We start from the raw sequence: 44,513 nt of genomic DNA, 5'->3' as shown, positions 1-44,513 counted from the left end.
GTCGCCTGTCGCGCGCCGATGCGGCGGTTCTTGCCGATTATGGCGAGCCGCTTGGATCGCCATCGCTGCGCACGCTGCTTGCGCGCCGTATGGCGGGCCATGGCATAGAGGCTTCTCCCGGTCAGGTGATGCTCACCGATTCCGGCACGCAGGCCATTGATCTTCTTTGCCGCTTCCTTCTGAAGCCGGGCGACACGGTGCTGGTGGACGATCCCTGCTATTTCAATTTCCATGCGCTGTTGCGCGCGCATCAGGTGAAGATCGTGGGCGTGCCCTACACACCGTCGGGGCCTGATGTCGCGCGGTTCGCCGAAGCGCTGGACCGGCATTCGCCGCGTCTCTACATAACCAATTCCGCGCTTCACAACCCGACCGGAGCGGTGCTTTCGCCGGCGGTTGCCCATCGGCTTTTGCTGCTTGCCGAAAAGGCCGACCTGACCATTGTCGAGGACGACATTTTCGCGGATTTCGAGGTCGAGCCAGCACCGCGCCTTGCCGCCTTCGACGGTTTTGCGCGCGTGGTCTATATTGGCAGTTTCTCCAAATCCCTTTCGGCATCCATGCGCTGCGGTTTCGTTGCGGCGCCGCGCGGCTGGATCGACGGGCTGACCGATTTGCGGATCGCCACATGTTTCGGCGGGCCGTCCATGGCGGCGGAGCTGGTGCTGGCGCTTCTGGGTGACGGCAGCTACCGCAGGCATATGGAGACTGTGCGCCAGCGGCTTTCCGCGTCGCGCGAGACGGTCGGCCAACGTTTGAAGAAGCTGGGCATAGAACCCTGGATCGAGCCCCGCGCGGGCATGTTCCTGTGGTGTCGTCTGCCCGATGGGCTGGATGCGTCGGCGATTGCCCGTCATGCGCTGGAACATGATGTGGTGCTTGCGCCGGGAAACGCGTTCAGCCTTTCCGGTTCGGCCCGTGGTTTCCTGCGCTTCAATGTCGCCCAATGCGATGATGAACGCATTTTTTCCTTGCTGGAAAAGGTCATGCGCGCGCTTTAGAGCTAAGGCCAAAGCGGCTTTGCGCATTGTGCAAAAGTTTGTTTCAGCTTTCCACTGAAACAAGATGTTGACTTCGTGGCCCCTATGGATGCCAACTGTAGGGGTCAAGGTTCTTTCGATTCTTGTTTGGATCGGGAGTGAAAAGGGAAGCCGGTGCGCCTTTTGGGCAAGTCCGGCGCTGCCCCCGCAACTGTAAGCAGCGAACCGCTTTCGTTTTGTGTCACTGGCGCCCAATGTGTGCTGGGAAGGCCGAACAGCGGTGACGACCTGCAAGCCAGGAGACCTGCCATGACGAGATAAACGTCCACGGGCGGGGTGTCCCGGTGGTGCGTGTGTCGCCATGGGAAACCCCGTCGCGCCGCATGTCTCCGCGCCCCTGTCCAACCGCCACGGGGGTCTAGATGCCGGCGACTGAAGTAAAGAACACCAATGGAACCGTCGCGGTTCCGCCATCCACCAGAAAGAGCGAAGCCGGTTCGTCCGAGCCGGGCTATCGTGTCATCCGCCGCAATGGCGGGGTGACGCCGTTCGATCCGGCCAAGATCACGATTGCGCTGACCAAGGCGTTTCTGGCGGTCGAAGGGTCCACCGCCGCCGGTTCGCGCCGTGTCCACGATATTGTCGAAGAGCTTGCCGAACAGGTTGTATCCGCGCTGACGCGCCGGGCCGATGCCGACCGCCTGTTCCACATCGAGGAAATTCAGGACCAGGTAGAACTCGCCCTTATGCGCGGCGAGCATCACCGTGTTGCCCGTGCCTATGTGCTCTACCGTGAGGAACGTGCCCGCGAACGGGCCACCGAAACCGTCGATGCCGAAGCACCGCAATCCACCCTGCAAATGACTCTGGACGATGGCACGCTGGTTGCGCTGGATGAGGCCCGTCTTGCGGAAATCGTTCATGAAGCCTGCGCCGGTCTCGAATCCGTTTCGGCCGAGCCGATCCTGAACGAGACGAAGCGCAATCTCTACGATGGCATCCGTCAGGACGAATTGTCTCTGGCTCCCATTCTTGCCTCCCGCACGCTGGTCGAGCAGGAGCCCGATTACGCGTTCGTTTCCGCGCGCCTACTGCTCGACAAACTGCGCCGCGAGGCTCTGACCTTCGTGTCCGAAAGGCCGGAGCAGGCCACGCAGGCCGAGATGTCGGAGCGCTATGCGCGTTACTTCCCCGACTTCGTGGCAAAGGGCATCGCCAACGACCTCATCGACCCGGAGCTTGCCCGCTTCGATCTGGAGCGCCTCGGCGCCGCGCTCAGACCCGAGCGCGACCTGAACTTCCAGTTTCTCGGTCTTCAGACCCTTTATGACCGTTACTTCCTGCATGCCAACGGCACCCGGTTCGAGCTGCCGCAGGCTTTCTTCATGCGCGTCGCCATGGGGCTTGCCGTGCGCGAGGTCGACCGCGAGGCGCGCGCCATCGAATTCTACGATCTCCTGTCGTCGTTCGATTTCATGGCCTCCACGCCCACCCTGTTCAATTCCGGCACGCTGCGCCCGCAGCTTTCTTCCTGCTTCCTCACCACGGTTGCCGACGATCTCGATGGCATCTTCAAGGCGGTGAAGGACAATGCGCTGCTTGCCAAATATTCCGGCGGGCTCGGCAATGACTGGACGCCGGTGCGCGGTCTCGGCGCGCATATCAAGGGCACCAATGGCGAGAGCCAGGGCGTCGTGCCGTTCCTCAAGGTCGCCAACGACACGGCCATCGCCGTCAATCAGGGCGGCAAGCGCAAGGGTGCGGTCTGCGCCTATCTGGAAAGCTGGCACATCGATATCGAGGAATTCCTCGACCTGCGCAAGAACACCGGCGACGACCGCCGCCGCACCCATGACATGAACACGGCCAACTGGGTGCCCGACCTGTTCATGGAGCGCGTCGCGGCAGACGGTCCGTGGACCCTGTTCTCACCCGACGAGACGCCCGATCTGCACGACCTTTATGGCAAGGCGTTCCGCAAGGCCTATGAAGCCTATGAGACAAAGGCGGAGGCCGGTGAACTGCGCGTCTTCAAAACCGTGCGCGCGGTCGATCTGTGGCGGCGCATGCTCACAATGCTCTTCGAGACCGGGCATCCCTGGGTCACGTTCAAGGATCCGTGCAACATCCGGTCGCCGCAGGGGCATGTGGGCGTCGTTCACTCATCAAACCTGTGTACGGAAATCACCCTCAACACGTCCAAGGACGAGGTGGCCGTCTGCAATCTGGGTTCCGTGAACCTCGTCAACCACATCGCCGATGGCGCACTCGATCTGGAGCGTCTGGCACGCACGGTCGGCACCGCCATGCGCATGCTCGACAATGTCATCGACATCAATTTCTACACCATTCCGGAGGCACGCCATTCCAATCTCAGGCATCGCCCGGTCGGCCTTGGTCTGATGGGCTTTCAGGACGCCTTGCAGAAGCTGCGTATACCCTATGCCAGCGAGGATGCGGTGGCGTTTGCCGATGCCAGCATGGAGGCGATCAGCTATTATGCAATTTCGGCTTCTGTAGAACTCGCCGACGAGCGCGGGCGCTATCCCACGTTCGAGAAGTCGCTGTGGTCGAAAGGCATCCTGCCGATCGATTCCATCCGGCTTCTGGAAGAGGCGCGGCCGGGTGTCGAGATGGATAACGCCGCAACGCTCGACTGGGAGAGCCTGCGCAAGCGGGTGAAGAAGGTCGGCATGCGCAATTCCAACTGCATGGCCATCGCGCCCACCGCCACCATCTCCAACATTTGCGGCGTTTCGCAGTCCATCGAACCCGCCTATCAGAACCTGTTCGTCAAATCGAACATGTCGGGCGATTTCACGGTGGTGAACGCGGCGCTCATCCACGACCTGAAGGACCGCGGCCTGTGGGATGAGGTCATGATGTCCGATCTCAAATATTTCGATGGGTCCATCGGCCAGATCGACCGGGTGCCCGACGATCTCAAGGCACTTTATGCGACCGCGTTCGAGATCGATTCCGCCTGGCTCATAGAGGCTGCCTCGCGCCGTCAGAAATGGATCGACCAGGCCCAGTCGCTCAACCTCTACATCGCCAATCCGAGTGGCAAGAAGCTGGACGAGCTTTACCGGCACGCATGGAAAAAAGGACTGAAAACCACCTATTACCTGCGTTCGCGTTCCGCCACCCATGTGGAGAAATCCACGCTCAAGGGAACCGACGGCAAGCTCAACGCCGTCTCCGCATCCAGCGTTTCGGCAGAACCCATCGCCATCGATCCGAATGCAGCCTGGACGAAGGCCTGCGCCATTGACGATCCCGAATGCGAGGCCTGCCAGTAGCCCGGCCTTTGGGCCCACCTTCATCCTGAACCCGTCGAAGGACGAAGGTGGGCGCGCGCCGAATGCAAACCCAATCGGAAGACAAGACAATGCTGAACTGGAACGAACAATCGCAGCCCGCCACCATTCCAAATCCCGCTTCCCCCGAGGCAGACGCCACGGGCCTTGGCGAGATCGAACGCGGGGCGGCCCGTGTATCGGTCGACGACAAGCGCATGATTAATGCACGCGCCGACGTCAACCAGCTCCTGCCGCTCAAATATCGCTGGGCGTGGGAGAAATATCTCGCCGGCTGCAACAATCACTGGATGCCCACCGAGGTCTCCATGCAGGCCGACATCGCGCTGTGGAAGTCGCGCGATGGCCTGACCGAAGACGAGCGACGCATGATTAAGCGCAATCTCGGCTTCTTCGCCGCGTCAGAGTCGCTTGTCGCCAACAACATCGTTCTGGCGATCTATCGGCACCTCACGAATCCCGAATGCCGGCAGTATCTCTTGCGTCAGGCCTTTGAAGAGGCGATCCACACGCACACTTTCCAGTACATCGTGGAGAGCCTTTCGCTGGACGAAGGCGAGCTCTTCAACATGTATCGTGAGGTGCCCTCCATCACCGACAAGGCGGCATGGGCGCTGGATTACACCAAGCATTTGGACGATCCGGAATTCAAGACCGGCACGCCGGAGGCCGATCAGGCGTTTCTGCGCGATCTGGTGGCCTTCTATGTCATCTTCGAGGGCATGTGGTTCTACACCGGTTTCGCGCAGATCCTGTCGCTCGGCCGCCGCAACAAGATGGTCGGCATCGCCGAACAGTATCAGTACATCCTGCGCGATGAATCCATCCATCTGAATTTCGGCATCGATGTCATCAACCAGATCAAGATCGAGAACCCGCATCTCTGGACGAAGGAATTCCAGGATGAGGTGCGCGGCATGATCGCGGACGCCGCCGAACTGGAAGCATCCTACGGGCGCGATACGATGCCGCGCGGCTTTCTGGGGCTCAACGCGGCGCTGTGCGAGCAGTACATGCACTTCATCGCCAACCGCCGCTGTGCCCAGCTCGGTCTCGCTCCGGTCTACGCTGAAACCGACAATCCATTCCCGTGGATGAGCGAGGCGATGGACCTGAAGAAGGAGAAGAATTTCTTCGAGACGCGCGTGATCGAGTATCAGAATGGCGGCGCGTTGAGCTGGGATTGATCCATGCCCTTTGACACCACATCGGCAAGACAGTTGCGCGCGGGTTCGATCCGCGCGCAACAGCGCGCTTTCATGGAATGGGTGGTCAGCCTGCCGCCCGATGCGGATATCGAATATGCCGCGCAGTGCCAGCTTGCGGAGATCGACCGGCGCCTTCCCGGTCATCCGCAGGTGCAGTATCTGCGCCTGCTTCTGACGGCCTTTGCCGGCTCCGAAACCACGCACTGAATTTTTCTGTTGACCTTCCATTGACTGGAAGGTTTAAAAGCCTAACCCTGAACATTAGTCATATCAGGGTGAAAGCGATGAATACCCTTGCTGCCGACACGTCTTCGGCCAATGTGAAACGTTTCCGCATCGAGGGGCTGACCTGCGCTTCCTGCGTGAAACGTGCTGAAAAGGCGATCGCCGCCGTCGATGGCGTTGAAAGCGCCTCGGTCAATCTGGCAACCGAAACCGCCGATGTCACGGTCCGGCCCGGTCTCGATTTCTCCAGCATTGTCAAGGCGGTGGAAGGGGCGGGCTATGGCGTGCCCGCCAGCCATCTCGACATCGGCATCGAGGGCATGACATGCGCCTCCTGCGTGCGGCGTGTGGAACAGGCCATTGCGGCTGTGCCCGGTGTTTCAAAAGTCGCGGTGAACCTTGCCACCGAAAGCGCTTCCGTCGATCTGTTGAGCGACGAGGCGCGCAACGGCGTGGAAGAGGCGATCCGCAAATCGGGCTATACGCCGGTTCGGCGCACCGACGGCGCTGCCGCGCGCGATGCGCATGAGGAGGCGAAAGCCGCCGAGTTTCGTTCGCTCAAGCGCGATTTCACGCTGGCCGCAATCTTCACGCTGCCGATCTTCATTCTCGAAATGGGCAGCCATTTCGTGCCGGGCATGCACGAATGGTTGATGGGCATTGCCGACCGCAGCACGCTCTACATGGTCTATTTCGTGCTGGCGACCATCGTTCAGTTCGGGCCGGGCCTGCGCTTTTACCGCAAGGGTTTTCCAGCACTGATGCGCTTCGCGCCGGACATGAACTCGCTCGTCATGCTCGGCTCCACGGCCGCCTGGGCCTATTCGGTCGTGGCCACCTTCGCGCCCGGCATTCTCCCCTCCGGCACGGTCAATGTCTATTTCGAGGCATCCGCCGTCATTGTCACGCTCATCCTGCTTGGGCGACTTCTGGAGGCGCGCGCCAAGGGCCGCACCGGCGAGGCCATCAAGCGGCTGATGGGCCTGCGCGCCAAGAGCGCCCGCGTTCTCAAGGACGACAGTTTTGTCGAAGTGCCGCTTGATGAGGTCGTCGTGGGCGACCGTCTTCAGGTGCGCCCCGGCGACAAGGTGCCGGTCGATGGCGTGGTCGAGAGCGGTTCCTCCTATGTGGATGAAGCGATGATCTCCGGCGAGCCGGTTCCGCTCTCCAAGGCCGAAGGCGACGAGGTGATCGGCGGCACGATCAACAAGACGGGCAGCTTCGTCTACCGCGCCACCAAGGTCGGCTCCGACACGGTGTTGGCGCAGATCATCCGCATGGTCGAAAACGCGCAAGGGGCCAAGCTGCCGATCCAGGCGGTCGTTGACCGGGTCACGGCGTGGTTCGTGCCGGCCGTCATGCTGGCGGCGGCCGCCACATTCGTCGTCTGGCTGGTGTTCGGTCCCGATCCCGCCTTCGCCTTTGCGCTGGTCAATGCTGTGGCGGTGCTCATCATCGCCTGCCCGTGCGCCATGGGGCTCGCCACACCAACCTCCATCATGGTCGGCACCGGCCGCGCCGCGCAGCTCGGTGTTCTCTTCCGCAATGGCGAGGCATTGCAGAGCCTGCGCAACACAAGCGTTGTCGCGTTCGACAAGACCGGAACGCTGACGCTCGGTCGCCCGGCACTCACCGATTTCGTGGTGCAGAACGGTTTCGAGCGCGCCGAAGTCCTTTCGCTCGTCGCCTCGGCGGAAGCCATGTCCGAACATCCGGTGGCCGAAGCCATCGTTCAGGGCGCGCGCGACGAGGGGCTCACCCTCAAGCCGGTCGATGCGTTCGATGCAGTTCCGGGTTTCGGCATTGCCGCAACCATTGGCGGTCGCAGTCTTCACATCGGCGCGGATCGTTACATGCGTCAGCAGAATGTCGAGATCGGCAAGGCTTCCTCCGATGCCGAAAAGCTCGCCGCCGATGCCAAGACACCGCTTTACGCGGCGGTCGATGGCAAGCTCGCGGCGGTGATCGCCGTTGCCGATCCGGTGAAGGAATCGACGCCCACCGCCATTGCAGCACTTCATGCGCTGGGGCTGGAAGTGGCGATGATAACCGGCGACAACCGCCACACGGCTGAAGCCATCGCCGCAAAACTCGGCATCGACCGGGTCGAGGCGGAAGTGCTGCCGGAGGGCAAGGTTGAGGCGCTCAAGCGCCTGCGCAAGCAGGCCGGCCCGGTGTCCTTCGTCGGTGACGGCATCAACGATGCCCCCGCTCTGGCGGAAGCTGATGTCGGCATCGCCATCGGCACCGGCACCGATGTCGCCATCGAGAGCGCCGACGTGGTTCTTATGGCTGGCGATGTCACCGGTGTTGCCAATGCCATCGGCCTTTCGCAGGCAACCATGAAGAACATCCGGCAGAACCTGTTTTGGGCCTTCGCTACAATGTGAGCCTGATCCCGGTTGCTGCCGGTGTGCTCTACCCGGCCACGGGCATGCTTCTGTCGCCCATGCTTGCCGCCGGCGCCATGGCGCTCTCCAGTGTCTTCGTGCTGGGCAATGCGCTGCGGCTCAAGCGTTTCAGGGCGCCTCTTCCTGTCCGGTCCGCCGGGCAGGAGGGGGCTCCGGCCAGCGAGGGCAGGGCGGTCACGGCTTCGGCCTGACCGTCAGGCCCTGCCCCCAATTCTGGGGATTTTCAAAAACCGATTCGACATGACGGTTCTTGCCGGGCATAATGCTTAAACGCTTAACCTTCATGTGAACCGGGCTTTGATGGCTTCTCGCGCCAATCTATCCGATATTGCCAAAGCTCTTGGCGTATCGGTTGCGACCGTTTCAAACGCGATGTCCGGAAAGGGCCGCGTGTCGAAGGAGCTCGGCCGGGCGATCCGCGAAAAGGCAAAAGAGCTGGGCTATGTGCCCAGCCTCGCAGGCCGGGCGCTCAGTACCGGGCGCAGCCATGTGCTTGGTCTCGTTCTGGCCGATATCGGCCATCCGCTCTTTCCGCAATTCGCGCAGGCCATCGAGCATGCGGCCTCCGAGGCAGGCTATGGCGTGCTCATAGGCGACAGTCGTGGCGATATCGAAGCCCAGTCCCGCGCCATCAACCGGCTGATCGAGCGTGGCGCGGATGGCATCGTCGTCGTGCCGCGCCACGGCACGCGTATTGGCGATATCGGCCGTCCCGTCGCGGTCATCGATTCCCCTTCCACGCCGGGCAATACCGTTGCCGCCGATCACCGCAGCGGCGGCCTTGAAATGGGGCGCCACCTGCTCGATCTCGGCCATCGTTCCGTGGCGATCATCGGCCTTCATTCCGATTCCAACGTTCAGAACGACCGCATTGCCGGCATTCGTGAAGCCTTTGCCGGCAAGGGCGAAACCCGCCTGATCTGGATCGGCGAGATGGAGCGCAGCCATGGTTCCGGCTGCCCGCTCGGTCTCGTGCGTCTGGTGGAGGAGGGCGTTACGGCCTTCGCCGCCGTGTCGGATCTCCATGCCCTGCGCGCCATCACCGAGCTGCAACAGGGCGGCATCTCCATTCCCGACGATGTCAGCGTCACCGGTTTTGACGATCTCATCTGGGCCGGCGTCATTGCGCCGAGCCTCACCACCATGCGCATGGACATGGAGCGCATTGCCGAGATCGCCATTGCCGACCTGATTTTCCAGATCGATCAAGACGGTGCGCGCGACGCGTCGTCCGATCTGCCGGCCCTTAAGGGCCAAAGCTGCATCCCGATGCAGCTCATCATACGCCAATCCAGTGGCCCGGTGTTGGGTCGTGCCGCTCTTGGCGAAAGGGCGCCGGTCCAAGCCTGGTCCGCGTCATCCACCACGGACCAAGTCTAGAAAAAGCACCACCAGAGAAGAAAGCGATCAGACATGTTCAAGAAACTCCTCGCCTCCGGCGTCGCACTGGCTGCACTCAGCGGCGCAGCCCAGGCTGCCGACAAAACCCTCGTCATCTCCGTCTATGCTTCGCCCAGGACGCTTTCAAAGAGATCGTCTATGATCCGTTCGAGGCCCAGTGCGGCTGCGAGCTGGTGGTCGAGACCGGCAACTCCGTGGAGCGCCTCGCAAAGCTGGAAGCACGCAAGGACGATCCGGAAATCGACATGGCTGTTATGTCCACCCATGATGCGCTTTCAGCTGCGCGCAAGGGCATCACCCAGTCCATCGATGTCAGCCGCCTTTCGAACTACGACAAGCTCTACGACATCGCCAAGGATCCGCTCGGCGACAATCTGGCCGTCGGCTACACCTTCTACGCCACCTCCATCGCCTACCGCGCCGACGAGGTGACGATTGAAAGCTGGGCCGACCTGTTTCAGGACAAGCTGAAGGGCCGCGTTGCATTCCCGAATGTCAGCACCAATCAGGGCCCGCCCGCGCTCTACATGGTCGGCAAGGCCATCGGCGACGATGCGGCAGACCTGAAAGCGGCAATCGGTGAAGTCGCCAAGAACAAGGACGACATCGTCACCTTCTACGAGCGTTCCTCGCAGGTCGCACAGCTCATGCAGCAGGAAGAAATCCTCGCCGCACCCATTGGCCGTTTCGCCTGGGGCGCATATTCCAAGATGGGCTTTGACATGGCCTGGGCCACCCTGAAGGAAGGCCAGACCGGCGGCATGAACGTCATGATCCTGACCAAGGGTGCGAAGAACGAAGATCTCGCCTATGAGTTCATGGATTTCTGGCTCTCCACCGAGATTCAGACCAAGCTTGCCGAGGCGCTGGTGGACAGCCCCGCCAATTCCGAGGTGAAGGTCTCCGACGAGATCGCCGAAAACCTCACCTATGGCGCCGAGACCGTTGAGAGCCTCCAGCTTCTCGACCCGGCCGTCATCCTCGACAACCGCGAGAGCTGGCTCTCGGAGTGGAATGCTCAGATCGGTCAGTAAGCCGTTAAGCTGATGCGATGGTCCGGGGGCGGGCAGTGGGTCTGCCCCCGAACCCAACACAAGGTTCCAACACATGTTTCAGAATCGGATGGAAGGACTGGCGCTGGCGTTGCCCGCGGCGGTCTTCGCGGCGATCGTTTTTCTCGTTCCCGTGGGCATCCTGCTTTCCGAGGCTTTCGCGCCGAGGGAAGCTGGACGCTGGCGTCCTATGCCGGCTTCTTTGAAAGCGAGCTCAACCGCACCGTCTTCTGGCGCACGCTGAAGCTCGGCGCGATCGTGACCGCCGTGTCGGCGGTCATCGGCTATGCCACGGCCTATTCCATCGTCACGCTGCCGCCCACCGCGCGCGGCCGCATGATCGGCCTCGTCGTCATGCCGCTGATGATTTCGCCCGTCGCCCGCACCTATGCCTGGATCGTCATTCTGGGCCGCACCGGCTTCGTCAACGAGACCATTGTCTGGCTCGGTCTTTCCGACACGCCCATCCGGTTCCTGTTCACCGAGACGGCCGTTTTCATCGGTCTTCTGCAGCTCTTCCTGCCGCTCATGATCCTGTCGCTGATCAGCGCGCTGGAAAACATGCCCAAGGATGCCGTGCCCGCCGCGCGCGTTCTGGGCGCCAACTGGCTGCAGGTTTTCGTCAAGGTCATTCTTCCGCTCACCAAGGAAGGGCTCGTCATCGGCGGCACGCTTGTTTTCACCGGCTCGCTCACGGCCTATATCACCCCCGCCATTCTCGGCGGCTCCAAGGTCTTGATGCTGGAAACGCTGCTCTATCAGCGCGTCACCGTTGCCAACGATTTCGCCTCTGCAAGCATCATCGCCATGATCCTCATGGTCATGAGCTTCTCCGCCAACCTGCTTCTGAAACGCCTGGCCACCGCGAGGAACAAGCGATGACCTCCCGCCTTCTGTCCTACGTCACGCTGACGCTCGTCCTCATCTTCCTGCTTGGGCCGTTCGTCATCATCGTCGCGGCGGCCCTTTCGGGTGGCGAAACGCTCGCCTTCCCGCCGCAGGGCCTGTCGCTCAAATGGGTGATGAAAGTGTTCGAGGTGGAGAGTTTCAGGGCAAGCTTTGCGCTTTCCATGTTCCTCGCCATTTTCGGCACGCTCGCTGCACTCGTGCTTGGCGTGCCGGTGGCCTATGCCGCCTCGCGCTATCGTCTGCCGTTTGGCGAGACCATCCGCACCATCGTCTCCGCGCCGATCATCGTGCCGGGCATCATCGTCGGTCTGGCGCTTCTGCGCTATCTGGTGATCCCGCTTGATGTCAGCGTCGGGGTGGCGCTGTTCATCGCCCACACGGCGCTGATCCTGCCCTATGCGGTGCGCGTGGTTTCGGCCTCGCTCGACAATCTGCGCAGCGACATCGAAGAGGCTGCGGTCATCCTCGGCTCTTCGCGGGTCGCCACCTTCTTCCGGATCGTGCTGCCCAACATTCAGAGCGGCATTCTGGCGGCCTTCATTCTGGGCTTCGTCACCAGCTTCAATCAGGTGCCGGTGTCGCTCTTCCTTTCGGGACCGGGCGTGCGCACGCTGCCCATCGACATGATCTGGTACATGGAAATCACCTATGATCCGTCGGTGGCCGCTCTCGCCGCGCTGCTCGCCTTCCTCTCCATTTCCATCGTTTTCCTCGCGGAACGTTTCCTGGGGTTCTCCCGCTATGTCTGATGAAACCTATCTCGATCTGAGCAATCTGACGCTCGCCTATGGCAAGACCGTCGCGGTCGAAAGCCTCAACCTGTCCATCCGCAAGGGCGAGCTGATTGCGCTGCTCGGCCCCTCCGGTTGCGGCAAGACCACCACCATGCGCGCCATCACCGGCCTTCTGCGTCCGGCGTCCGGCAAGATCACGCTGGATGGCGCGGACATCACCTATGTGCCGGCCAACAAGCGTCATGTCGGTCTGGTGTTCCAGTCCTACGCGCTGTTCCCGCACCTGACCGTGTTCGAGAACGTCGCCTTCGGCCTTCGCCTGAAAAAGCTCCCCACGATGGAGATCAACCAGCGGGTCGAGGCCGGCCTCGCCATGGTCGGGCTTTCAAAGTTCCACAGCCGCAAGCCGGCGGAACTCTCCGGCGGTCAGCAGCAGCGCGTGGCGCTTGCCCGCTCGCTGGTCATGGAGCCCAAGGTGCTGCTGCTCGACGAGCCGCTGTCCAACCTTGATGCGCGTCTGCGTCTGGAAATGCGCACCGAGCTGCAGCGCGTTCAGCGCGAGAGCGGCGTCACCATGGTCTTCGTCACGCATGACCAGAACGAGGCGCTGGCGCTGGCCGACCGCATCGTCGTCATGAAGGAAGGCGCAATCGAGCAGGTCGGTTCGCCCGAGGATGTCTACAACCGCCCGCAGTCCCGCTTCGTCGCGGACTTCGTCGGCTTCGAGAACATCTTCCCGGTGGAAGGCGACGGCATTCGCACCGAAGCCGGCGCGATGAAGCTTTCCGCAAAGCCTGCCGCCGGTGCCTCCGGTCTTGCATGGCGTCCCAACATGGTCACCCTCGGTGAGGGGAACTTCGAGGGTGAGGTGCTTGGCGCAGCCTTTGCCGGCGGCTCGCGCGAGTATCTCTTGAAGAGCCCGCTCGGCCCCATCAAGGCCGAGATGGATGCCGCCGCACCCGCTTTCGAGCCGGGCAGCAAGGTCGCCTTCGACCTGCCGCCGGAGCGCGCCGCCGTTCTCGAACGCATGTAGAAAGGGAGTGTCCGCCTTGGTCTGGATCGACACGGATATGGGCTTCGACGACATTCTGGCGATCATGATGGTCACAGCCGGGTCGAAACCGGTGGCGGGCGTCTCGCTGGTGTTCGGCAACGCGCCGATGGATGCGGTGCGCGCCAACGCCGCCGGTGCCGCGTCGCTGCTTGGCTGGCGGTTCCCGATCCACACCGGCGCGGAACGGGCGATCCTGGGCGGGGTGGAAACACCCGCCCATGTTCTTGGGCCCACCGGCATTCCCACCCGTGGGCGCAGCCTTCCTCAAGCCGAGGCGCTGCCGCGCACCGATGCGCTTGCGGCTCTGACCGCATGGCTTGAAGGGCTCGATGCGCCGGGCGAAATCCTGGCGCTCGGCCCGCTCACCAACATCGCGATCCTGTCGCTCGCCCGCCCGGACCTGCTTTCAAAGATCGACAGCGTGACCTGGATGGGCGGCGGCGCAACCCGTGGCAACCACACGGCGTCCGCCGAGTTCAACGCCTTCGCCGATCCGGAGGCGGTCGCCATCGTTCTCGCCAGCGGCATTTCGCTGCGCGTCGCCGATCTCGACCTGTGCCGTCAGGTGCTTGTCGGTCCTGAGGATGTCGACACCGTCCGCGCTGTCGGCACGCCGAAGGCCGAAATCCTGGCCGACCTGCTCGGCGCCTATGTCGACATTGCGCTCAACAGCGGACGGAGCGCCATGGCGCTTTACGATCCCACCGCCGCCGCCGCCTTCGTCGCGCCTGACGCCTTCGTCTTCGAAGAAGCAGAAGTGACGATGGAGCTTTCCGGTGCGCACACGCGTGGCCGCACCATTGTCGATCAACGCCCTCGCGCAAAACCCAATGTGCTCTGGGGCATGCGCGCCGATGCCACCCGCGTTCGTGCGCTGGCGCTCGACGCCCTCGTGGAGGCCGCCCGCGCATGATCGCTGAACCCCATGACCTCAACGATCCTACACTGCGCGCCCGCGCCGTTGCAGCCGCGCGCGGCGATGCGCCTTTCGATCTTCTCATTCGCGGCGGCACGCTGCTCGATGCGGTGACCGGCGAATTGCGCCCCGCCGACATCGGCATTGTCGGCGCGCTCATCGCCAGCGTCCACGAGCGGGGCGCGCGCGACGACGCAGCCAAGATCATCGAGGCGGAAGGGCTCACCATCACGCCCGGCCTGATCGACATGCACATGCATGTGGAAAGCTCCATGATTACGCCTGCGGCCTATGCGCAGGCCGTGCTGCCGCGCGGCGTCACCACCGTTCAGTGGGATCCGCACGAATTCGCCAATGTGCACGGGCTCGACGGCGTCACCTGGGCGCTGGAGGCGGCAGCCGATCTGCCGCTGCGCATGATCGTGCTCGCGCCGTCCTGCGTTCCCGCAGCTCCCGGTCTCGAAATGTCCGGTGCCGATTTCGGCGGAGCCGAGCTTGCCGACATGCTGGCGCGTCCCGGCATTGGCGGCGTTGCCGAGGTCATGAACATGCGCGGCGTCATCGACCGCACCGCGCCCATGCGTGACGTGGTGCAGGCCGGCCTTGAAAGCGGCAAGCCCGTCTTCGGCCATGCCCGCAGCCTCGCGGGCGCAGACCTCAATGCCTTCATGGCCGCCGGCGTCAGCTCCGATCACGAACTCGTCTCCGGCGATGATCTAATGGCCAAGCTGCGCGCCGGCCTCGCTATCGAGATGCGCGGTTCGCACGACCATCTTCTGCCGGAATTCGTCGAAGCCCTGAACGCGCTCGGGCGGCTGCCTTCCACGGTCACGCTGTGCACCGACGATGTGTTTCCCGACTCGCTTCTGAACGAAGGCGGGCTTGATGATGTGGTGCGCCGTCTGGTGCGCTACGGCATGCCGGCGAGCTGGGCCATTCAGGCCGCAACGCTCAATGCCGCGCACCGGCTCGCGCGCCCCGATCTCGGCCTTGTCGCCGCAGGCCGCCGCGCCGACATCGCGCTGTTTGACGATCTGGAAAATTTCCGCGCCGCCGCCGTGATCGCCAATGGCGTCGTGGTCGCGCGCGATGGCGCTTTGACCGCCCCGGTGAAGGCGCATTCCACCGCGCCGCTCACAGGCTCCATCAAATGCCCCACCTTCACGCCCGATGATTTCCGTGTCCGGGCGGAGGGAGAGCGCGTGCGCGTCGCCACCATTCACCGCCCCCGCTTCACCGAGTGGGGCGAGGCGGAAGCGTCGGTGCGCGGCGGCTTCGTCGTGCCACCGGAAGGCGCGACGCTCATCAGCGTCATTCACCGTCATGGCCGCGCGCCGGCCATTCCGCGCGTGGGCTATCTCACCGACTGGGGTTCATGGCACGGGGCGTTCTGCACCACGGTTTCCCATGACAGCCACAACGTCACGGTTTTCGGCGGCAATGAAGAAGATGTGGCGGCAGCGGCCAATTGGGTGATCGAGGCCGGCGGCGGCATGGCCGTTGCGCAGGGCGGTCGCATCGTCGCCTCTCTGGCGCTGCCCCTGTCGGGCCTCGTTTCCGATGAACCGCTGGCCGATGTGGCGGCGGGCTTTGCGGCCCTGCGCTCCGCCATGGACGACATTGTCGACTGGGAGCCGCCCTATCTGGTGTTCAAGGCCTGTTTCGGCGCGACGCTCGCCTGCAATGCCGGCCCGCACCAGACCGATCTCGGCATCGCCGACAATGCCCGCCCCGCTGTTCTGGAAACGCCGGTTCTCGAAATTCTGGGATAGGTTTCAGAAGCCGGCGCTCGCCCCTCATCAAAAATCAGGCAGCCAGTTCCTGCTCCACCAGCGTCGTCCAGAATTTTACGCCGGTGCCAATCGCCCCGTCATTGAAGTCATAAGCCGTGTTGTGGTGCAGCGCGCCATCCACGGCCGGGCCATTGCCGAGCCACACATAGGCCCCGGGCACATCTTGCGAGAAAAACGCAAAATCGTCGCCCGCCGTCGAAGGCGGAAAGTCGGTGCGCACCTTGTCTCCGCACACAGCCTTCGCCGCCGCCAGCGCACGCGCCGTCGCATCCGCATCGTTCACCACGGGCGGAATTCGGCGGATGAAGCGGTATTCCGCCTCGATGCCGAACATCGCAGCCACGCCGTTCGCCAGCCGGCCGATCTCTTCTTCCAGCTGGTCGCGCACACGCGGCGTGTAGGCGCGGGCGGTTCCTGCTATGTCGATGAAATCGGGGATCACGTTGAGCGCGTTGGGATCGCCGGCCTGTAGCGAGCAGGCGCTCACCACGGCGGGCTGTAACGGGTCGACCACGCGGCCGACAATCGTCTGCAGGCTGGATACGAAATGCCCGCCCGCAGTCACCGGGTCCTTGCCCAGATGCGGTTTTGCGCCATGGGTGCCGACACCGCGAAAACGCACCTGCCAGCTATCGGAAGAGGCAAGCTGCGGGCCTTCCACCACAGCCATCTCGTCGGTGTCAAGGCCGGGCATGTTGTGCAGGCCATAGACCGCATCGCAGGGAAACATTTCGAACAGCCCATCTTCCACCATGCGCTTTGCGCCGCCACGGCCTTCTTCCGCCGGCTGAAAGATGAAATGCACGGTTCCGGCGAAATTGCGCGTGCGCGCCAGTTCGCGCGCTGCGCCCAGAAGCAGCGTCGTGTGTCCGTCATGGCCGCAGGCATGCATCTTGCCGGGCACGGTGGATTTATAGGGGCGGTCGGCGGTTTCGGGCATGGCGAGCGCGTCCATGTCGGCGCGCAGGCCGATGGTGCGCGGGCCATTGCCCACCGTCAGCGTGCCCACCACGCCGGTGCCGCCAAGGCCGCGGTGCACCTTCATGCCGGTCTCTGTCAGATGTTCGGCGACGATCTGGCTGGTCCGCTCTTCCTCGAAGCCCAGTTCGGGATGGGCGTGCAGGTCGCGTCGCAATGCGACGAGAAAATCCAGCTCCGCGCGAACATCCTCGTTAACAGCCATCAATACGCCCTTTCCATTTATGCGTCTGCCCGGATAAAAGGTGCCTTCCGCAGCAGGGCGGCCGGCGTGGAGATTGTCGCTCTGTCCGGGAACAGAAATCCAAGGTGAAAACAGCTCATTCTTAACGCGGGGCCTTTCGGCAGACAATGACGCATTCCGATTTCCAGATCGATCCCCAGGCATTCTGGCAGGTGCTCGAACCGGCAGGAACCTTTGAGCGCGCGCCGCGCGGCGGCCATAAGGGTTTCTTCCCCGCGGAGCTGCCCGACGGGCGTCAGCTCGGCCTCCCGATCCGCGTTCTTTCGGGCGGCGAGCGGGCGCTTGCCTCGCTCATCGTCAACCAGGCAAGCTTCACCGTTTCCGACGCGCTGGCAAAGGCGCTGGCCGAAAAGGCGTCTGCCTTCAGGCCGGATGTCGTTATCGGTCTGCCCACTCTCGGCCTCACGCTCGCTTCGCAGGTCGCCCGTGCGCTCGGTCACAGCCGCTATGTGCCGCTCAGCACGTCGCGCAAGTTCTGGTACGAGGAAGAGCGCTCGGTTCCGCTGCGCTCCGTCACCAGCCCCGATCAACAGAAGCGCCTTTATGTGGATCCTCGCATGCTGCCCCTCATCGAGGGGCGCCGCGTGCTTCTGGTGGATGATGTCATCAGCACCGGCAGCTCCATTCTCGCCGGTCTAAAGCTCCTCAAACTGTGCAACATTGAGCCCGTCGCCATCGGTGCCGCGATGCTCCAGACGACTCGCTGGCGCGAGGCGCTTTCGGCTGAAAGCGCAGGCATCTGCGAACGCGTGGTCGGTGTGTTCGAAACGCCGGCACTGGCGCCGACGCCCGAAGGCGGGTGGCTGCCGGAAAACTGATGGCCCTTGCCATTGTCGTCGTCGCACGCCATCATGTTGCAATGCAGCATGACCGGTTCGGCACATGACGGTAACGGGAGCAGAGCGCAGGGCGCGAGCGACGACGCCCGTCAGGCTGCACAATGGTCTTAGCCAGCTCCTAGGCTCCATTTATCCTGACCAGGACCCCGTCGCGCTCGCAGAGCGGGTGCTGGCCGCGTTCTTCGGAAAGAAGGGAAAACCGCGCAGACGTGGCAGGGTCCCGGCAAACTCCCTGTGGAGCGAGAAAGACAACTACGTCATCACCTATGGCAACACGCTGTTGGATGGCGAACACAAGCCGCTCGATCTGCTGCACGATTTTTCCGAACGCTATCTGGCGGGCGTCTTCACCGCCATACACATTCTGCCCTTCTTTCCGTTCACCTCCGACGACGGCTTTGCCGTCACCGACTATCGCGAGGTGAACAGCCAGTTGGGCGACTGGGCCGATATTTCACGCATCGCCGGGCATTTCCGTCTCATGTCCGATCTGGTGATGAACCATTGCTCCAGTCAGAGCCGCATGTTTTCGGATTTCCTGCAGGGCCACGAACCCTGGGATCGGTTCTTCAAGATGGCGAGCCCCGAAGATGATCTGAGTGCGGTGGTGCGACCCCGCACGCATCCACTCCTGCGCGCCTTCGAGACGGAAAGCGGTACCAAACATGTCTGGTGCACCTTCAGCCACGATCAGGTGGATTTCGATTTTTCCAATCCGCGTGTCCTGTTCGAATTTCTCGATATCATCCGCGAACATATAGAGCGTGGCGTGCGCACCATTCGCCTCGATGCGGTGGCCTTCCTCTGGAAGGAGATCGGGACTAGCTGTATCCATTTACGCCAGACGCACGAGATCATCAGCCTTATCCGGCTCTTGTGCGATTATCGCGAAGAGCCGATTGTTCTCATCACCGAGACCAATGTCCCGAATGTCGAGAACCTCAGCTATTTCGGCAATCGCAACGAAGCGCACATGATCTACAATTTTGCGCTGCCGCCGCTTCTCCTGCATGCGCTGCTTGGCGGTACGTCGAAATATCTCAACGCCTGGCAGATGGCGATGCCGCCGGCGCAACTCGGCTGTGCCTATTTCAATTTTTCCGCCTCGCATGATGGCGTTGGTCTGCGTCCGGCGGAGGGGCTGATCCCTGAAAACGAGATCGCGCGGGTGATCGAAACCGTGCAGGGTTTCGGTGGCCGCGTGTCCTGTTACAGTCGGCCTGATGGAGACAGGCCCTATGAGCTAAATGTGGCCCTCTTCGACGCCTTCGCCGGCACACATCAGGGCACGGACCACCTGCAGGTCGAACGCTTCCTGTGCAGTCAGGCCATCGTCATGGGGCTGGAGGGCATTCCCGCATTTTACATCCACTCCCTGCTCGCAACGCGCAACGACTATGACGGTGTCGAAAAGCTGGGCTACAATCGCGCCATCAACCGGAAGCGACTGGACTATGCGATGCTGCGCAAGGAGCTCGATGACCCGAACACGCTCTCGGCCCGTGTCCTTTCAGGGTTGAAGGAGATGGTGCGCGTGCGCTCAGCGCAGCCCGCGTTCCATCCCAATGCCACGCAGTTCACACTCCAGCTTGGCGAAGCATTTTTCGGGTTTTGGCGCCAGAGCCTCGACAGGTCGCAGAGCATTTTCGCAGTATCGAATCTGACCAGTCAGAAACGATCTATCCCCTCCATGTCACTTAACCTCATTGAGGGGGATGCGTGGCATGACCTTCTGTCTGGTGAGCCGGTGGCACAGCTTTCCGGCGAGATAGCCTTTGCTCCGTATCAGACTCGCTGGATCTCCAACCGGCAAACGGTTTCATGATCATCAGGCCGCGCCTCGTCGTGTTCAGCGATCTGGATGGAACGCTGCTGGATCACGAGACCTATGATTTCACGCCCGCTTTGCCCGCGATAAAGGCGTTGCGCACGCGCTTTGGCGTACTCATTCTCGCCTCCAGCAAAACGGCTGCTGAAATCGCGCCGCTGCGTCGCGCTCTGGATTTTTCCCACTGTCCGGCCATCGTGGAAAATGGGGCTGGCATCCTTGCTTCCGAGCGGGGCAGTCAACATGAGAGCGGTGGCCGCTACGAGGAGCTTATCGGCCATCTCGATGCTCTGCCTCCAGAGCTGCGGCAATGCTATTCCAGCTTTTCGGACTGGGATGAGCAGGAGGTGGCCGCGCGCACGGGCTTGAGCCTGGAGGCAGCGCAACTGGCCAAACAGCGTGAGTATTCCGAACCGGGCATCTGGAGCGGAACGGAAGAGGCGTTTGCCGCGTTCTGTCAGGCACTGAGCAGGAGGGGCATTTACATCCAGAAGGGCGGTCGGTTTGTCACGCTGTCGTTTGGTGGCACAAAGGGACAAAGGGTCAGGGAGCTTCTGGCCCGGCTTGAAGACAAGCGCGTGCCAGCCATCAGCATCGCACTTGGTGATGCACCGAACGACAGGGACATGCTGGAAAGCGTCGACATTGCGATTGAAATTCCCAACCCTGCCCACGCAGGGATCGGCAAGATTGCCCGTGGTCGAAATCAGGTGCTGAGAAGGGCGCGTCTTGCGGGGCCGGCAGGCTGGAACGAAGAAATGCTCGCAGTGCTGGAAGAGATCGAATAGCGGGGAGGAACATCATGTCGGATTTTCAGCAGAGCGGAAGCGTCGCCACGCTGCACAATCTCGGCACCATTGCACCCGAAGAGATGGAGCGACAGCTCAACCTTTTCGCCGGCCGTCGCAAGATCACGCTCATCCTGCCCTCGCTGTTTTCGGAGCTTGAAGCCCCGGCGCTTGACCAGATCGTCGATGAACTCTGCAAGGTGGGCTACATCAATCACATCGTCATCGGGCTTGATCGCGCGGACGAAAGTCAGTTTCGTTTCGCGCAGGACTACTTTGCGCGCCTGCCGCAGCAGCATTCGATCCTGTGGAATGATGGTCCGCGCCTCAAAGCGGTTCAGGAGCGCCTCGCCTCTCTTGGGCTCGCGCCGGAAGAGCCCGGCAAGGGGCGCAATGTCTGGTATTGCATGGGTTACACGCTTGCATGCCAGGACAGCGATGTGGTGGCCCTGCACGATTGCGACATCACCACCTATTCGTGCGAAATGCTCATGCGGCTTGTCTATCCGCTGGCCAACCCTTCCTTTCCCTACCAGTTCTGCAAGGGATACTATCCGCGTATCGCAGACGGAAAACTGAATGGCCGGGTCAGCCGGCTGTTGATCGCGCCGCTTTTGCAGGCGTTGCAGCGCACCTTCGGCCACAGCGATTATGTCGAATATCTGCAGGCTTTCCGCTATCCGCTGGCGGGCGAGTTCGCCATGCGAACGTCCATCCTCCCGGACATCCGCATTCCCTCCGACTGGGGGCTGGAGATCGGCGTTCTTTCAGAAGTCTGGCGCAATCTCGGTCGCCACTCGGTCTGCCAGGTGGACATCTGCGACCGCTACGACCACAAGCACCAGCCGCTGTCGGCAGAAGATGCCGCACGTGGGCTTTCGCGCATGTCCATTGACATTTCCAAGGCGATTTTCCGCAAGCTGGCAACCGACGGCATGGTCTTCAGCCAGGAGCATTTCAGGACCCTCAAGGCCACCTACTACCGGCTCGCTCTTGATCTAATCGAGCGCTATTACAATGACGCCATCATGAACGGTCTGCATGTCGATCGCCACAAGGAGGAAAAGGCCGTGGAACTCTTTGCCGCGAATATCGTCGAGGCGGGGCACACCTTTCTGGAGCACCCGATGGAAACGCCTTTCATCGCCAATTGGAGCCGTGTGCAGTCGGCCGATCCGGATGTGTTGAGGCTCCTGCGCGAAAGCGTGATCGCCGACAATGCCGAGGTTCTGTCCTGACGGTTACCGGTCGAGCGTTACAGGACGTCATCAGATTTGTATTGGAGCCGTATTGTGGCGGCATTCGTGGCGTAGCGCGCACTTGAACTAGCGTGCGCACTCTGATTCCCTGATGCGGACGCGCGGGCGGAGCGATTCGCTGTCGCCGCCTGCCCCCAGGAAGGACCAAGGCCCCATGACGGACGAAAAGAAGCCCGAAATCTCAGAAATGCGCCCCAAGATCACCATTGTTGGTGTCGGCGGCGGCGGCGGCAACGCCGTCAACAACATGATCACGCAAAATCTGCAGGGCGTGGACTTCATCGCCGCAAACACGGATGCGCAGGCGCTCACCATGTCGAAGGCCGAGCGGCTGATCCAGCTTGGCGCGAACTCGACTGAGGGGCTGGGTGCGGGGTCGCTGCCGGAGATCGGCCAGGCCGCCGCCGAAGAGACCATCGACGAGATCATGGATCACCTGTCGGGCACGCATATGTGCTTCGTCACGGCCGGTATGGGCGGAGGCACGGGCACGGGTGCCGCGCCGATCATTGCCGCTGCGGCCCGCAATGCCGGCATCCTGACCGTCGCCGTGGTGACCAAGCCGTTCACCTTCGAGGGCAATCGCCGCATGGCCATCGCCGAGCAGGGGATAGAACTTCTGCGGCAGGCGGCGGATACGGTCATTGTCATTCCCAACCAGAATCTTTTCCGCATCGCCGACGCCAAGACCACCTTTGCCGAAGCGTTCGAACTGGCCGACAAGGTTCTTTATTCGGGCGTTCGCTGCATCACCGATCTGATCGTCAAGGAAGGTCTGATCAATCTCGACTTTGCCGATGTGCGTTCGGTTATGCGCGACATGGGTCGCGCCATGATGGGCACTGGCGAGGCGACGGGCGACGCCCGGGCGATGAAGGCGGCTGAAGCCGCCATCGCCAACCCGCTTTTGGACGAAGCCAACATGAAGGGTGCGCGCGGCGTGCTGGTCTCCATTTCCGGTGGCCGCGACATGACACTCTTCGAGGTGGACGAAGCAGCCACCCGCATCCGCGAAGAAGTCGGCGACGATGCCGAGATCATCGTCGGCGCTATCTTCGATGACAAGCTGGAGGGTGTCTTCCGGGTCTCTGTCGTCGCCGCCGGGCTGGCAAGCGAGACGGATGTGCAGGTCGGTGAGAGCGGTCACGCCGAGGCACTGCGCGCCTAGGTGGCGCGATGATTTTTCGGGCGGTACAGAGCCGCCCGAATTTCGGAATTTGACCGGTTTTCCATTATTTCAGAGCGAATTTCAGAATTTCAAACCGGAATTTCCCAAATTTGTAAGGGCGTGCTGAAGCACAGGTTGCCAACGTCTATCACCATGTTTCGTTAATCCGCGGCTGGTATCCGGAGGGTGTGGTGATTGCCGCACGGATCAGGAAACGGGGGCCGCTGAATGGCGAGCAGAACGGCATGGTTGAAGCGCGGGCTGGCCGCGGCCGGCCTTTTGGCGCTGGCTTCCGGGCCGCTTGAGGCCGCAACTTTCTCGCCCGAGCGCGGCCTCAATCTCGATCTGTGGGATACCTGGCCGAACGAGGCGGAGTGGTCGCGCGACGGCGTGCTCCTGCCATATCCCGAATGGCGACGCAGGCTGGATGCGGAAGATCTGGCATTTCTGAAAAATGTTGGATTCGATTTCCTGCGCATGCCGGTCGATCCCATTCCATTTCTCTCTCCGAAGACAGACCATTTGCGCGAGCGCCTTCTAACGTCGGTTCTGGAGGGCGTGCGCACCATCAACGCCGCCGGGCTGAAGGCGATCGTCGATCTACACCCCATCCGCGTGGTGCCGACCGGTTTGCAGGGGTAGAAGAGCTTCTGCGCGACGATGCGCTGTTCGAGCGCTATCTGGATCTCGTGCGTGACATGGGCCGTACGCTGGCTGCTGAGGACCCCGAGCGCGTTGCCTTCGAACTGTTGAATGAGCCCGTGACGGGCTGCAAAGGCGCGGAGGCTGCAACCTGGGACGATCAGCTTGGCCGGCTTTTCGCAGCGGCCCGATCTTCTGCGCCGCGCACTACGCTCATTCTGTCCGGTGCGTGCTGGGGATCGGCCAGCGGGCTTGCCGCACTCAACCCCAACAGCATTCCGGACGACAACATCCTGTGGGGGTTTCATTCCTACGATCCCTTCATCCTGACCACGCAGGGCGCCCTGTGGGCAGGCGACTTCATTCGCTATGTGACGGGCGTTCCATACCCTCCCTACGAGCACAAGGCGGAACTGGAAGCTGCGCTTTCAAAGGCGCGCGCGCGTATTCGCGCTGACGCACCCTTTATGCGCCGCTCCGGCATGCTTGATTATCTTGATGAGCAGATCGCGGGCATCGACACGGAGCAGGAACTGGATGCTCAGATGGATGCGCCCTTCAAGACGGTGGCGGACTGGACCGCGCGATATGGCGTCGACCCGGAGAACATCCTGCTCGGCGAGTTCGGCATGATCCGGCAGGAATACGGGAATCCCGACGTGATCCCCGGCGCGTGGCGCGCAGCTATATTCGCGACATGATCGAAAAGGCAGAGGAACACGGTTTTGCCTGGTCCATCTGGGGTTATGGCGGGGCTTTCGGCATTGTCGAGGAATTTGGCGGCAATCCGGCCGAGGGCGATGTGCTGCGCATGATCCGCTCACTGAAGAAGTAAGGTCAGGACCTGTTGAGGCTTCCAATGACGAAAATCGCTTTTGTCGGCACGGGCTTCGTGGCCGACTATTACATGACGACGCTCCAGAACCACCCTGGTCTCCAACTGGCGGGCGTGTGGGACCGTGATGCTGCAAGGCTCAGCCAGTTCTGCGATTTTCATGGTGCGCGCGCCTATGCGGACATGCAGTCCCTTCTTGATGACGGGGATGTCTGGATCGTTGTCAATCTGACGAACCCGGAGAGCCACTACGCGGTCAACAGGGCGTGTCTCGAAGCCGGCAAACATGTCTATTGCGAGAAGCCGCTGGCCATGAACGTCGACGAGGCGGAAGCGCTGGCGAAGCTTGCTGCAGAACGCGGGCTGACCGTCTGTTGCGCCCCCGCCAATGCGCTAAGCACCGCGCACGAGGCTTTTGTCCGCCTCATGGCCAAAGGTGAGATCGGCCGTCCGCGCCTCGTCTATGCCGAGATGGAGGACGGCCCCGTCTTCCGTGCCGACTGGCAGAACTGGCGAAGCCGGTCGGGCGCGCGCTGGCCTGGCGCGGAAGAGTTCAAGATCGGCTGCACGCTGGAGCATGCAGGCTATGCGCTGAGCTGGCTGGTCGATCTCTTTGGCCCGGTTGTGCATCTTTCAGCGTCTTCTGCGCTGTGCTTTCCGGACAAGGGTGTCGGGTGTGGCGAAGTGCTCGCGCCTGATTTTTCCGTAGGTCTCCTGACCTTCGAGAGCGGCGTCAGGGCGCGACTGACCTGCGGGCTCGCCGCACCGCGCGATCGCTCGCTCACCGTTCTCGGAGACAGGGGCAGTCTGATCCTGCGTGATCTCTGGGATGACAATTCGCCTATTCATCTGTCCGCGGCGGGACGTGAAAGGTCTTTTCTGGAACGGGCGCTGAACGCAATCGAACATCGAATCGGCCGAACCCTGCCGGTAAGCGTTTTTCCGGGAAAGCGGGTGTCCAGCCATAGGACAGGCAGGAAGAAGACGCTGCCGTCCTATCCTTCGCAGATCGACTTCATGCGCGGTATTGCAGAGCAGGCTAGCGCGCTCGAGGATGGAGCCACACCCTTCTTTTCGGGAGATGTGGCGTTGCACCTGACCGAGCTGGTTCTCGCGCTCAATGCCGGAGAACACGACTACACGCCGAAGACCCGTTTCGATTTCAGCCCGCGCTGGGGCGAAGGCTGACGGGTCAGGTCAGACGATTGGCCTCGTCGAGAACGGTTTCCACGATCTCCAGAGTGCGCGCACTGTCCAGCGGGGACATGAGGCGATGATGGGTGTCGCCCGAGCGTATGGCATCTGAAGCCGCTTCAATTTCAAAGCTGAGGCCATATCCCGCATAGGGAAACGTGTATCGCCGGATTCCCGAGAATGGCAGGCGGGCGGCGAGTTTGCGGATCGTATGCGACGGGACGGAACGACCCGGAAACGCCGCGAGCTGCGCGGCAAGCCCATTTGAGCATTGCAGAACGGCCCGTGCCGCGATGAACGGGGCGGGAAGCACCAGAGTGCCTCTGCTGCCTTCGATGATGAAGCAGTTTTCGCCCTCATGATCGAAGGCGCATGAGAGATGCGCCTTCACGTCGCCGGAGAAGTTGAGGGTCAGGGATGCGGACATATCGACACCTGTCGGTGCGGAGCGCCATTCTCCGGCAACTTCAATGGGTTCACCCATCAAAAGCCGGGCAAGCGAGATGCTATAAACTCCTAGATCCAGCATCGCGCCGCCACCATGCTCTTTCGCGTAGAAACGGCTTTCGGGATCGAAGGGGTGGTGGAAGGCGAGGCTTCCGCGCAGGCGCGTCACCTCACCGATTGCGCCTTCCTCGATCAGCGTTCTGGTTTTGGCGATGGCCGGCAGGAAGCGTGTCCACATGGCCTCCATCAGAAAAACGCCCTGTTCCGCAGCGAGCGTGGCCAGGCGGACGGCCTGCGCGCTCGTGGTGACAAGCGGTTTTTCCACCAAAACACCCTTGCCGCTCTCGGAGGCCGCGCAGGCGAGGGGGAAGTGCGTGTCATTGGGCGTGGCGATATAGATGGCATCCACTGTGCTGTCGCCCAGCAGGTCCGTGTGCGTGGTGTGGGCCGTCACGTGGTCGCCGTAGCGCGCCGCGAAGGCCTTTGCCTTGTCTGCGTTTCTCGAAGAAACGGCAGCAAGCTCGGCGCCCTCCGACAGACGCAGGTCTTCGGCGAATTGTCCGGCCATGGTTCCCGTGCCGACAATTCCCCAGCGAATGGGTTCGGAGCTTCTGTCTGGCATTGTGGTTCGCTCGTCGGTTTGCGGTGGGGCAGGGCCTCAGGCTAGGGCCTTCAGGTTAACGCAGCCATAAATGGCGCTCACAGTCTGGCGCGGGTGCTGTGGGGGGTGGCCAGAAGCAGGCTTGTTTCGCTGTTCATGATGCCGGGAATGAGGCGGATGCGGCGCAGCACCGCGTCGAGATCGGTCAGCGTCGTCGCGCCGAGCTCCACCACGACGTCCCAGCGGCCATTGGTGGTGTGAACGGCGGAAACTTCCGGAAAACCCTCCAGCGCGTGGATCACGCGGTCGGCGGAGCGCCCTTCGATCTCCACCATGGTGATGCCGCGCACGGGCGCTTCCACCGTGTCGGCCCGCAGGATGACTGTGTACCCGACAATGTGCCCGGCCTTCTCCAGCCGCTCCATGCGCGCGCGCACGGTGGCGCGCGACACGCCCAGATCCATCGCCAGATCCGAGATGCTGCGGCGCGCATCATGGCGCAGAAGGGTGATCAGGCGTTCGTCGAGTTCATCCATGATTGTGCAAAATGAAATCCATAATTAGCAAAATGATAAATGCTTATAGAATTTTTGGCAATTTGGTTTGTTCATTCTGCCGACGATTCGGGGTCGAATAATGGGAACTGTTCAATGGGTCGGTGGCGCTATGCATTGCAAGATCTTGGGTATTCCGGTGCAGGATGGCGCCGGGCGCATGGGATGCGAAATGGGACCGAGCGCCTTGCGCACGGCCGGTCTCGTGGCGGCGCTTGGCGAGCTTGGCCATCAGGTTTCCGATCTCGGAACCGTTGTTCCAAAACAGCAGGATGTGAAGCCGCATGGCAACCCCGCGCTGAAGGCGCTGCCGGAGATCGTCGCCTGGACGGATGCGATCAGCGAGGCGGCTTACGCCGCAGGCGAAGACGGCATGCCGATCTTTCTTGGCGGCGACCACAGCATGGCGGCGGGCACGCTTGCCGGGATGGCGCGCCGGGCGGCGGAGGCCGACAGACCGCTTTTCGTTCTGTGGCTTGATGCGCATCCGGACTTTCACACGCTCGACACCACCGCCAGCGGCAATCTGCATGGCGTGCCGCTCGCCTATGCCAGCGGGCAGGCGGGTTTCGACGGCTTCTTTCCGCGCCTTCACACACCGATCGATCCCACCCGCATCTGCGCGCTTGGCCTGCGCAGCGTGGACCCGGCAGAGCACACGGCGCTGCGCGGGGCGGGCGTGACCGTTCATGACATGCGCGCCATTGATGAGCATGGGATAGCGCCGCTGTTGCGCGCTTTTCTGGAGCGGGTGGCCGCCGAGGGCGGACGCCTGCATGTGAGCCTCGACGTGGACTTTCTCGATCCCGCCATCGCGCCGGCGGTGGGCACTACTGTGCCCGGCGGCGCAACCTTCCGCGAGGCGCATCTGGCGATGGAGATGCTGCATGACAGCGGCCTCGTCACCAGCCTTGACCTCGTGGAACTCAACCCTTTTCTCGATGAGCGCGGTCGCACGGCGACCCTGCTTGTCGACCTCACAGCCAGTCTGCTTGGCCGGCGCATCATGGATCGGCCTACCAGGAGCCATTGACGATGACTTACACCCCTTCGATCGACAAGCTGAACCTCGTTCCCTTCGTCAGTGTGCATCACATGATGGAGCTGGTGCTGGAAATCGGCGTGGAGCGCTTTCTGGCGGAGCTGACGAATTACATTGAGGAAGACTTCCGCCGCTGGGAGGATTTCGACAAGACGCCGCGTGTGGCCGCGCATAGCCGCGAAGGCGTGATCGAGCTGATGCCGACGAGCGACGGCAGGCATTACGGCTTCAAGTATGTGAATGGTCATCCCAAGAACACCCGCGAGGGGCGGCAGACGGTGACGGCATTCGGCGTCTATGCCGATGTGGGCAATGGCTATCCGCTGCTGATCACGGAAATGACGATCCTGACGGCGCTGCGCACGGCGGCGACATCTGCTCTGGCGGCGAAATATCTTGCGCCCGAGGGCTCGCGCACCATGGCGCTTATCGGCAATGGCGCGCAGTCTGAATTTCAGGCGATGGCGTTCAAGGCGGCACTCGGCGTCGACCGGCTGCGGCTCTATGACATCGATGGCGGCGCGACGGAAAAGTGCCTGCGCAACCTCTCAGGGCTGGGTTTCGAACTGACCGCCTGCACGACGCCGGAAGAGGCGGTGGAGGGAGCGGACATCATCACCACCGCGACCGCCGACAAGCAATATGCGACGATCCTGACCGACAACATGGTTGGCTCCGGCGTGCACATCAACGCGGTGGGCGGCGACTGCCCGGGCAAGACCGAGCTGCATCGCGACATTCTCACCCGTTCCGACATTTTCGTGGAATATCCGCCGCAGACGCGCATCGAGGGCGAGATCCAGCAGCTTGCGGAAGATCATCCGGTGGAAGAGCTGTGGCAGGTGATTGCCGGAAAGGTGAAGGGGCGGCGCGAACCGCGTCAGATCACGCTGTTCGATTCCGTCGGTTTCGCGACGGAGGATTTCTCGGCGCTGCGCTATGTCTATGACCGCGTGCGCGAGACCGATCACTTCATCGAGCTCGACCTTCTGGCCGACCCCGATGAACCGCGCGATCTCTTCGGCATGCTTCTGCGTTTCCCCAGCTCTTCGCTGCTCGCGGCCAAAAAGGCTGGCTGATCAGGAGGCGGTGATCTCCTCGACCATCTGCGGCGGCAGGTGCAGATAGTGGGCGACCTTGCGTTTTGCGGCAATGTCGCGCCACACAAGCCCCACCTGCCGCTCGCTGAGACCGGTGGCGCAGGCGACCTTCTTGGCGGGAATGGCGTGGTCGAGCCCGTAGAGGCACAGATCCATCTCGCGATAGGGGAGCGCGAAATAGAACTCCTCCTGTGACTGGGCGAGCGAATAGGTGTCTGTCGTGGGCATGCGGCGGCGGATTTCGGCGGGGACGCCGAGATATTTCGCGAGCTGGTAGACCTGCGACTTGTAGAGGTGGGCGATGGGTTTCACATCGCTGCGCCATCGCCATTCTTCACGAAGAAACCCTGATCATATTCCAGCCGGTTGGGCGTGCCGATGACCGCATAGTTCAGCCGGTCGGCATGGTAATATTCGAGCTGTTTTCGGGTGCGCTGCTTCATGTTGGTGGCGGCGACGATGCCGAGATAGACTTCTGGCGGGAGCCGGTGCTTCTCGACGGTGCCGTCGGGCCGCCGCACCACCAGATAGGAAATGTTGTAGGCCTTGGTGGTGAGCGCATTGGCGATGGCGATCTTCATCGACCAGCCTGCGCCATAGTCCGGCACGACCTGGCGAATGAAGGCGTCGCGGCGCTCATAGCAGCCCATGGCGGCGAGCGACGGGCCGATATCCTCGATCACGCTGGAGAGACCGAAAGTGGTTGCGACTTCCTGGCCGAGCCGCAGGCTCTCCGGGTCGGAATCATATTCCGGCATGAACAGGCAGAAGACGCGCTCTGGCCCGAGCGCACGGGCGGCAAGCGCCGCGCAGACGCTGGAATCGATGCCACCGGACAGGCCGAGCACTAATCCCCGCTTGCGCAGTCTGCTGCGCAGCTGGGTGCGTAGCGCGGTGACGATGCGCTGGGTCTCGGCGGCGGGATCGATCTTCAGGTCGTCGATGGAAAAGCTGATGTTCATGTCGTTCATGATGCTTTCAAAGCCTCCATGGCGGCGAGGCGGCGGCTGGTTTTTCCGTTTGCCGTTTTCGGCAGTTCCGCCTGGAAAATGAATGACTTCGGGACCATCGAGTCCGGTAAGCGGTGTTTGCAGTGCCGGGCGAGCATGCGCTCGGTGAGGCCGGGATCGTCGGCAACGACGAGCGCGTCGAGCCGGTGTCCGAAGACGGGATCGGGCGTGGTGAATGAAAGCGCCTCGCGCACGCCGGGACAGGCGGCGAGCACGGCGTCCACCTGTCCGGGCGAGACCTTTTCGCCGCGGATCTTCACCACCTCGTCCCGGCGGCCGACGAAATGGAGGAAGCCTTCCGCATCGCGTTTGAAGAGGTCGCCCGTGTGGAGCCGCTTTCCGCTGCCGTCCGGCGCATCGCGCAGCGCAAGCGCGGTTGCCTCCGGACTGTTCCAGTAGCCCTGCATGACATGCGGTCCGCGGATGACGAGTTCGCCCGTGACGCCCGTCTCCGCCTCGTTGCCGTCTTCATCGATGACAAGGGCCTCGGTGCCCGGCAGGGCCTTGCCAACGGAGGTGGGATGCCGGTCGAGATCTTCCGGCGCGAGAAAGGTTGCCCGCGCGCATTCGGTGAGACCGTACATGGAGTAGATGCGCGCCGCCGGGAAAAGCGCGCGCAGCGCCTGAATATGGGCGGGGGGCAGATGGGCTGCGGCATTGGTGATGTAGCGCAGCGGCGGCAGGCGATCGGGCTTCAGTCCTTCGAGCGCGGCGAGCATGGCCGCCATGGTGGGCACGAGGGGAAACCCGGTGACGCCTTCTGCATGCGCCTTTTCCAGAACCGCATGGGGGAAGGCGAAGCTCTTTTCCAGAACGAGCGTCGCGCCGCTGCGCACGGCCACGAGGAGCTGATACAGCCCGTAGGTGAAGGAAAGCGGCAGTGCGGAAAGCACCACGTCCCTGTCGTCGTTTTCCAGATAATCGGCGATCATCGCCGCTGCCGCATCGACATTGCGGTGGCTCATCATCACGCCCTTCGGCCTGCCGGATGAGCCGGAGGTGTAGATCAGAAAGGCGAGATCCCGGTCGTTTTCCTGCCGGGCGGGTAAGGGCGCCTCTAAATCGAGGCAGGCATCGAGGGCGATGGCGTCGCTGAGCGTGGCCCTGTCCGTCCGGGTAACGATTTCCGTCCGGGCGACGATGGAAAGGGGTGTGTGGCCCGCTGCGGCAATCGCCTCATTGCACAGACCGATGTGCCGGGCTTCGTGAATGAGGGCTTTCGGCGTGCAGTCCATTAACACGTGGGCGAGGCCCTCGGTCCTGACGCCGGGGTTGACCGGAACCACCGTCGCGCCGGCCCTGAGACCGGCAAAGACGGCGATGGCCATCTCCCGGCTGTTGTCCATGCAAAGCGCAACCCGGTCGCCGGGCTCGACCCCGTGGGCGCATAAGGCCCCGGCCAGACGGTCGGCCAGACGGTCGAAATCGGCGTAGCTTAACCGATCCGGCCCCGTGACGAGCGCGGTGGCGGAGGGGGTAAGCCCTGCACGGTCTTTCAGTAAGGTCTCAACGCGCATTGCGTCGCTCCTATGCGCCGGCTGGCGCGGTCTCCCTGGCCTTCTTCTTGCCTGCGACAAAGGCGCTTAAGCGGGCAATCGTGTCGAAGTTTTCCGGCACGATCTCCGGGTCGGCGACATCGATGGCGAAGTGCTCCTCGAGAAACGAGACCATCTCCAGAATGCCGGTGGAATCGACAATGTCGTTCTCGATCAGAGATGCATCGTCTTCCGGTGCGTCCGCCTCATCGCCGAACAGGAAGTTCTCGATAATGAAGGCGCGGATATCGGCATTGATGGACTGGGGCATGGTGCTTCCTTTCACGGTCAGGCACGAACCGCCAGAGGTTGATCCGTTATCCGAACCGGCCTGGCGAACTGCTGGGACCAAAGCTGTGTCGACAGAATGCCGACGAATGCTGCGTTGTCTCGAAAACCGGTGAAACTATTTAGCCGGCTTTTTTTATACAATCTGGCTGTTTTTTCAACGTGGAAGTTTCCGTTTTCTTCCAGCGCCGATTTCTCGAATGCTTCTTCCACATAGGCCTGCGCGTGATCGGTGAAGGCGCTTGCCTCTGGCGCGCGATAGGGCTGTTTGGGCCGGTCGGCGATCTGTGGCGGCACGACATCGCGCATCGTTTCGCGCAGAAGATGCTTCTCCCGGAGCCCTTTGAGCTTGATGCTTGCCGGTGTCTGCGCGGCATGCATGACCAGCCGGTGGTCGAGGAAGGGAAAGCGTGTTTCGATCCCGTGCGCCATCGCCATGCGGTCGCCCTGGCTTGAGAGAATGTAGCCGGGCAGGAGAAAGCGGGTCTCCAGATACTGCGCCTGATGCAGGGGATGCCATTCGCTGAAGGCGTCGGGAAGTGTGGTGGCGAGTTCGTCTGCCGCATCATAATCGCCGAGCGTTGCCTTGAGCGCATCGGAGAAGAAGAGCTTTGCGCCGGCGGTGCTGCGCATACGCGGACGATGCGAGAACAGCGGATCGTACAGATCGTCGCTGGCAACGCCGAAATAGGCGGCGAGATAATCCGGTGTCTGGCGCTTCAGATTGGAGAGATAGGGATAGATGCGGCGGAACAGGTGCGGACGCAATTGCGAACCCGGCTGGCGCGCGCAGAAGCGCCGGATGCGCGCCTCCTTGAAAATGTCGTAACCGGCAAAGACCTCGTCTGCCCCTTCGCCGGAAAGAACCGCCTTGATGCCTTTCGAGCGCACCAGACCGGACAGCCGGTAGAGCGGCGCGGGACCGGTGCGCAGGATCGGCTGCTCCATGTGGCGGATGACCTCCGGAAACACGGTGGCGATCTCGTCCATGTCGCAGTCGACCGTGTGGTGTTCCGTGCCGAGCGCACGCACCATCTCGTTCTGAAACGCGCTTTCGTCGAAGGCTGGATCGGAGAATGTGACGGCGAAACTGGTCAGGCCAGCGGGCGCCATGCGCTTGGCGAGTGCTGCGATGATGGAGGAATCGAGCCCGCCTGACAGGTAGGTTCCCACCTCCACATCGGCGCGCAGGCGAATGCGCGTTGCGTCTTCCAGAAGCGCCCGCGTCTCCTCCGCCATCTGTGCCTCGGAACAATCGTGCCGGACGTTTGAGAAATCCAGATCCCAGTAGCGCTGCGTGCGGGCTGCGCCGTTCTCGACGATCATCCAGTGCGCCGGCGGCAGTTCGCTGACGCCTTCAAAAGCCGTGCGCGGTGGAATGGGAGCCCAGAGCGTAAAGATCTGGTCGAGCGCGAAGGGATCGAGCCGCGCCTCCATGCCGGGAATGGGCAGGAGCGCCTTGATCTCGGACCCGAAATGGAACCGGCCCTGACGCCATGTGTGGTAAAGCGGGCGCACGCCCATGCGGTCGCGGGCGAGGAAAAGGCGCTTGCGGCGCGCATCGTGGATCGCGAAGGCGAAGTCGCCATTGAGCTGCGCAACGCAGTCCGGCCCAAGCTCGTCATAGAGGTGCAGAATGACTTCGGTGTCGCTTGATGTGCGAAAGCGATGACCGCGGCTTTCAAGCTCTTGCCTCAGTTCGACGTGGTTGAAGATCTCGCCATTATAGGTGATGTGGAGCTGCCCGTCGGCGCTCGTCATAGGCTGCTGGCCGTCCGCCAGATCGACAATGGAAAGACGGCGATGGGCAAGGCCCACATCGTCTGTCACGTGGATGCCGGCATCGTCCGGGCCGCGATGGGCGATTGTGGCGGACATGGCCGCAAGAAGCCTTTCAGCTTCCTGCGGGTGAAGACCCGCTCCGCAATAACCCGCTATTCCGCACATTTACAAATCACCCCTGAAGGCCATTCGGCCCTGTCTCGCTCTGGCTGTGCGTCCGCTTTTTCTGGAATTGCTCTAGTCGAAACGGTCGCCGAGAAGCCGCGTCCAGGATTCTCCCGCAAAACCGTTGAAAAAAGCCTGTCCCGTGATGAACGGTTCGAGCAGCGTCTTGTCTTTCGCATGAACAATGCTGGACGACGCATGGACGAAAGCGAAGCGGCGACCGAGCATAGCGTTGATGAGGGGCGGCTGTCCGCGCCCGCGCAGAGCCACCAGCCCGCGTTCGGTCGCGTCCGCCAGCATCGCGTCGATGACCGCGCCTTCCTGACCGGGCAGAGACAGGATCTGGATCACGCGCCCGATGCCGCCCGTATTGCCGTAGTAAAGGAAGAGGCCGACCGGCTTGCCGCTGCGCGAGAGCACTTTGCGGCGCACCATCGCGCCGTAATCCGCCTTGCGCTGCGATTCATCCACCATGCGTTGAAGCTCGCTCTCCGTCCATTGAGGATGCAGGGCGAAGGCGGAGACGAATTGCTGGAACAGCGACACCGTTTCAGCCGCGTCGGCGTCCTCGGTGGTGAGTGTCTTGCCCGCAAATTCCGCATCCGACACATGGGTCCACTGGGGTGGAGCGCCTCTGCGCCGCAAAAGGGCATCGAAGGGCCGTGCGAGCGGTTTTGCGAAGGCGGCAGGCGCGAACGCAGATGCGGCCATGGCGGCGATGAAGCCGGCCGGGCGCAGGATGCGCAGCCATTCGAGACTGTAGTCGGGCAGGATCGTGCCGCGCAGCTTGCGCCACATGGTTGTGGAAACATCGTTGGCTGTTTCGGTCAACGAGAGATCCTGCGGGCCGGACTGGAAGGCGCGTAGAAGACGCGCGCCGGCATAGGGGTCCTGTTCGTGACCGTCGACCATGAAGCTGCCGCCGATGGCGCTCTTCAGGGTCTTGCCCTGATAGACGAAGGGCATGGGAAGCACACCCATGAAACCGTTGACCGTGCCGTCTTCACGAAGATGCACAAGTGAATGGATGTCGTCGTCGCGGTAGGGTGGATCGAGAAAAAGCGTCTCTAGATATTCGCGCGCGCCAAGCGGCGCAGGGCCGCGTCCCTTGCGCAATATGCGCTGGAACATCTCCGCAATGGCGGAAATGTCATCCCGCTCCAATGGACGGATTTCACTCACGGACAATTACGCGCCCCGGTTGAATACGAATACTCTCGGGGCCAATGTGTGGCCTAAAGTTGTTTATGAATTCTTTTGCGTCGGAAAGTTTTTGTGCATGGCATTCCGGTGAGCGTGTATGATTGCTGGCAAGCGCAGCCACAAGACTGCGGATGGGAACACGCAGAAGCAAAATCGGGCGAGGGCAGAACCTGCTGATGTGGCTGCAATGGTCGGCCTGATTTGCACAGGCTACTTTGTCGAAAGCCCTTGAAAGACGTTAATGAATCTTCGGCACATAGAGGTTTTTCACGCGATCCGTCTGGCCGGGTCAATCAATGCTGCGGCTGAAAGACTGAATGTCTCGCAGCCGGCGCTCAGCCGGACGCTTAAGCACGCGGAATCGCTTCTCGGCTTCAAGCTGTTCGATCGCGTGAAGCAGCGCCTCGTTCCGACGCGCGAGGCGGAGCTTCTGTTTGCCGAAGCGGTGGATGTGCATGGCGCGCTGGAGCGTTTCCGCACGCTCGCCCGCAATCTCGGACGCAATCCCGACGATGTGCTGCGGGTGGGCTTTCTGCCGAGCCTCGGCGTGGGGCTTGCGCCGAAAGTTGTGTCGAACCTGCCCAAGCACTGGGAAGGTTTTAAGGTCGAGCTGTTCACCCATCATTACGACGTGCTTTTGAAGCGCGTTCACGCGCTTGATCTCGATCTGGCCGTGGCGTTCAATCTTGTAGAGACGCCGGGGATCAACTCCACCACGGTGGGCACGATGAGCCTGACCTATCTGGAGACGGACGATCCAGCAAAACCGTTCAACCCCTCGCCTGTGCATCTACGCGAGATCGACATGCAGTCCTTTGTCGGGCTTGAGAAGGAATCGCCCGTAGGCGTGTTCCTGAAGGCGGCATTTGACGAGCAGGGGCTGCCCTATGAGCCACGGATTTCGGTGCACACCTATTCGGTGGCGGCGGCCTGTGTCAGCCAGGGCGTGGGCTGCGCCATCGTGGACGAGTTTTCCGCACGGTTCACGCGCGGTGTGCGACTGCGCCCGCTGGTGCCCGACCTGAAATTCTCGATCACGGCGCTGACGTCGGAGAACCGTGCGATCTCAAACGCCGAGGAAATGTTCATCAGGATTCTGAAATCGGCCTGCCAGGAACTGCACCGCGAAGCGTGACGCGTCTCCTGCCGGTCAGGCCTCGCCACGGGCCACGAACCGGCCGCCACGCGCGCCGGTGACCGCGCCATTGGCCAGCACTGCGACGCCATTGACGAAGACATGCTCAATGCCGGCCGAAGGGCGGTCTGGCGTGTCGTAATCGGCTAGATCCAGAACCGTTTCGGCATCAAAGGCCACGAGGTCAGCGTGGAAGCCTTCCTGCAGCCTGCCGCGCCGGGCGAAGCCGAAGATCTGGGCAGGCAGGGAGGTCATCTTGCGGATGGCTTCTTCCAGCGGCAGGACGCCATCTTCGCGTACATAGCGGCCAAGCACGCGGGGGAAGGTGCCCCAGAGGCGTGGATGGGCCTGCGGGCCGGGGATGCCGTCTGAGCCGATCATGGTGCGCGGATGCTGCATGATGCGGTTGATGTCTTCCGGCGACATCTGGAAATAGATGCCGCGCGCGGGCGAAAGCCTGCGGGCCGCTTCTTCCTGATCACAGCCCATTTTCTCCGCGACTTTGGAAAGCTCCAGCCCGTTGAACGCGGGATGGGCGGCGGAATCGATGACCAGAATGCGCTCCGCATGACGGGTCAGCTCCGGCAGGAGCACGGTCGAGCTTGCCTCATAGGGATAGACATCCATGGCGATGTCCTGATGGCGAAGCGCGCTGTCGATCATTGACAGTGTTTTCGCCGAGCGCCCGTAATTGTGGCGGCCGATGCATTTGTGATGCGAGATCACCACCGGGACGCCGGCGCGCCGACCGATGGCGATGCTCTCGCCGACGGATTCTTCCACCCGGTCGCGTTCATCGCGCATATGGGTGACGTAGAGCGCGCCGGGGAAGGCGGCGAGTGTCTGTGAAAGCGCCACCACCTCGTCGGTGGGCGCGTGGCGGGCGACCGGATAGGCAAGGCCGGTGCTGAGGCCCAGAACGCCTGCCTGCAGCGCTTCTTCGAGCAGGACGCGCATGGCCGCGATCTGGCCTTCCGAGGCGGGTGCATCCGTGTCTTCGAGCGTCATGGCGCGCAGCGTACCATGCCGGCAAGCGCGGCCACATTCACGGCGACGCTGGCTGCATCCACCGCCTTGCGGTAGGCGGCAAAGGAACCGAAGCGATAGTCTTCCGCTGTGCCGAGAAGGCCGAGCGGGGGCACCAGTTCGGCGGGCTTTTCGTATGGTGCGAGGCTGATGCCGCAATTGCCGACGATCACGCTGGTTACGCCCTGCGTGATCTTGGGCTCCATCGCGCTGTCGTTCAGGACAGCGAGATCGTCATGGGTGTGAACGTCGATGAAGCCGGGCGCGAGGCTGAGACCGTCGAGGTCGATCGTCTCTTTTGCCTGCCAGCCGGAAACATCACCGACCGCGGCGATGCGGCCATTGCAGAGTGCCACGCCGCCGCGGATCGGTTGCCCCCCCAGGCCATCGAACAGCAAAGCGTTTGTCAAAAGCGTGTCGCAGGTGGATTGCGTCATCGGAAACTCCTTGCTGTCCGTATTGATTCAGGCTGCCGTGAGGTGCGGTTGCCGGTCCGTCGTCGAGATGCACTGCTCAAGCGCTGCGCCGAGCGCAAGCAACGGCTCCTCGGCGAAGGCTGCGCCCATGAGCTGCACGGAGAGTGGCAGGCCCGTTTCGGTGAAGCCGGCCGGCAGCGCCAGGCCGCAGGCGCCGACATAGTTTGCCGGGCGGCCATAGGCGGCCATCGGAACCGCACTCTCGTCCACCTCCGACACGGGGATGGCGGGGAAGGGCACCGTCGGCGTGAGCAGCGCGTCGAACGGCTTCATGAAATCGGCATAGACCGCCCTCATGCGCCTGTGGTCGGCGAGCGTCTCGATATAGTCGTTGGCGCTGATATTGGCCCCGGCGAGCACGCGCTGGCGCACATAGGGGCCGATGGGCACGCTCTTGTCGTGGATGTAATCGCGATGAACCGCATAGGCTTCGGCGGCGATGATGCGGCCGTTGCTCTCCGTCAGCTCGTTGAAGGCGAAGGGCAGGTCGGCAGGAACCAGCGTCACGCCGAGGCTGATGAGCGCTTCCTTTGCCTGATCGTAGGCGGCCTGGCTTTCGGCATCTAGCGGGATCGGGAAATCCTCTTCGCGCATGACCGCGACCCGCATGCCCTGCGTGCGCATGCCCTGCCATGCGTCGGGCTTCAGCGCCGGTGCAAGACGGGTGGCCGGATCGCTGGCGTCAGGCCCGGAAAGCGCGTCGAGCAGAAGGGCCGCGTCGGCGACGGTGCGCGTCATCGGGCCGATGGAATCGAGTGTGCTGGAAAGCGGGAAACAGCCTTTCAGGCTGATCCGTCCATAGGTGGGTTTCAGGCCCACAATGCCGTTGAGTGCGGCGGGAATGCGCACGGAACCGCCCGTGTCGCTGCCGATGGCCGCCGGCGCAAGGCCGGCGGCAACGGCCACGCCCGAGCCACTGGAGGAGCCTCCGGGAATGCGGTGTGTCTGCATGTCCCAGGGATTGCGCGGTGTTCCGCATATCGGATTCGTGCCCCAGCCTCCGAATGCGAATTCGACCATTGCTGCGCGGCCGATTGGAATCATGCCGGCGGCAAGCAGTTTGCGCATGACGGTGGCGTCGCTGGTTGAGCGCCGGTCTTTCCAGGCGGCGCTGCCCACCGTACAGGTTTCGTCCTGCCAGTCGACCAGGTCCTTCACGGCAATTGGCAGGCCGTGAAGCGGGCCGTAGACCACGCCAGACGCGCGCAGCTTGTCGAGCCCCTCCGCCATGGACATTGCCCGCTCGGCATCGACATGAACGAAGGCGCCGAGGGCCTTGTCATGCCTGGCGATGCGCTCCAGGAAATGTCGGGTGATGGTGCTGGACGTGAGCGAGCCTTCGCTCAGCGCTTTCGAGAGGTCCGCGAGGGACGCGAATGACGGATCCATGATATTCTTTTCTTGAGAAAATGCGCCCGACCCCGAGGGAGACGTTTCGGAAGCCGGGCGCAAGGTCGCTAGTCTCGTTGATCCCAACCGGGGATCGGGTACACAGGCTCGGCAACGGCGACTTCTTTAGGCCACACGGTCACAAGCCCCTTGCCCGGCTGCAACTGCACGACCGGGAAAGGCATTTTCAGCTGCTTGCCGGTTTCGTCGATCGCATAGGGACCGGCAAGAACCGTCAGATTGTCACTGAGTTCCATGGCCGCCTTCTTGAGGTCGGCGGCATCGAGGCTTTCTGCGCTCTCGATGATCTCTCCGGCGATCACACCGGCGCCATAGGCGAGAACGGTCTGGAAGTCCGGCTCATACGAAACGTCCGGGAAGAGCTTTTCATAGGCAGCCAGGAAGCCCTCACGGTCGAGGCCGGCATTGACCTCCCAGTTGATGGTCGGGTGGAAATTGGTGTGGCTGTAGATGTACTGCGCATCGTCGCCGATCTCGATGAACTGCGGCGTCGAGGCGTAGACCATGAACGAGAACGGAAAGTTCACGTTCATCTGGCGCATCTGCCGCACCATGGAGATCAGGTCGCCTTCATAGCTTGTGGGGAAGAACACGTCGGCACCAGCCGCGCGTGCCTTCTGCAGGAGCAGGCTGAAATCCTTCGTGCCCTTCGGATAGTCTTCCTTCAGGACCACTTCCATCCCGTGCTGTTTGGCGATGGCTTCGGCACCGTCGGCAAGGCCGGCCGGGAAGGGCTCGTCCACATTGACGATGGCAACCTTCTTGCCACCCAGCGCTGCGGCGGCTTCAAGGCCGGCGGATGGCATGCGTGAGACTGGCATCTGGGTGGCCGAGACGATGTTCTTGAAGCCCTGATTGTAGAGCGCATCGGAGGCGGCAGACCAGATAACCATGAACTTGTCGAGACGCTCTGTCACAGTCGCTGCGGCTGCCGTCAGGGTCGAGCCGAACGGGGCCATCAGGACGTCGACATTCTCATTGGCGATCAGGTCTTCATAGACGCGCGCCACCATCTGCTTGTCGGAGCGGTCGTCGCGCTTGACGAGCTCGACGAGGCGCTTCTCGCCATTCACTTCCAGGCCGCCATTGGCGTTGACTTCATCAACCCAGATTTCCACGCCGCGCACACCCGACTGCGAGGCGAGCGCGAAGTTGCCGGACGACGAAACCGTCATGCCGATCCGGATCTTTTCCTGCGCCTGGCCGGCGACCGGCAGCGCAAAGCAGGCAAGCAGCGTGCCTGCCATGAAGCTTCGTTTGGTCATATTCCACATGGGCATTCCCCTTTTGTTGATCTTGGATAAACGACGCCTCACACGTCGATCTTGTAGTTCATCCACTCGGCGACCATCTCCTTGAGCTGGCCATCGGTGGCGAAGTCCTCCCTGGTGCCTTCCGCCTTGTTGCGGCCAAGCTCCAGAATGTAGAGGCGGTCCGAAATCGTGGCGCACTGGCGCACGTTCTGGTCCACCAGAATGATGGTGGCGCCCTGGTCTGCGAGATCGCGGGTGAGCGCGTAGATGTCCTTGGAAATCTTCGGCGCGATCATGGCCGTGGGCTCATCGAGCAGGATCACCTTCGGCTCGGTGACGAGCGCGCGCGCGATTTCCAGAAAGCGCTGCTGGCCACCGCTCATGGAGCCGGCGAGCGTCGAGCGCTTCTCCTTGAGGATCGGGAACCGCTCGAAAATGCCGTCGATGGCGCGTTCGATGCGGGCCTTGTCCTTGCGGAAGGGCCAGCAGCCCAGAAGCAGGTTGTCGTAGACCGACAGGCCGGCAAAGGCGCTGCGGTTCTGCGGCACGAAGGACACGCCTTCGAGCGCGCGCTGGAACGCCTTGAGATTGGTGATGTCGCGGCCGCCCATGGTGATGGCGCCGGTCTTGGTGGACAGGAGGCCGAAGATGGTCTTCAGAACGGTTGACTTGCCCGCGCCGTTCGGACCGATGATGCCGGTGACCTCGCCGGGCTTTGCCCGCAGCGCCACTTCCTTGAGAACCGTGATGTCTCCGTTATAGGCGACGGAGATGTTCTCCATGCTCAGTTCAACGCCATGCATGGTCAGGCTCCCAGATAGGCTTCGATGACGTCCGGATTCTTCTGGATCGCTTCGGCGTCGCCCTCTGCAAGGACACGGCCTTCATGCATGACCAGAATGTTGTCGGACAGTTCGTAGACGGAGGTGAGGTCGTGGCTGACGAGAAGCACCGAGCAGCCCAGCTCCTTCGGCATTTCGCGGATGATGTTGATGAGCAGCAGTGCGAGGCTCGGATTGACGCCGGCGAACGGCTCGTCGAGCAGCACCAGCTTCGGATTGGCCACCATGATGCGGGCGAGTTCCAGAAGCTTCTGCTGGCCGCCCGAAAGCTCTTCCGCATAGTTGTGGCGCAGACGGTAAAGCTCCACCTTTTTGAGCCAGTAGGCGCTGATCTTGGCAATCTCGGCATTGCTCAGCCCCTTGTTGAGGAGCGCGACCGAGAGATTTTCCAGGAGCGACATCTGCGGGAAGATGCGCGGCACCTGGAAGGTGCGTCCCACGCCTTCGGAGAACACCGCATGCGGGACCTTGCCGATGAGACTAACGCCGTCGAGCGTGATTTCACCGGCGGTCGCGTCATAAAGACCGTTGATGCAGTTCAGCATCGTCGTCTTGCCGGAGCCGTTCATGCCCAGAACGCCGAGGATCGACCGGTCGGGGAGGGTGAGGCTGATGCCGTCGAGTGCTGTGACGCCACCGAATTTCTTTACGAGGTTTTCGACTTTCAGCATGACGTCACCGCGAGTTCTGCACGCCGAACAGGCCGGCGGGGCGAATGAGAATGACGGCGATCAGGAGCACGAAGCCGAGGAGCATCGCCACGGTTCCGCTGAAGAACACCATGGCGGTCTGCTCAGCGAGGCCGAACAGGATGCCGCCGGCGACTGCGCCGATCGGATGGCCGAGGCCGCCCAGAACGATCACGATGAAGCCGATCAGGGTGTAGTCCTGGCCGATGAAGGGGGAGAAGGAGGGGAAGATCATCGACACGAGGATGCCGGTGATGCCCGCCAGGCCAAGGCCGAGACCGAAGGTCAGGGCCGAAAGGTGGTTCAGATCCACGCCGACGATCTGGATCGCGTCACGGTTCATGATGATGGCGCGCAGCGCCTTGCCCGGCAGCGTGCGGTAGAGGAAGAACGCCAGCGCACCGGTGACCACGACCGCAACCGCAAGGCCAAGCAGCTTGGTGGTCGGCAGGATGATGTTGCCGAACATCAGGAAGGGCGGGTCGAGCGTGAAGTTGAGCGAGCGTGCATCCGCTTCGAAGGCGAGCAGCATGAGTGCGCCCAGCACGAGCGACAGGCCGAACATGACCAGAAGCGAGGCGTGCTCGGGATCGTTGGAGCGCGCAAGACGCTTCACCAGCACGAAATAGAGGCCGTAGCCCATCATGCCAAAGACGACAAAGATCAGCGGCATTGCGAGCAGCGGGGACAGGCCGAGCCAGGCCTGGGCGAAATAGGCGCCATAGGCACCCAGCACGATGAATTCGCCATGGGCGAAATTGACGACGCGCAGGACGCCGAAGATCACGTTGAGGCTGACGCCGATCAGCGCATAGATCAGCCCGACGACGATGCCGTTGACGAGGCCTTGAAGCAGAAGTTCGTTCATCTTTGTTTCAATCCTGTACGTCTTACGGAATGAAGCGCCGGAGGCGCGAGAAGCGCTGGGCGAAGGCCCCGACGATGCCACGCGGCAGGAGCAGCATCAGTGCGATGATGACCACGCCGAGAATGAGCAGGTTGAGGGTCGGGAAATGCCGCCAGATCAGCTGGTCGATGCCGTAGAGCGTGGACGCGCCGATGATCGGGCCAACCAGGAAGCCGAGGCCGCCGGCCATGGCGTAGACGATGCTCTTTGCCGTCACCAGCAGGTTGAAGGAGGAATCGAGGTCGATAGCATTCGTGTACCAGGCCTCGACGCCGCCCACGAGGCAGGAACATGGTGGCCATGATCCAGGCTTTCAGCCGGGTTGCCACCACATTCACGCCGACCACTTCGGCTGCTTCGCTGTCATCGCGGATGGCGCGCAGCGCCGTGCCGAGGCGCGACATGGTAAGCCAGGTGCCGGCTGCCAGAGCGCCCATCAGCACCACGAACATGGCGTAATAGGCCGCCACGGGATCGTTTGCAGCCGAAAGGATAAGGCCGAGGCTGCCGCCGGTGATGTCGCTCGGCATGAGCGAGATCACGAGCTTCATGGCCATGGCGAGCGCGAGGCTGACAATGCCGAAATAAACGCCCTTGAGCCGCAGTGTGGGCGCGACCAGAAGGCCGATGGTGACACCGGCCAGCGCCGCACCGGCAAGCGCCACGGGAATGGGCAGGCCGAAGGTCTTGTACAGAACGCCGGTGGCGTAAGCGCCGATGCCGTAGAACGCCACATAACCAAAAGGCATATATCCGGCCAGGCCAGCGACGAAATTGAACGACGTCGCCATGGTGATCCACAGCATCATGTAGAAGAGGAAGGAGAGATTGCTGGCAAACAATGGAGCCGGCAAAAAGACGGCGACAATGGCCGCGACCACGATGCCCCATATCAAGAATTTGATATGGCTTGATTTTTCAGTATTTTCCTGGGGCGCGGACATCGGCACACCTGTACCCTCCCGCGTCTCCTGAATTTGATCTGTCACTGTTGGACCTCAATAGGGAACGCTTTCCGCGACCCTATAGCGCAGGAAGTGCGCTGTCCTATCGCAATTTCAGACTCAATTATAACTTAAAAACATAAGCCTGTTTTGCTGAGCGAAAACAGCCCGCAACCGGAAGGGTTGCGGGCTGTTCCATGGTTACGAAAGCGCGGGTTTGCGGGGTGAGTTAGCCTCCGCGCCGCGCGGCAATCTGCCGGCGCACAAGCAGTGCGATGATGGCGAGTGCGATGGTGCCGACAATGAACAGGAAGGCTGCGGCGGCG

General features: G+C 62.2%; 33 protein-coding genes, 5 pseudogenes and 1 riboswitch. Of the genes and pseudogenes, 22 read left to right on the top strand and 16 right to left on the bottom strand.

Annotation, left to right across the window (positions count from 1 at the left end; all coding sequences use genetic code 11):
• The 12 genes and pseudogenes from JCM21793_RS10785 to JCM21793_RS10730 form a co-directional block, all read left to right on the top strand.
• Positions 1-1,001: aminotransferase-like domain-containing protein (locus JCM21793_RS10785; protein WP_025030359.1), on the top strand; the 1,001-nt coding region annotated here is incomplete at its 5' end.
• Positions 1,002-1,091: 90 nt separating this feature from the next.
• A riboswitch (cobalamin riboswitch) is annotated at positions 1,092-1,306 on the top strand.
• A 96-nt stretch (positions 1,307-1,402) separates the two neighbouring features.
• Complete coding sequence (locus tag JCM21793_RS10780) at positions 1,403-4,282, top strand: ribonucleoside-diphosphate reductase subunit alpha (protein ID WP_025030358.1); 2,880 nt, start codon at positions 1,403-1,405, stop codon at positions 4,280-4,282.
• 89 nt (positions 4,283-4,371) lie between these two features.
• Entirely contained in the window at positions 4,372-5,487 is a 1,116-nt protein-coding gene (locus JCM21793_RS25350; RefSeq protein ID WP_007008944.1) for a ribonucleotide-diphosphate reductase subunit beta, read from the top strand.
• Positions 5,488-5,490: 3 nt separating this feature from the next.
• A complete protein-coding gene (locus JCM21793_RS10770) occupies positions 5,491-5,715 on the top strand; it encodes a hypothetical protein (RefSeq protein WP_025030357.1) in 225 nt (74 codons plus the stop codon).
• Between the two features lie 77 nt (positions 5,716-5,792).
• Positions 5,793-8,335: pseudogene (locus JCM21793_RS25345) on the top strand (heavy metal translocating P-type ATPase).
• 109 nt (positions 8,336-8,444) lie between these two features.
• A complete protein-coding gene (locus JCM21793_RS10760; protein ID WP_025030356.1) occupies positions 8,445-9,524 on the top strand; it encodes a LacI family DNA-binding transcriptional regulator in 1,080 nt (359 codons plus the stop codon).
• Between the two features lie 33 nt (positions 9,525-9,557).
• Positions 9,558-10,579: pseudogene (locus tag JCM21793_RS25340) on the top strand (ABC transporter substrate-binding protein).
• Between the two features lie 73 nt (positions 10,580-10,652).
• Positions 10,653-11,479, top strand: a pseudogene (locus tag JCM21793_RS25335) (ABC transporter permease).
• The gene (locus JCM21793_RS10745) at positions 11,476-12,255 is read left to right on the top strand and encodes an ABC transporter permease (RefSeq protein ID WP_025030355.1); all 780 of its coding nucleotides are present in this window, start codon (positions 11,476-11,478) and stop codon (positions 12,253-12,255) included. Before JCM21793_RS25335 ends, JCM21793_RS10745 begins: the two are co-directional and overlap by 4 nt.
• Positions 12,248-13,273: an ABC transporter ATP-binding protein gene (locus JCM21793_RS10740; protein WP_025030354.1), complete on the top strand. Its 1,026-nt coding sequence runs from the start codon at positions 12,248-12,250 to the stop codon at positions 13,271-13,273. Before JCM21793_RS10745 ends, JCM21793_RS10740 begins: the two co-directional genes overlap by 8 nt.
• Positions 13,274-13,289: 16 nt before the next feature.
• Positions 13,290-14,207: a nucleoside hydrolase gene (locus JCM21793_RS10735; RefSeq protein ID WP_025030353.1), complete on the top strand. Its 918-nt coding sequence runs from the start codon at positions 13,290-13,292 to the stop codon at positions 14,205-14,207.
• Positions 14,204-15,982, top strand: a complete 1,779-nt coding sequence (locus JCM21793_RS10730; protein WP_025030352.1) for an adenine deaminase — start codon at positions 14,204-14,206, stop codon at positions 15,980-15,982. The genes JCM21793_RS10735 and JCM21793_RS10730 overlap by 4 nt, the downstream gene beginning before the upstream one ends.
• 34 nt (positions 15,983-16,016) lie before the next feature.
• Here the strand turns inward: JCM21793_RS10730 and JCM21793_RS10725 are convergent, their stop codons facing one another.
• Positions 16,017-17,186, bottom strand: coding sequence for a M20 aminoacylase family protein (locus JCM21793_RS10725; protein WP_025030351.1), 1,170 nt, complete (start codon positions 17,184-17,186; stop codon positions 16,017-16,019).
• A gap of 146 nt (positions 17,187-17,332) precedes the next feature.
• On the opposite strand from JCM21793_RS10725, the gene JCM21793_RS10720 reads away from it, so the two are divergent.
• From JCM21793_RS10720 to JCM21793_RS10690, 7 genes and pseudogenes are all read left to right on the top strand, one after another.
• On the top strand, positions 17,333-18,043 hold the full coding sequence (locus tag JCM21793_RS10720; protein ID WP_025030350.1) for a phosphoribosyltransferase: 711 nt from the start codon (positions 17,333-17,335) through the stop codon (positions 18,041-18,043).
• 64 nt (positions 18,044-18,107) lie between these two features.
• Positions 18,108-19,889, top strand: coding sequence for a sugar phosphorylase (locus tag JCM21793_RS10715; RefSeq protein WP_025030349.1), 1,782 nt, complete (start codon positions 18,108-18,110; stop codon positions 19,887-19,889).
• Complete coding sequence (locus JCM21793_RS10710; protein ID WP_025030348.1) at positions 19,886-20,680, top strand: HAD-IIB family hydrolase; 795 nt, start codon at positions 19,886-19,888, stop codon at positions 20,678-20,680. Before JCM21793_RS10715 ends, JCM21793_RS10710 begins: the two co-directional genes overlap by 4 nt.
• A gap of 14 nt (positions 20,681-20,694) precedes the next feature.
• Positions 20,695-21,918: a glycosyltransferase family protein gene (locus JCM21793_RS10705; RefSeq protein WP_025030347.1), complete on the top strand. Its 1,224-nt coding sequence runs from the start codon at positions 20,695-20,697 to the stop codon at positions 21,916-21,918.
• Between the two features lie 175 nt (positions 21,919-22,093).
• Positions 22,094-23,107, top strand: coding sequence for a cell division protein FtsZ (ftsZ, locus tag JCM21793_RS10700; protein WP_025030346.1), 1,014 nt, complete (start codon positions 22,094-22,096; stop codon positions 23,105-23,107).
• Positions 23,108-23,335: 228 nt separating this feature from the next.
• Positions 23,336-24,584: pseudogene (locus JCM21793_RS25330) on the top strand (glycoside hydrolase family 5 protein).
• Positions 24,585-24,608: 24 nt separating this feature from the next.
• Positions 24,609-25,772, top strand: a complete 1,164-nt coding sequence (locus tag JCM21793_RS10690; protein WP_025030345.1) for a Gfo/Idh/MocA family protein — start codon at positions 24,609-24,611, stop codon at positions 25,770-25,772.
• A gap of 4 nt (positions 25,773-25,776) precedes the next feature.
• Here JCM21793_RS10690 and JCM21793_RS10685 read toward each other — a convergent pair whose 3' ends face one another.
• Complete coding sequence (locus JCM21793_RS10685) at positions 25,777-26,847, bottom strand: Gfo/Idh/MocA family protein (protein ID WP_025030344.1); 1,071 nt, start codon at positions 26,845-26,847, stop codon at positions 25,777-25,779.
• Positions 26,848-26,924: 77 nt separating this feature from the next.
• Positions 26,925-27,362 carry an Lrp/AsnC family transcriptional regulator gene (locus tag JCM21793_RS10680; RefSeq protein WP_025030343.1) on the bottom strand — a complete coding sequence of 146 codons (438 nt, stop codon included), beginning with the start codon at positions 27,360-27,362 and terminating at the stop codon, positions 26,925-26,927.
• A 130-nt stretch (positions 27,363-27,492) separates the two neighbouring features.
• On the opposite strand from JCM21793_RS10680, the gene rocF reads away from it, so the two are divergent.
• On the top strand, positions 27,493-28,413 hold the full coding sequence (gene rocF / locus JCM21793_RS10675) for an arginase (protein ID WP_025030342.1): 921 nt from the start codon (positions 27,493-27,495) through the stop codon (positions 28,411-28,413).
• 2 nt (positions 28,414-28,415) lie between these two features.
• Entirely contained in the window at positions 28,416-29,501 is a 1,086-nt protein-coding gene (gene ocd / locus JCM21793_RS10670; protein WP_025030341.1) for an ornithine cyclodeaminase, read from the top strand.
• On the opposite strand, the pseudogene nadE reads toward ocd, so the two are convergent.
• The 5 genes and pseudogenes from nadE to JCM21793_RS10645 all read right to left on the bottom strand — a co-directional run bounded on the left by nadE (position 29,502) and on the right by JCM21793_RS10645 (position 35,484).
• Positions 29,502-30,493 (bottom strand): annotated as a pseudogene (gene nadE / locus JCM21793_RS25325) (NAD(+) synthase). It lies immediately after the preceding gene.
• The gene (locus tag JCM21793_RS10660) at positions 30,490-32,049 is read right to left on the bottom strand and encodes a class I adenylate-forming enzyme family protein (protein ID WP_025030340.1); all 1,560 of its coding nucleotides are present in this window, start codon (positions 32,047-32,049) and stop codon (positions 30,490-30,492) included. Before JCM21793_RS10660 ends, nadE begins: the two are co-directional and overlap by 4 nt.
• A gap of 10 nt (positions 32,050-32,059) precedes the next feature.
• Entirely contained in the window at positions 32,060-32,338 is a 279-nt protein-coding gene (locus tag JCM21793_RS10655; RefSeq protein WP_007008922.1) for an acyl carrier protein, read from the bottom strand.
• A 17-nt stretch (positions 32,339-32,355) separates the two neighbouring features.
• Positions 32,356-34,302 (bottom strand): asparagine synthase (glutamine-hydrolyzing), encoded by a 1,947-nt coding sequence (asnB, locus tag JCM21793_RS10650; protein ID WP_025030339.1) that lies wholly within the window; start codon positions 34,300-34,302, stop codon positions 32,356-32,358.
• A 72-nt stretch (positions 34,303-34,374) separates the two neighbouring features.
• Positions 34,375-35,484 carry a hypothetical protein gene (locus tag JCM21793_RS10645; protein WP_025030338.1) on the bottom strand — a complete coding sequence of 370 codons (1,110 nt, stop codon included), beginning with the start codon at positions 35,482-35,484 and terminating at the stop codon, positions 34,375-34,377.
• A gap of 262 nt (positions 35,485-35,746) precedes the next feature.
• Here JCM21793_RS10645 and JCM21793_RS10640 point away from each other — a divergent pair, with 262 nt between their 5' ends.
• Positions 35,747-36,640 (top strand): LysR family transcriptional regulator, encoded by an 894-nt coding sequence (locus JCM21793_RS10640; protein ID WP_007008919.1) that lies wholly within the window; start codon positions 35,747-35,749, stop codon positions 36,638-36,640.
• Positions 36,641-36,655: 15 nt separating this feature from the next.
• Here JCM21793_RS10640 and JCM21793_RS25320 read toward each other — a convergent pair whose 3' ends face one another.
• The 8 genes from JCM21793_RS25320 to JCM21793_RS25315 form a co-directional block, all read right to left on the bottom strand.
• Positions 36,656-37,648: an N-acyl-D-amino-acid deacylase family protein gene (locus tag JCM21793_RS25320; RefSeq protein WP_202901420.1), complete on the bottom strand. Its 993-nt coding sequence runs from the start codon at positions 37,646-37,648 to the stop codon at positions 36,656-36,658.
• Positions 37,645-38,103, bottom strand: a complete 459-nt coding sequence (locus JCM21793_RS30940) for an amidohydrolase family protein (RefSeq protein WP_202901419.1) — start codon at positions 38,101-38,103, stop codon at positions 37,645-37,647. Before JCM21793_RS30940 ends, JCM21793_RS25320 begins: the two co-directional genes overlap by 4 nt.
• A 27-nt stretch (positions 38,104-38,130) precedes the next feature.
• Positions 38,131-39,531: an amidase gene (locus JCM21793_RS10630; protein ID WP_081784690.1), complete on the bottom strand. Its 1,401-nt coding sequence runs from the start codon at positions 39,529-39,531 to the stop codon at positions 38,131-38,133.
• A 68-nt stretch (positions 39,532-39,599) separates the two neighbouring features.
• Positions 39,600-40,826 carry an amino acid ABC transporter substrate-binding protein gene (locus JCM21793_RS10625; RefSeq protein ID WP_155983418.1) on the bottom strand — a complete coding sequence of 409 codons (1,227 nt, stop codon included), beginning with the start codon at positions 40,824-40,826 and terminating at the stop codon, positions 39,600-39,602.
• 38 nt (positions 40,827-40,864) lie between these two features.
• On the bottom strand, positions 40,865-41,608 hold the full coding sequence (locus JCM21793_RS10620; RefSeq protein WP_025030335.1) for an ABC transporter ATP-binding protein: 744 nt from the start codon (positions 41,606-41,608) through the stop codon (positions 40,865-40,867).
• A 2-nt stretch (positions 41,609-41,610) separates the two neighbouring features.
• Entirely contained in the window at positions 41,611-42,318 is a 708-nt protein-coding gene (locus JCM21793_RS10615; protein ID WP_025030334.1) for an ABC transporter ATP-binding protein, read from the bottom strand.
• 4 nt (positions 42,319-42,322) lie between these two features.
• A complete protein-coding gene (locus JCM21793_RS10610; RefSeq protein ID WP_007008912.1) occupies positions 42,323-43,204 on the bottom strand; it encodes a branched-chain amino acid ABC transporter permease in 882 nt (293 codons plus the stop codon).
• On the bottom strand, positions 43,201-44,187 hold the full coding sequence (locus tag JCM21793_RS25315) for a branched-chain amino acid ABC transporter permease (RefSeq protein WP_244439723.1): 987 nt from the start codon (positions 44,185-44,187) through the stop codon (positions 43,201-43,203). The genes JCM21793_RS10610 and JCM21793_RS25315 overlap by 4 nt, the downstream gene beginning before the upstream one ends.
• Between the last annotated feature and the right edge of the window lie 326 nt (positions 44,188-44,513).

The organism is Nitratireductor aquibiodomus NL21 = JCM 21793 (assembly GCF_000615975.1).
GTDB lineage: Bacteria > Pseudomonadota > Alphaproteobacteria > Rhizobiales > Rhizobiaceae > Nitratireductor > Nitratireductor aquibiodomus.
The sequence above is the reverse complement of the archived record's forward strand: the minus strand, read 5'-3'. Positions and strand labels throughout refer to the sequence as shown.

Bases quoted from the DNA above. Each gene is read 5' to 3' on its own strand.
- JCM21793_RS10780 (WP_025030358.1), top strand. From the start codon at position 1,403: ATGCCGGCGACTGAAGTAAAGAACACCAATGGAACCGTCGCGGTTCCG.
- JCM21793_RS25350 (WP_007008944.1), top strand. From the start codon at position 4,372: ATGCTGAACTGGAACGAACAATCGCAGCCCGCCACCATTCCAAATCCC.
- JCM21793_RS10770 (WP_025030357.1), top strand. From the start codon at position 5,491: ATGCCCTTTGACACCACATCGGCAAGACAGTTGCGCGCGGGTTCGATC.
- JCM21793_RS10760 (WP_025030356.1), top strand. From the start codon at position 8,445: ATGGCTTCTCGCGCCAATCTATCCGATATTGCCAAAGCTCTTGGCGTA.
- JCM21793_RS10745 (WP_025030355.1), top strand. From the start codon at position 11,476: ATGACCTCCCGCCTTCTGTCCTACGTCACGCTGACGCTCGTCCTCATC.
- JCM21793_RS10740 (WP_025030354.1), top strand. From the start codon at position 12,248: ATGTCTGATGAAACCTATCTCGATCTGAGCAATCTGACGCTCGCCTAT.
- JCM21793_RS10730 (WP_025030352.1), top strand. From the start codon at position 14,204: ATGATCGCTGAACCCCATGACCTCAACGATCCTACACTGCGCGCCCGC.
- JCM21793_RS10725 (WP_025030351.1), bottom strand. From the start codon at position 17,186: ATGGCTGTTAACGAGGATGTTCGCGCGGAGCTGGATTTTCTCGTCGCA.
- JCM21793_RS10720 (WP_025030350.1), top strand. From the start codon at position 17,333: ATGACGCATTCCGATTTCCAGATCGATCCCCAGGCATTCTGGCAGGTG.
- JCM21793_RS10715 (WP_025030349.1), top strand. From the start codon at position 18,108: ATGACGGTAACGGGAGCAGAGCGCAGGGCGCGAGCGACGACGCCCGTC.
- JCM21793_RS10710 (WP_025030348.1), top strand. From the start codon at position 19,886: ATGATCATCAGGCCGCGCCTCGTCGTGTTCAGCGATCTGGATGGAACG.
- JCM21793_RS10705 (WP_025030347.1), top strand. From the start codon at position 20,695: ATGTCGGATTTTCAGCAGAGCGGAAGCGTCGCCACGCTGCACAATCTC.
- ftsZ (WP_025030346.1), top strand. From the start codon at position 22,094: ATGACGGACGAAAAGAAGCCCGAAATCTCAGAAATGCGCCCCAAGATC.
- JCM21793_RS10690 (WP_025030345.1), top strand. From the start codon at position 24,609: ATGACGAAAATCGCTTTTGTCGGCACGGGCTTCGTGGCCGACTATTAC.
- JCM21793_RS10685 (WP_025030344.1), bottom strand. From the start codon at position 26,847: ATGCCAGACAGAAGCTCCGAACCCATTCGCTGGGGAATTGTCGGCACG.
- JCM21793_RS10680 (WP_025030343.1), bottom strand. From the start codon at position 27,362: ATGGATGAACTCGACGAACGCCTGATCACCCTTCTGCGCCATGATGCG.
- rocF (WP_025030342.1), top strand. From the start codon at position 27,493: ATGCATTGCAAGATCTTGGGTATTCCGGTGCAGGATGGCGCCGGGCGC.
- ocd (WP_025030341.1), top strand. From the start codon at position 28,416: ATGACTTACACCCCTTCGATCGACAAGCTGAACCTCGTTCCCTTCGTC.
- JCM21793_RS10660 (WP_025030340.1), bottom strand. From the start codon at position 32,049: ATGCGCGTTGAGACCTTACTGAAAGACCGTGCAGGGCTTACCCCCTCC.
- JCM21793_RS10655 (WP_007008922.1), bottom strand. From the start codon at position 32,338: ATGCCCCAGTCCATCAATGCCGATATCCGCGCCTTCATTATCGAGAAC.
- asnB (WP_025030339.1), bottom strand. From the start codon at position 34,302: ATGTGCGGAATAGCGGGTTATTGCGGAGCGGGTCTTCACCCGCAGGAA.
- JCM21793_RS10640 (WP_007008919.1), top strand. From the start codon at position 35,747: ATGAATCTTCGGCACATAGAGGTTTTTCACGCGATCCGTCTGGCCGGG.
- JCM21793_RS25320 (WP_202901420.1), bottom strand. From the start codon at position 37,648: ATGACGCTCGAAGACACGGATGCACCCGCCTCGGAAGGCCAGATCGCG.
- JCM21793_RS30940 (WP_202901419.1), bottom strand. From the start codon at position 38,103: ATGACGCAATCCACCTGCGACACGCTTTTGACAAACGCTTTGCTGTTC.
- JCM21793_RS10630 (WP_081784690.1), bottom strand. From the start codon at position 39,531: ATGGATCCGTCATTCGCGTCCCTCGCGGACCTCTCGAAAGCGCTGAGC.
- JCM21793_RS10625 (WP_155983418.1), bottom strand. From the start codon at position 40,826: ATGTGGAATATGACCAAACGAAGCTTCATGGCAGGCACGCTGCTTGCC.
- JCM21793_RS10620 (WP_025030335.1), bottom strand. From the start codon at position 41,608: ATGCATGGCGTTGAACTGAGCATGGAGAACATCTCCGTCGCCTATAAC.
- JCM21793_RS10615 (WP_025030334.1), bottom strand. From the start codon at position 42,318: ATGCTGAAAGTCGAAAACCTCGTAAAGAAATTCGGTGGCGTCACAGCA.
- JCM21793_RS10610 (WP_007008912.1), bottom strand. From the start codon at position 43,204: ATGAACGAACTTCTGCTTCAAGGCCTCGTCAACGGCATCGTCGTCGGG.
- JCM21793_RS25315 (WP_244439723.1), bottom strand. From the start codon at position 44,187: ATGTCCGCGCCCCAGGAAAATACTGAAAAATCAAGCCATATCAAATTC.